The 57,471-nt window shown below is 68.2% G+C and carries 55 protein-coding genes and 4 pseudogenes (1 of these 59 only partly in view); 24 read left to right on the top strand and 35 right to left on the bottom strand.

The features are described from left to right. Positions 1-596, bottom strand: the 5' portion of a protein-coding gene (locus G7043_RS34220; RefSeq protein ID WP_166052785.1) for a DUF389 domain-containing protein. Its footprint begins 346 nt before the window's first position; the window shows 596 of its 942 coding nt (coding positions 1-596); its start codon is at positions 594-596; the stop codon falls past the left edge of the window. After that, on the bottom strand, positions 596-2,368 hold the full coding sequence (gene aspS, locus G7043_RS34215; RefSeq protein WP_166052784.1) for an aspartate--tRNA ligase: 1,773 nt from the start codon (positions 2,366-2,368) through the stop codon (positions 596-598). Before aspS ends, G7043_RS34220 begins: the two co-directional genes overlap by 1 nt. 108 nt (positions 2,369-2,476) lie before the next feature. On the opposite strand from aspS, the gene G7043_RS34210 reads away from it, so the two are divergent. Beyond that, positions 2,477-2,764 carry a hypothetical protein gene (locus G7043_RS34210; protein ID WP_166052783.1) on the top strand — a complete coding sequence of 96 codons (288 nt, stop codon included), beginning with the start codon at positions 2,477-2,479 and terminating at the stop codon, positions 2,762-2,764. Positions 2,765-2,948: 184 nt separating this feature from the next. Here the strand turns inward: G7043_RS34210 and G7043_RS34205 are convergent, their stop codons facing one another. From G7043_RS34205 to G7043_RS34195, 3 genes are all read right to left on the bottom strand, one after another. Further along, a complete protein-coding gene (locus tag G7043_RS34205; protein WP_166052782.1) occupies positions 2,949-4,124 on the bottom strand; it encodes a S8 family peptidase in 1,176 nt (391 codons plus the stop codon). A 110-nt stretch (positions 4,125-4,234) separates the two neighbouring features. Then, positions 4,235-5,308, bottom strand: a complete 1,074-nt coding sequence (locus tag G7043_RS34200) for a S8 family peptidase (protein WP_313888209.1) — start codon at positions 5,306-5,308, stop codon at positions 4,235-4,237. 74 nt (positions 5,309-5,382) lie between these two features. Further along, the gene (locus G7043_RS34195) at positions 5,383-6,546 is read right to left on the bottom strand and encodes a S8 family peptidase (protein ID WP_166052781.1); all 1,164 of its coding nucleotides are present in this window, start codon (positions 6,544-6,546) and stop codon (positions 5,383-5,385) included. Positions 6,547-6,726: 180 nt separating this feature from the next. Here G7043_RS34195 and G7043_RS34190 point away from each other — a divergent pair, with 180 nt between their 5' ends. Next, complete coding sequence (locus G7043_RS34190) at positions 6,727-7,644, top strand: hypothetical protein (RefSeq protein WP_166052780.1); 918 nt, start codon at positions 6,727-6,729, stop codon at positions 7,642-7,644. Here the strand turns inward: G7043_RS34190 and G7043_RS34185 are convergent. From G7043_RS34185 to G7043_RS34150, 8 genes and pseudogenes are all read right to left on the bottom strand, one after another. After that, positions 7,584-8,399, bottom strand: a complete 816-nt coding sequence (locus G7043_RS34185; RefSeq protein WP_166052779.1) for an alpha/beta fold hydrolase — start codon at positions 8,397-8,399, stop codon at positions 7,584-7,586. The two genes, G7043_RS34190 and G7043_RS34185, sit on opposite strands and share 61 nt — an antisense overlap. A 13-nt stretch (positions 8,400-8,412) precedes the next feature. Further along, complete coding sequence (locus tag G7043_RS34180; RefSeq protein WP_166052778.1) at positions 8,413-9,552, bottom strand: acyl-CoA dehydrogenase family protein; 1,140 nt, start codon at positions 9,550-9,552, stop codon at positions 8,413-8,415. Continuing rightward, positions 9,549-11,396: an ATP-binding protein gene (locus G7043_RS34175; RefSeq protein ID WP_166052925.1), complete on the bottom strand. Its 1,848-nt coding sequence runs from the start codon at positions 11,394-11,396 to the stop codon at positions 9,549-9,551. The genes G7043_RS34180 and G7043_RS34175 overlap by 4 nt, the downstream gene beginning before the upstream one ends. A gap of 17 nt (positions 11,397-11,413) precedes the next feature. Further along, positions 11,414-12,964 carry an acyl-CoA carboxylase subunit beta gene (locus tag G7043_RS34170; RefSeq protein ID WP_166052777.1) on the bottom strand — a complete coding sequence of 517 codons (1,551 nt, stop codon included), beginning with the start codon at positions 12,962-12,964 and terminating at the stop codon, positions 11,414-11,416. Then, on the bottom strand, positions 12,964-14,076 hold the full coding sequence (locus G7043_RS34165; protein WP_166052776.1) for an acyl-CoA dehydrogenase family protein: 1,113 nt from the start codon (positions 14,074-14,076) through the stop codon (positions 12,964-12,966). The genes G7043_RS34170 and G7043_RS34165 overlap by 1 nt, the downstream gene beginning before the upstream one ends. Further along, positions 14,073-15,544: pseudogene (locus G7043_RS34160) on the bottom strand (acyclic terpene utilization AtuA family protein). The gene G7043_RS34165 and the pseudogene G7043_RS34160 overlap by 4 nt, the downstream one beginning before the upstream one ends. Before the next feature lie 47 nt (positions 15,545-15,591). Continuing rightward, positions 15,592-16,326: a TIGR03084 family metal-binding protein gene (locus G7043_RS34155; protein ID WP_166052775.1), complete on the bottom strand. Its 735-nt coding sequence runs from the start codon at positions 16,324-16,326 to the stop codon at positions 15,592-15,594. Next, the gene (locus tag G7043_RS34150; RefSeq protein ID WP_166052924.1) at positions 16,323-16,850 is read right to left on the bottom strand and encodes a TetR/AcrR family transcriptional regulator; all 528 of its coding nucleotides are present in this window, start codon (positions 16,848-16,850) and stop codon (positions 16,323-16,325) included. The genes G7043_RS34155 and G7043_RS34150 overlap by 4 nt, the downstream gene beginning before the upstream one ends. Before the next feature lie 126 nt (positions 16,851-16,976). On the opposite strand from G7043_RS34150, the gene G7043_RS34145 reads away from it, so the two are divergent. The 3 genes from G7043_RS34145 (at position 16,977) to G7043_RS34135 (ending at position 21,006) form a co-directional block, all read left to right on the top strand. Continuing rightward, entirely contained in the window at positions 16,977-17,708 is a 732-nt protein-coding gene (locus G7043_RS34145; protein WP_242642967.1) for a putative protein N(5)-glutamine methyltransferase, read from the top strand. Positions 17,709-17,837: 129 nt separating this feature from the next. Further along, a complete protein-coding gene (locus G7043_RS34140; RefSeq protein WP_166052773.1) occupies positions 17,838-20,618 on the top strand; it encodes a DUF4082 domain-containing protein in 2,781 nt (926 codons plus the stop codon). A gap of 37 nt (positions 20,619-20,655) precedes the next feature. Next, entirely contained in the window at positions 20,656-21,006 is a 351-nt protein-coding gene (locus G7043_RS34135; RefSeq protein ID WP_242642966.1) for a nuclear transport factor 2 family protein, read from the top strand. 46 nt (positions 21,007-21,052) lie between these two features. On the opposite strand, the gene G7043_RS34130 is transcribed toward G7043_RS34135, so the two are convergent. After that, complete coding sequence (locus G7043_RS34130; RefSeq protein WP_166052771.1) at positions 21,053-23,029, bottom strand: intein-containing Rv2578c family radical SAM protein; 1,977 nt, start codon at positions 23,027-23,029, stop codon at positions 21,053-21,055. Positions 23,030-23,074: 45 nt separating this feature from the next. Between G7043_RS34130 and pnuC the strand changes: the two genes are divergently transcribed. The 3 genes from pnuC to G7043_RS34115 are packed head-to-tail and all read left to right on the top strand — an operon-like array spanning position 23,075 to position 26,065. Next, positions 23,075-23,644 (top strand): nicotinamide riboside transporter PnuC, encoded by a 570-nt coding sequence (gene pnuC, locus G7043_RS34125; RefSeq protein ID WP_313888207.1) that lies wholly within the window; start codon positions 23,075-23,077, stop codon positions 23,642-23,644. Continuing rightward, entirely contained in the window at positions 23,641-24,702 is a 1,062-nt protein-coding gene (locus G7043_RS34120) for an AAA family ATPase (protein WP_166052770.1), read from the top strand. Before pnuC ends, G7043_RS34120 begins: the two co-directional genes overlap by 4 nt. 52 nt (positions 24,703-24,754) lie before the next feature. Beyond that, complete coding sequence (locus G7043_RS34115; protein WP_313888206.1) at positions 24,755-26,065, top strand: YibE/F family protein; 1,311 nt, start codon at positions 24,755-24,757, stop codon at positions 26,063-26,065. Here the strand turns inward: G7043_RS34115 and G7043_RS34110 are convergent. Continuing rightward, the gene (locus G7043_RS34110; RefSeq protein WP_166052768.1) at positions 25,986-26,339 is read right to left on the bottom strand and encodes a DUF1304 domain-containing protein; all 354 of its coding nucleotides are present in this window, start codon (positions 26,337-26,339) and stop codon (positions 25,986-25,988) included. The genes G7043_RS34115 and G7043_RS34110 overlap by 80 nt on opposite strands. A gap of 45 nt (positions 26,340-26,384) precedes the next feature. Here G7043_RS34110 and G7043_RS34105 point away from each other — a divergent pair, with 45 nt between their 5' ends. After that, entirely contained in the window at positions 26,385-27,221 is an 837-nt protein-coding gene (locus tag G7043_RS34105) for a spermidine synthase (RefSeq protein ID WP_166052767.1), read from the top strand. A 7-nt stretch (positions 27,222-27,228) separates the two neighbouring features. On the opposite strand, the gene G7043_RS34100 is transcribed toward G7043_RS34105, so the two are convergent. From G7043_RS34100 to G7043_RS34090, 3 genes and pseudogenes are all read right to left on the bottom strand, one after another. Then, complete coding sequence (locus G7043_RS34100; protein ID WP_166052766.1) at positions 27,229-27,855, bottom strand: hypothetical protein; 627 nt, start codon at positions 27,853-27,855, stop codon at positions 27,229-27,231. Positions 27,856-27,944: 89 nt separating this feature from the next. After that, positions 27,945-29,195 (bottom strand): annotated as a pseudogene (gene hisS / locus G7043_RS34095) (histidine--tRNA ligase); the annotation flags it as partial. A gap of 5 nt (positions 29,196-29,200) precedes the next feature. After that, complete coding sequence (locus G7043_RS34090) at positions 29,201-29,896, bottom strand: MBL fold metallo-hydrolase (protein ID WP_166052764.1); 696 nt, start codon at positions 29,894-29,896, stop codon at positions 29,201-29,203. Between the two features lie 114 nt (positions 29,897-30,010). On the opposite strand from G7043_RS34090, the gene G7043_RS34085 reads away from it, so the two are divergent. Next, on the top strand, positions 30,011-30,865 hold the full coding sequence (locus G7043_RS34085; protein WP_166052763.1) for a peptidylprolyl isomerase: 855 nt from the start codon (positions 30,011-30,013) through the stop codon (positions 30,863-30,865). 56 nt (positions 30,866-30,921) lie between these two features. On the opposite strand, the gene G7043_RS34080 is transcribed toward G7043_RS34085, so the two are convergent. The 5 genes and pseudogenes from G7043_RS34080 to G7043_RS34065 all read right to left on the bottom strand — a co-directional run. Then, a complete protein-coding gene (locus G7043_RS34080; protein WP_207312087.1) occupies positions 30,922-33,207 on the bottom strand; it encodes a RelA/SpoT family protein in 2,286 nt (761 codons plus the stop codon). A 122-nt stretch (positions 33,208-33,329) separates the two neighbouring features. Further along, complete coding sequence (locus tag G7043_RS34075; protein ID WP_166052761.1) at positions 33,330-33,506, bottom strand: DUF397 domain-containing protein; 177 nt, start codon at positions 33,504-33,506, stop codon at positions 33,330-33,332. Continuing rightward, positions 33,481-34,335, bottom strand: coding sequence for a helix-turn-helix domain-containing protein (locus tag G7043_RS34070; RefSeq protein ID WP_166052760.1), 855 nt, complete (start codon positions 34,333-34,335; stop codon positions 33,481-33,483). Before G7043_RS34070 ends, G7043_RS34075 begins: the two co-directional genes overlap by 26 nt. Before the next feature lie 61 nt (positions 34,336-34,396). Beyond that, complete coding sequence (locus G7043_RS50450) at positions 34,397-34,678, bottom strand: HNH endonuclease signature motif containing protein (RefSeq protein ID WP_390828805.1); 282 nt, start codon at positions 34,676-34,678, stop codon at positions 34,397-34,399. 28 nt (positions 34,679-34,706) lie between these two features. Then, positions 34,707-35,528 (bottom strand): annotated as a pseudogene (locus G7043_RS34065) (DUF222 domain-containing protein); the annotation flags it as partial. A gap of 370 nt (positions 35,529-35,898) precedes the next feature. On the opposite strand from G7043_RS34065, the gene G7043_RS34060 reads away from it, so the two are divergent. Genes G7043_RS34060 through G7043_RS34050 form a run of 3 tightly spaced genes read left to right on the top strand, consistent with a single transcriptional unit; the run spans position 35,899 to position 36,669 of the window. Next, positions 35,899-36,174, top strand: a complete 276-nt coding sequence (locus G7043_RS34060; protein WP_166052758.1) for a hypothetical protein — start codon at positions 35,899-35,901, stop codon at positions 36,172-36,174. 44 nt (positions 36,175-36,218) lie between these two features. After that, positions 36,219-36,503, top strand: coding sequence for a hypothetical protein (locus G7043_RS34055; RefSeq protein ID WP_166052757.1), 285 nt, complete (start codon positions 36,219-36,221; stop codon positions 36,501-36,503). 19 nt (positions 36,504-36,522) lie between these two features. Continuing rightward, the gene (locus G7043_RS34050; protein ID WP_166052756.1) at positions 36,523-36,669 is read left to right on the top strand and encodes a hypothetical protein; all 147 of its coding nucleotides are present in this window, start codon (positions 36,523-36,525) and stop codon (positions 36,667-36,669) included. A gap of 70 nt (positions 36,670-36,739) precedes the next feature. Here the strand turns inward: G7043_RS34050 and G7043_RS34045 are convergent, their stop codons facing one another. The 7 genes from G7043_RS34045 to ruvC all read right to left on the bottom strand — a co-directional run bounded on the left by G7043_RS34045 (position 36,740) and on the right by ruvC (position 43,069). Further along, positions 36,740-37,231 carry an adenine phosphoribosyltransferase gene (locus tag G7043_RS34045; RefSeq protein WP_086665022.1) on the bottom strand — a complete coding sequence of 164 codons (492 nt, stop codon included), beginning with the start codon at positions 37,229-37,231 and terminating at the stop codon, positions 36,740-36,742. Positions 37,232-37,254: 23 nt separating this feature from the next. Beyond that, positions 37,255-38,409 (bottom strand): protein translocase subunit SecF, encoded by a 1,155-nt coding sequence (gene secF / locus G7043_RS34040; protein WP_166052754.1) that lies wholly within the window; start codon positions 38,407-38,409, stop codon positions 37,255-37,257. A 1-nt stretch (position 38,410) separates the two neighbouring features. Next, a complete protein-coding gene (gene secD / locus G7043_RS34035; protein ID WP_166052753.1) occupies positions 38,411-40,210 on the bottom strand; it encodes a protein translocase subunit SecD in 1,800 nt (599 codons plus the stop codon). A gap of 144 nt (positions 40,211-40,354) precedes the next feature. Then, the gene (gene yajC, locus G7043_RS34030) at positions 40,355-40,699 is read right to left on the bottom strand and encodes a preprotein translocase subunit YajC (protein WP_166052752.1); all 345 of its coding nucleotides are present in this window, start codon (positions 40,697-40,699) and stop codon (positions 40,355-40,357) included. Between the two features lie 93 nt (positions 40,700-40,792). Then, a complete protein-coding gene (ruvB, locus tag G7043_RS34025; RefSeq protein WP_166052751.1) occupies positions 40,793-41,806 on the bottom strand; it encodes a Holliday junction branch migration DNA helicase RuvB in 1,014 nt (337 codons plus the stop codon). Beyond that, positions 41,803-42,384 (bottom strand): Holliday junction branch migration protein RuvA, encoded by a 582-nt coding sequence (ruvA, locus tag G7043_RS34020; RefSeq protein ID WP_166052750.1) that lies wholly within the window; start codon positions 42,382-42,384, stop codon positions 41,803-41,805. The genes ruvB and ruvA overlap by 4 nt, the downstream gene beginning before the upstream one ends. A gap of 115 nt (positions 42,385-42,499) precedes the next feature. After that, positions 42,500-43,069: a crossover junction endodeoxyribonuclease RuvC gene (gene ruvC / locus G7043_RS34015; RefSeq protein WP_166052749.1), complete on the bottom strand. Its 570-nt coding sequence runs from the start codon at positions 43,067-43,069 to the stop codon at positions 42,500-42,502. 136 nt (positions 43,070-43,205) lie between these two features. On the opposite strand from ruvC, the gene G7043_RS34010 reads away from it, so the two are divergent. Genes G7043_RS34010 through G7043_RS33995 form a run of 4 tightly spaced genes read left to right on the top strand, consistent with a single transcriptional unit; the run spans position 43,206 to position 46,444 of the window. Next, positions 43,206-44,690: a GGDEF domain-containing protein gene (locus G7043_RS34010; RefSeq protein ID WP_313888204.1), complete on the top strand. Its 1,485-nt coding sequence runs from the start codon at positions 43,206-43,208 to the stop codon at positions 44,688-44,690. Next, positions 44,687-45,118, top strand: coding sequence for a cupin domain-containing protein (locus G7043_RS34005; RefSeq protein ID WP_166052747.1), 432 nt, complete (start codon positions 44,687-44,689; stop codon positions 45,116-45,118). The genes G7043_RS34010 and G7043_RS34005 overlap by 4 nt, the downstream gene beginning before the upstream one ends. A gap of 10 nt (positions 45,119-45,128) precedes the next feature. After that, the gene (locus G7043_RS34000; protein ID WP_166052746.1) at positions 45,129-45,932 is read left to right on the top strand and encodes an alpha/beta fold hydrolase; all 804 of its coding nucleotides are present in this window, start codon (positions 45,129-45,131) and stop codon (positions 45,930-45,932) included. After that, on the top strand, positions 45,929-46,444 hold the full coding sequence (locus G7043_RS33995) for a S1 RNA-binding domain-containing protein (protein WP_207312085.1): 516 nt from the start codon (positions 45,929-45,931) through the stop codon (positions 46,442-46,444). Before G7043_RS34000 ends, G7043_RS33995 begins: the two co-directional genes overlap by 4 nt. Here the strand turns inward: G7043_RS33995 and G7043_RS33990 are convergent. Beyond that, the gene (locus tag G7043_RS33990; RefSeq protein ID WP_166052745.1) at positions 46,428-47,303 is read right to left on the bottom strand and encodes a hypothetical protein; all 876 of its coding nucleotides are present in this window, start codon (positions 47,301-47,303) and stop codon (positions 46,428-46,430) included. The genes G7043_RS33995 and G7043_RS33990 overlap by 17 nt on opposite strands. Before the next feature lie 82 nt (positions 47,304-47,385). Between G7043_RS33990 and G7043_RS33985 the strand changes: the two genes are divergently transcribed. Beyond that, entirely contained in the window at positions 47,386-47,814 is a 429-nt protein-coding gene (locus G7043_RS33985; protein WP_166052744.1) for a MarR family winged helix-turn-helix transcriptional regulator, read from the top strand. A 116-nt stretch (positions 47,815-47,930) separates the two neighbouring features. Here G7043_RS33985 and G7043_RS33980 read toward each other — a convergent pair whose 3' ends face one another. After that, a complete protein-coding gene (locus G7043_RS33980; RefSeq protein WP_166052921.1) occupies positions 47,931-48,614 on the bottom strand; it encodes an SDR family oxidoreductase in 684 nt (227 codons plus the stop codon). 49 nt (positions 48,615-48,663) lie between these two features. On the opposite strand from G7043_RS33980, the gene G7043_RS33975 reads away from it, so the two are divergent. After that, complete coding sequence (locus G7043_RS33975; RefSeq protein ID WP_086667652.1) at positions 48,664-49,698, top strand: serine hydrolase; 1,035 nt, start codon at positions 48,664-48,666, stop codon at positions 49,696-49,698. 111 nt (positions 49,699-49,809) lie between these two features. On the opposite strand, the gene G7043_RS33970 is transcribed toward G7043_RS33975, so the two are convergent. Genes G7043_RS33970 through G7043_RS33960 form a run of 3 tightly spaced genes read right to left on the bottom strand, consistent with a single transcriptional unit; the run spans position 49,810 to position 52,767 of the window. After that, the gene (locus G7043_RS33970) at positions 49,810-50,616 is read right to left on the bottom strand and encodes a sugar phosphate isomerase/epimerase family protein (RefSeq protein ID WP_313888203.1); all 807 of its coding nucleotides are present in this window, start codon (positions 50,614-50,616) and stop codon (positions 49,810-49,812) included. After that, complete coding sequence (locus tag G7043_RS33965) at positions 50,598-51,632, bottom strand: dihydrodipicolinate synthase family protein (RefSeq protein WP_166052742.1); 1,035 nt, start codon at positions 51,630-51,632, stop codon at positions 50,598-50,600. Before G7043_RS33965 ends, G7043_RS33970 begins: the two co-directional genes overlap by 19 nt. Further along, positions 51,625-52,767, bottom strand: coding sequence for a Gfo/Idh/MocA family protein (locus tag G7043_RS33960; protein WP_166052740.1), 1,143 nt, complete (start codon positions 52,765-52,767; stop codon positions 51,625-51,627). Before G7043_RS33960 ends, G7043_RS33965 begins: the two co-directional genes overlap by 8 nt. A gap of 123 nt (positions 52,768-52,890) precedes the next feature. On the opposite strand from G7043_RS33960, the gene G7043_RS33955 reads away from it, so the two are divergent. The 5 genes and pseudogenes from G7043_RS33955 to G7043_RS47780 all read left to right on the top strand — a co-directional run. Beyond that, a complete protein-coding gene (locus tag G7043_RS33955; protein WP_166052739.1) occupies positions 52,891-53,907 on the top strand; it encodes a LacI family DNA-binding transcriptional regulator in 1,017 nt (338 codons plus the stop codon). Between the two features lie 108 nt (positions 53,908-54,015). Beyond that, positions 54,016-55,323 carry a hemolysin family protein gene (locus G7043_RS33950; protein WP_166052738.1) on the top strand — a complete coding sequence of 436 codons (1,308 nt, stop codon included), beginning with the start codon at positions 54,016-54,018 and terminating at the stop codon, positions 55,321-55,323. Continuing rightward, entirely contained in the window at positions 55,320-56,345 is a 1,026-nt protein-coding gene (locus G7043_RS33945; RefSeq protein ID WP_166052737.1) for a hemolysin family protein, read from the top strand. The genes G7043_RS33950 and G7043_RS33945 overlap by 4 nt, the downstream gene beginning before the upstream one ends. Positions 56,346-56,622: 277 nt before the next feature. After that, positions 56,623-57,219, top strand: coding sequence for a dihydrofolate reductase family protein (locus G7043_RS33940; RefSeq protein WP_166052736.1), 597 nt, complete (start codon positions 56,623-56,625; stop codon positions 57,217-57,219). Beyond that, positions 57,197-57,471 (top strand): annotated as a pseudogene (locus G7043_RS47780) (hypothetical protein); the annotation flags it as partial. The gene G7043_RS33940 and the pseudogene G7043_RS47780, both read left to right, overlap by 23 nt.

The following is a 57,471-nucleotide window of genomic DNA, read 5'->3' as shown; positions in this document are numbered from 1 at the left end:
AGACCCACGTGCGCGCCGAGCCAGGTCAGTGCCGACGTGAACGCGATGGCCAGCGGGAACCCGATCGCGAGCGCCGCGCAGGCCCGTCGCACCAGGTCCCAGCGCTTCGCGACGAGTCCCACGGCGATCGCGGCGAGCGGCCCGAACTCCGGCCCCACCACCATCGCGCCGACGAGCGTCACCGTCGAGTTCGTGGCGATGCCGACCGCCGCGAGCAGGCACGAGATGGTGAGGAACGCCTGGAACGTGACGCTCGGCTTGGACTCCTCACCGGTGCGCGCGATGAGCTCGTCCCACACGATCGCGTCCGACCCGTCACCGGGCGCTTCCTCCTGAGCCCGGTCGGCGTGGTCGGACAACGACGTGTCGATCGTTTCGATCGTGACGCCGCCGGTGTGGTCGATGTGCAGGTCGCAGAGCGCGCTGACGAGCTCGTCGACGGCCTCGCGGGCCACGTCGGCGGTGATGAGGTCGCCTTCGGGATCGATCGCCGCGCCACGCAGGAGCACCAGGTGGGTGGCTCCCGCGTGGTCGCGGAGGATCTTCGTCGCAGCCTCGGTCTGGTCTGCCGGGCAGACCACCCGCAGCCGGAGCACTACTTCTGGTCGGGCTTGGCGTCGACGCCCGCTTCCTTGCGCTGCTGCGGCGTGATCGGTGCCGGCGCCGCGGTCAGCGGGTCGTAGCCGCCGCCGGACTTCGGGAACGCGATGACCTCGCGGATCGAGTCGACCCCCGCGAGCAGCATGCAGAGGCGGTCCCAGCCGAGCGCGATGCCGCCGTGCGGCGGGGCGCCGAACTTGAACGCGTCGAGCAGGAAGCCGAACTTCTCCTGCGCCTCCTCGGCACCGATGCCCATGACGTTGAACGCGCGCTGCTGCACGTCCGCGCGGTGGATACGAATCGAGCCACCGCCGAGCTCGTTGCCGTTGAGGATCACGTCGTAGGCGTAGGCCAGCGCGTTGCCCGGGTCGGACTCGAAGTTGTCGATCCACTCCGGCGTCGGCGAGGTGAACGCGTGGTGCAGCGCCGTCCAGTTGCCGCCACCGACCGCGACGTCGCCCGCGTCGAGCTTGTCGACCGACTCGAACATCGGGAAGTCGACGACCCACGCGAACGCCCAGGCGTTCTCGTCGATCAGGCCGACGCGGTGCGCGATCTCGACGCGAGCCGCACCCAGCAGAGCGCGCGCGTCGCGAGCCTCGCCCGCACCGAAGAAGATGCAGTCACCGGCATTGGCGCCGACGGCCTTGGCGAGACCCTCGCGCTCGGTGTCGGTGAGGTTCTTCGCGACCGGCCCGCCGAGCGTGCCGTCCTCCTGGACCAGCACGTATGCGAGCCCCTTGTGGCCGCGCTGCTTGGCGAACTCCTGCCACGCGTCGAGCGTGCGCCGCGGCTGCGAGGCACCACCCGGCATGACCACGGCACCGACGTACGGCGCCTGGAACACGCGGAACGTCGTGTCCTTGAAGTACTCGGTCAGCTCGGTGAGCTCCAGCTCGAAGCGCAGGTCGGGCTTGTCCGAGCCGTACTTGGCCATCGCGTCGGCGTAGGAGATCCGGCGGAACGGCAGCGGCAGCTCGACGCCCTTGGTCTCCTTCCAGATCGCGGCCAGCAGCTTCTCGGTCAGGCCGATGACGTCGTCCTGCTCGACGAAGCTCATCTCGATGTCGAGCTGGGTGAACTCCGGCTGGCGGTCCGCGCGGAAGTCCTCGTCCCGGTAGCAGCGCGCGATCTGGTAGTACCGCTCCAGGCCACCGACCATCAGCAGCTGCTTGAACAGCTGCGGCGACTGCGGCAGCGCGTACCAGGAACCCGGACGCAGCCGCGCGGGCACCAGGAAGTCACGCGCACCCTCGGGCGTGCTGCGGGTCAGCGTCGGCGTCTCCACCTCGACGAACTTCTCTTGATGGAGAACCTCGCGGGCGATCCGGCTGACCTCGCTGCGCAGCCGGATGGCCTTGGCCGGGCCGGAACGGCGCAGGTCGAGGTACCGGTGCTTGAGCCGCGCCTCCTCGCCGATCTCGCCCTCGGCCTCGACCTGGAACGGCAGCGGCGCGGCCTCGTTGAGGACCTCGAGGTCGCTCACGTAGACCTCGATCGCGCCAGTGGCCAGGTCGGGGTTCTCGCTGCCCTCGGGCCGCTTGCTCACCTCGCCGGTGACCTTGATGACGTACTCGCTGCGCAACCGGTGCGCGCGCTCCGCCATCTCACCCTCGCGGAACACGACCTGGGCGACACCGGACGCGTCGCGGAGGTCGATGAAGATGACACCGCCGTGATCACGCCGGCGAGCGACCCACCCGGTGAGGGTGACGGACTGCCCGGCGTGCTCGGCCCGGAGTGATCCGGCCTCGTGCGTGCGCAACACGGTGGTGGCTCCTTGTAGACGAAGTCAGCTTTACCGTCAAGGCTAGCCGGACCCGCCGACAGATTTTCACGCAGGGCTTTTTCCAGCGGGAGCCGCTAGCTTTCGATCATGCGGATCGCGGTGGCACTGTTCGGCACGCTGGTCATGTTCGTGCTCAGCATCGGCGTGCTCTTCCTCGGCATCCTCGGCTTCACGCCTGTTTCCCCGTGCACCGGCTCGTGCCACGCTCCGCTGGTTCTGGTCCTGGTGGGCACCGCCGTCATCTGGCTGTCCACGATGTTCGCAACGTGGTTCCGCGCCCTGCGCGCACCCCGCGCGTACTGGCCGTGGATCGGCGCAGGCCTGATCATCGCGCTCTACGTGGTGTCGCTCAAAATCGCGGAACAAGTCCTCTAACCGCGAACCCAACCGCACTCCCCCTTCACGACCACCGGGGGGGTGGGCGCGTTGGTGTCCTTGCGGACGCCGTCAGGAGCAGGCACTGATCCGCTCGGTCGGGTGACGGACACGACCTCCGGCAACCTGCTCAGCACAGGAGAAGGCCGCGACCGAAGCCGCGGCCTTCTCACAGCAACTCAGCTCACGCGGTAGGCGCGAGGTACAGCAGCCGGTTCGGCGAACCGGATCCCGGAGAGGTGACCTTCGACGGCGTCGACTGCCCGATCAGGTAGGTAGCCACCTGAGCCGGCGTCGCCGCGCGGTTCGTCGACAGGTAACGAGCCGCCGCCCCAGCGACGTGCGGCGTGGCCATCGACGTGCCCGAGATGGTGTTCGTGGCGCTGTCCGAAGTGCTCCACGCCGACGTGATGTTGCTGCCCGGCGCGAAGATGTCCAGGATCGCGCCGTAGTTCGAGTACGAGGCGCGGGCGTCGGTGTTCGTGGTGGCGCCCACGGTGATCGCCTCGGCCACGCGGGCCGGGGAGAAGGTGTTCGCGTTGGCGTTGGAGTTGCCCGCCGCCACCGCGAACGTCACGCCCTTGGCGATCGCGTTCTTCACGGCCGTGTCGAGGGTGGCGTTGGCGCCGCCGCCCAGGGACAGGTTGGCGACGGCCGGCTTGACCGCGTTGGCGCCCACCCAGTCGATGCCCGCCGCGACACCGGCGAGCGTGCCGGAGCCGGCGTTGTCGAGCACGCGGACGGCGACGATCTTCGCGGCCTTCGCGACGCCGTACTGCGAGCCCGCGATGGTGCCGGCGACGTGCGTGCCGTGGCCGTTGCCGTCCTGGGCAACGTTGTCATTGTCCACGAAGTCACGGCCGTTGGAAGCGCGACCACCGAACGTGGAGTGGCTGATGCGCACGCCCGTGTCGATGACGTAGGCGGTGACGCCCGAGCCGGTCGACGTGTAGCTGTAGGACTGGTTGAGCGGCAGGTTCTTCTGGTCGATGCGGTCGAGACCCCACGACGGCGGGTTCGTCTGCGTCGCCTGGACGTGGACGACCTGGTCGGCCTCGACGAACTCGACGGACGGGTCGGCGGCCAGGCGCTTGGCCTGCTTCTCCGTCAGCTTCACGTTGAAGCCGCCGAAGCTGGTGTAGTCCCGCTCGACCTTGGCACCGAACCGCGACGCCAGGGCGTGGGAAGAACCCTTGCCCTCCTTCAGCTTCACGATGAAGCTGCCGGCGATCTTGTCAGGGGAGCCGAGGGACAGGACCTCGCCTTCCGCGGCGCTTGCGTTGGGAACCATGAGAACCGACAGGGCGAGGCTCGCCACGCCGGCACCGGCGAGGAACCGGATCTTACGCGTCATGTGCATTCCGTTCTTTGCAGGGGAACGAAGCGCTTTCGACGTTATGGAGAGATCCGGTTCCTGCCAAGGGTGTCCTAAAGGTTAAGACGCGCCTCAATTATCGAACAATTGACCTTTCACAGCGAAGGCGGCCAGTAAAGGATACGAGTGACGGGTGGTGTCCCCGGAGTGCCCGTGGTAACCAGTGCGCGCTCCACCTGCGCGGGCGTGGCCGCGCGGTTGAACTCCAGGTACCGGGCCGCGACACCGGCCGCGTGTGGTGCGGCCATCGACGAACCGCTCAGCGTCGCGGTCGCCGTGTCGGAAGTGTTCCAGGCGGAGGGAATGTTGACGCCCGGCGCCCAGATGTCCACCAGCGGGCCGAAGTTCGACGACGACGACTTGGTGTCGTTCTGCGTCAACGCACCCACGCAGATCGCCTGCGAAACCCGTTGCGGCGACGAGTTCCCCGGGTCGGTGTTGCTGCCGCCGGCCGCGACCGTGTAGGAGACACCCGAGTCGATCGACTTCTTCACCGCGGTGTCCAGCGCCGCGGAAGCACTGCCGCCCAACGACATGTTCGCCACCGCGGGCTTCACGGCGTTGCGCGTCACCCAGTCCACGCCCGCGATCACACCGGAGACGGTGCCGGAACCGGAACCGTTCAGCACCCGCACACCCCACACGGTCGCATGCTTGGCCACGCCGTGCTTGGTGCCCGCGGCGATGCCGGCGACGTGCGTGCCGTGACCGTTGTCGTCTTGGGCGATCGCGTCGTTGTCAACGGTGTCCCACCCGTTGCGGGCGCGTCCGCCGAAGTCCGTGTGCGTGACGCGAAGACCGGTGTCGATCACGTAGATGTTCACGCCACGGCCAGTGCTCGTGTACTCGTAACGTTGATCCAACGGCAGTGCGCGCTGGTCGATCCGGTCCAGTCCCCAGGGCGGGTTGAGCTGGACGCTGTTGGCGTGCACGATCCCGTCACGCTCCACAGAGGACACGTTCGGGTCGGCCTTCAGCGCACGGACCTGTGCAGCGGTCATCCGAGCGCTGAAACCGTTGAAAACACTCGAATACGTGTGCTCGACCGGGCCGCCGAAGGCAGACACGGCACCATCACGGAGCACCACGATGTACGAGGACGTGGCCGCGGACGCCGGGGCGACCACGACCGCTGCCGCCAGGGCGGCGACTGCCAGCAGGGCTCTCACAGGCAGACTTCCTTTCGTTTGCAGGGAAAACGGCCCCGGTTCACAGGGAACCGGGGCCGCACATCTGAAACCGATCAGCTGGTCGGCGGCCAGTACAGGAGCCTGGTCGTCGTGCCGGCGCCGGGGTTGGTGACCTTGCCGTTGGTGGCGTTGGAGGTGATCGCGGCCGAGACCTGCGCGGGCGTCACGTTGAAGTTGCCCTGCAGGTACCGGGCCACCACGCCGGCGACGTGCGGCGTCGCCATCGAGGTGCCGGAGATGGTGTTCGTGGCCGTGTCACTGGTGTGCCACGCCGAGGTGATGTCGCGGCCGGGCGCGAACACGTCGACGACCGGGCCGTAGTTGGAGAACGACGACCGCGCGTCGGTGCGGTCGGTCGACCCCACCGTGATCGCCGCGCCCACCCGTGCGGGCGAGGTGTTGGCGGCGTTGGTGTTCGAGTTGCCGGCCGCCACGGCGAACGTGACGCCGCGGGTGATCGCGCCCTGCACGGCGCTGTCGAGGGAGGCGTTCGCGCCGCCACCGAGCGACATGTTGGCCACCGCGGGCTTGACGTGGTTCGCGGCCACCCAGTTGATGCCCGCGTTGACACCGGCGAGCGTGCCGGAACCCGAGTTGTTCAGCACGCGCACCGCGATGATGTTCGCGGCCTTCGCCACGCCGTACTGAGAGCCCGCGATGGTTCCGGCGACGTGCGTGCCGTGGCCGTTGCCGTCCTGCGCGACGGCGTCGTTGTCGACGAAGTCGCGGCCGTTCTTCGCACGGCCGCCGAACGTCTGGTGGCTGATCCGGACACCGGTGTCGATGACGTAGGCGTTCACACCGGAGCCGGTGGAGTTGTAGGTGTAGCGCTGGTCGAGCGGCAGGTTGCGCTGGTCGATCCGGTCGAGGCCCCACGAGGGCGGGTTGACCTGGGTGGCCTGGATGCTGAGCACCTGGTCGCGTTCCACGTACTCGACCGAGGGGTCAGCGGCCAGTCTGCGTGCCTGGGCGTCGGACATCTTGACCGAGAAGCCCTTGAAGGCGGCGTCGTACACGTACCCGATCTGGCCGCCGAAGCGCGCACCGAGAGTTGCGGCACTCGCGGTGACGCCGTTGTCCTTCAGCTTCACGACGAAGCTGCCGGGGATGTTCTGGACGCCCTGGAAGGTGAGGATCTCACCCACGGCGGCTTGGGCGGGTGCCGCGAAGGCCGCGATCATGACCGCCGACCCCAGCAGGGTTGCTGTCTTGCGCATTGCGTAGTCCTGTTCGTCGCAGGGATGCTCAGGAACCCAATCGGGACTATTGGCGGCGTAATAGGCCCGAGATCAGAACTTTCCGGGTTTACCGGCGGCCCGAAACCGCCGATCGGCTGTACCGCGCCACCTTTGCTGCCGATAGCCTTCCCAGCTTGACCCCGGGAAACGGAGGGGTGGATGCTGACGATTTACCCACCGCGCGAGGAGCTCGCCGACCTCTTGGTGACGGGTCCGTTCGCGGACGCGTTGCGGGTCGCGATCCAGGTGCGGGGGCTCAGTCTGGAACGGCTGCAGCACCGGCTCAAGGTGCGCGGCGCACCGATCAGCGTCACGGCGCTGAGCTACTGGCAGTCGGGTCGCCGCAGACCCGAGAGACCCGAGTCGTTGATGGCGCTCACCCAGCTCGAGGACGTCCTCGGACTGCCGGAGGCGGCGCTGTCCCGGCTGCTCGGCCCGCCCCGGCCGCGCGGGCGTTCCCGCAGGCGGGAGCCGTCGGCACGGGCGGCGTGGGACGGTTCCGGGCTCGTCCTGACCGCCCAGCACGACCGGGTCGACGTCGCGCCCTGCGGCGGTGTGCGCGGCGTCCGGTCACGCCAGGTCATGCAGGCGAGGGCGACCGATGTGGACCGCTGGATCCTGTGCCACGAGACGGGTTCCGCCAGGGGAACCGCGCTGCCCGCGCTGACCGCCGTGCGGTCCTGCCGGGTCGGCCGGATCGCCAGGGAACGCACGAACGGCGTGCTCGTCGCGGAGCTGTTGTTCGACGAACCGATCTCCGCCGGCGAGTCGGTCGCGCTCGAGTACGAATTGATCTATCCACATCCGACGGTCGAGCACACGCATTTCCGCCGGTTCCCCGAACGTGTGCACGACTACGTGCTGGAGATCAAATTCCCGGCCGAGTCACTGCCTGCTTCGTGTGAGCAATTCGCGTCCGGTCCGGCGGGAACGGAAATGTTCGGCGGCGCGCGGCCGGCCCCGGTGGACTCGTGGGGATACGCGCACGCCGCCGCCCTCGACTTCGGTCCGGGCCTCTACGGGATGCGCTGGACCGCCGCCGCGAAGGCGTCCGGGTCGTCGAGCCAGGGGGCGTGACCGGCTGCCTTCTGAACCACGAGCCGCGCGTGCGGGAGCAGTTCCGCGTACTCGTGCGCGCGGTTGAGAGGGATCGCCACGTCGACCTCGCCGAACAGCAGAAGCGTTGGCACGTCCAGGTTTTTCAGTGCCGCACGGGTCGCCTCGGGGTCCAGCGCACCCTCGGCGTAGAACATCTCGGCAGCTTCGGTGTTGGTCGGATGGTCGTCGTCGAGCTTGCTGATCTCGTCGTCCCAGCGTCCGTGCCAGAACGGGGCGATCGTGTCGAACGCCTCGGGCGTCGCGTTGCCCGCCCAGATCTCCTCGAACCCCTTGATGGCTTCGGCGTACCAGGGTTCGCCGCTGCGGCTGTGCGCGATCACCCGGCGATCGTCGTCGGTGACGTCGATGCCGACGACGCGCGGACTCGGTGCGACGAGGACGAGCTCCTCGACGTGCTGCGGGTATCGCGTCGCGTAGAGGATCGCGAGGGTGCCGCCGGCGGAGTGCCCGAACAGCCTGATCCGGTCGAGCCCCAGGTGCTGCCGGAGTGCCTCCACGTCGTCGACCTGGCGGTCCACGCGGTAGGTCTCGGCGGGCGCCTTCTCGGATTCGCCGGTGCCGCGCAGGTCGAGCCTGAGCATGTTCTCCAACGGCAGTGGTGCGAGGTAGGACGACGCCGTCATGGGCCCGCCCGGCAGGCAGACGAGCGGGTCGTCTCCTGCCGGGCCGTGGTAAGCGAGCGTGATGCCGTCAAAGGTCTTGAAGGTCCCCATGCCCCGCAGTCTGTCAGTAGGACCGGGGCAACTTCAGGCTGTTTTGCGCGACGAAGTTGAGGACCATCTCCCTGCTGACGGGCGCGATGCGGGACAGCCGGGACATGCCGAGCATCGACGCCAGCCCGAACTCGGACGTCAGCCCGTTGCCGCCGTGCGTCTGGATCGCCTGGTCGACGGCCGCCGCGATGGCCTCACCGGCCGCGTACTTGGCCATGTTCGCGGCCTCACCCGCCTCCTTGTCGCGGCCCGAGTCGTACAGCGCGGCGGCCTTCTGCGTCATCAGCCTGGCCAGCTCGATCTCGACGTGGATCTTCGCCAGCGGGTGCGCGAGGCCCTGGTGCGCCCCGATCGGGCTGTCCCACACCTTGCGCTGCTGGGCGTAGGTCACGGCCTTGCCGATCGCCAGCCGGGCCGAGCCAGTGGCCATGCTCGCGCCCATGATCCGCTCGGGGTTGAGGCCGGCGAACACCTGCAACAGTCCCTGGTCCGGCGAGCCGACCACGGCGTCACCGGGCAGCCGGACGTCGTCGAAGAACAGCGTGAACTGCTTCTCCGGCGCGACCAGGTCCATCTCGATCTGGTGCCAGGTGAAACCCTCGGCGTTCGTCGGGACGACCACGAGCACCGGTCCGGTCTTCTGGATCGCGACCACGAGCACGGCGTCGACCTCGTCGATGCCTGAGATGAACGTCTTGCTGCCCTTGAGGATCCAGTCGTCACCGTCGCGGCGGACGTGCGTCTTGAGCTGGTGCGAGTTCGATCCCGCGTCCGGCTCGGTGATCGCGAACGCCATCTTGAGCGTGCCGTCCGCGAAACCGGGCAGCCACTTGGACTTCTGCTCGTCGGTGCCGAACCGCGCGATCACCGTCGCGCAGATCGCCGGTGACACCACCATGAGCAGCAACGGGCATCCCGCCGCCGCCAGCTCCTCGCACACCGCCGCGAGGTCACCGATGCCGCCGCCACCGCCGCCGTACTCCTCGGGCACGGCCACGCCGAGGTAGCCGAGCTTGCCGGCCTCCTCCCACAGCTCGGTGGTCTTCTCCCCCGCCCTGGACTTGGCGATGAAGTAGTCGTGGCCGTACTTGGCACCGAACTCGGACACGGCCTTGCGCAGCGCGATCCGCTCTTCGGACTCGACGAAGCTCACGATTCGTCTCCACTCTCTTCGGCTACTACAGCCAGAACGTCGCCCGCATTCACCTGCTGGGCATGCGAGACGAGAAGTTCGGTGACGGTGCCCGCGTTGGTGGCGAGCACCCGGTGTTCCATCTTCATCGCTTCCAGCACCAGGAGTTCGGCACCGGCTTCGACGACATCACCCTGCGCAACGCTGACCCGGACGACCGTGCCGGGCATCGGCGCGACGGTCGCACCGGGTGCGAGCCTGGTCTCCGGTTCGGGAAAGCGCGGCACGACCTTCAACGTCACCGAGCCGCTCGGCGAGTCGACCTCGACCTGATCGCCGTACCGGGCGACGTGGAACGGCGTGCGCACCCCGTCCAGGTCCAGGACCACCACGCCAGGAGTGGCCTGCGCCGGGTCGTACTCGACCTCGACCAGCTCCTCCCCGAACAGGAACCTCGCATTCGGCCGCTGCGACCGCACGTTGCGCCAGCCGAGCGGCAGGTGCCCGATCTTCCGGCCGGCCGCCAGAGCGAGAGCGGCCGCGAGCGCAAACGGTTGCGGGTCAACGTCTCGGATGAAGTCGTGCTCGGTCAGGAACCCGGTGTGCGTGTCGCCGCTGAGGAACGCGTCGCTCTCCAGGATGTCCACCAGCAGCGGGCGATTCGTGACCAGACCGTGGATCTGCGCGCTTTCCAACGCCGTCGCGAGCTTGCGGGCGGCCGCGGTCCGCGTCGGCGCGTACGCGATCACCTTGGCCAGCATGGGGTCGTAGTGCACGGAGACGACCGAGCCGTCCTCCACTCCGCTGTCCAGCCTGATGTCGCCGGGCACGTGGAACCGGTGCAGCGTGCCGCTCGCCGGACGCCAGTCGTTCGCCGGGTCCTCGGCGTAAAGCCGCACCTCGATGGCGTGCCCGCGCGGTTGCGGCACCTCGGCCGGAAGCGCGGCGCCTTCCGCGATCCGCAGCTGCCACTCGACCAGGTCGACGCCGTGGACCAGTTCAGTCACCGGGTGCTCGACCTGAAGCCGCGTGTTGACCTCCAGGAAGTAGAAGTCCTCGCTCTTGAGCATGAACTCGACCGTGCCCGCGCCGATGTACCCGATCGACTCGGCCGCTGCCGTGGCCGCCGCGAACAAGCGTTTGCGGACGTCGTCGTGCACCGCCGGGCTGGGCGACTCCTCGACGATCTTCTGGTGCCGGCGCTGGATCGAGCACTCGCGTTCGCCGAGCGCCCACACCGTGCCGTGCGAGTCCGCGAGGATCTGCACCTCGACATGCCGTGCGTGTTCCAGCAACGGCTCGCAGAACACCGTCGGGTCGCCGAACGCCGACTCGGCCTCACGACGTGCGCTGGCCAACGCGTCCGCGAACTCGCCCTTCTCCCGCACGATCCGCATACCGCGTCCGCCACCACCGGCGGAAGCCTTGATCAGCACGGGAAACGACGTGACGGTCTCCGGGTCGAGCTCGGGCAGCGTCGGCACACCCGCGGCGGCCATCCGCTTCTTCGCGGCGACTTTCGAACCCATCGCCTCGATCGAGTCCGGTTCGGGGCCGACCCAGGTGAGGCCCGCCGCCTGGACCTTCCGCGCGAAGTCGGCGTTCTCGCTCAGGAAGCCGTAGCCGGGGTGCACGGCGTCCGCACCGGCCTTGGTCGCCGCCTCGACGAGCAGATCGGCGCGCAGGTAGGTCTCCGTCGGCGACGCACCGGGCAACCGGACCGCGAAGTCGGCCTCCCGCACGTGCGGCGCGTCGGCGTCCGGATCGGAGAACACGGCCACGGTCCGAATGCCCAAGCCGTCGCAGGTGCGGATGATCCGGCGGGCGATCTCGCCGCGGTTGGCGATCAGCAGAGTCTTGATCACAGTGCTCATCTTTGGGATCACATCCGGAAGACGCCGAAGCCGTCGGCGCCCTTGATCGGTCCGCTGTGGACAGCGGAGAGGCAGAGGGCGAGCACGGTCCTGGTGTCGCGCGGGTCGATCACGCCGTCGTCGTAGAGCTTCCCGGACAGGAACGGCGCCAGCGACTGCTCCTCGATCTGCGCCTCCACCATCTTGCGCATGGCCGCGTCGTGCTCCTCGTTGTACTCCTGCCCCTTCGCCATCGCCGCCTGCCGCCCGACGATCGACAGCACACCGGCGAGCTGCGCCGGGCCCATCACGGCCGACTTGGCGTTGGGCCAGGTGAACAGGAACCGCGGGTCGTACGCCCGGCCGCACATGCCGTAGTTGCCGGCACCGTACGACGCACCCATCGTGATCGTCAGGTGCGGCACTCGGCTGTTGGACACCGCGTTGATCATCATCGAGCCGTGCTTGACGATGCCGCCCTGCTCGTACTGGGCACCGACCATGTAGCCCGTGGTGTTCTGCAGGAACACCAGCGGCGTGTCGCTGGAGTTCGCGAGCTGGATGAACTGCGTGGCCTTCTGCGACTCCTCGCTGAACAGCACGCCGCGCGCGTTCGCGAGGATGCCGACCGGGTAGCCGTGGATCCTGGCCCACCCGGTGACGAGGCTGTTGCCGTACAACGGCTTGAACTCGTCGAACCGCGACCCGTCGACGAGCCGCGCGATGACGTCCCGCGGGTCGAACGGCACCCGCTGGTCCTCGGAGACGATGTCCAGGATGCTGTCGGCGTCGAACAACGGCTCCTCGACCGGGGCCGGCTCCGGACCGAGCTTGCGCCAGTTCAGCCGGGCGACCACCCTGCGCGCCAACCGGATCGCGTCGGTCTCGTCCTCCGCCACGAAGTCCGCCAGCCCGGACGTGGCGCCGTGCATTGAAGCGCCACCCAGCGACTCGTCGTCCGCATCCTCCCCGGTCGCCATCTTGACCAGCGGCGGACCGCCCAGGAACACCTTCGACCGGTCCTTGATCATGATCACGTAGTCCGACATGCCCGGCACGTACGCGCCACCGGCCGTGGCGTTGCCGAACACCGCGGTGACCGTGGGAATGCCCGCGGCCGAAAGCCTGGTCAGGTCGCGGAATGCCCGCCCGCCGGGAATGAAGATCTCGCTCTGCGTCGGCAGGTCGGCGCCACCGGACTCGACCAAGCTGACCAGCGGCAACCGGTTCTGCAACGCGATGTCGTTGGCCCGCAACGACTTGCGCAGCGTGTACGGGTTCGACGAGCCACCGCGCACGGTCGGGTCGTTCGCGACGATCACGCACTCGACGCCCTCGACCCGCCCGATGCCGGTGACCACGGACGCGCCGACGGGGAAGTCCGTGCCCCACGCGGCGAGCGGCGACAGCTCCAGGAACGGGCTGTCCTCGTCGATGAGCAGCTCGACCCGTTCGCGGGCCAGCAGCTTGCCGCGCTTGTGGTGCCGTTCGACGTACTTCGGCCCACCACCCGCGAGCGCTTTGGCGTGTTCGGCGTCCAGCTGCGCGATCTTCGCGAGCAGCGCCTCCCTGTTGCCCATCAGGCGAACCCCAATCGTCGTGCCGCGAGCTCGGTCATCACTTCACTCGCCCCGCCCCCGATGCCGAGGATGCGGGCGTCCCGGTAGTGACGCTCCACCTCGGACTCCCGCATGTAGCCCATGCCGCCGTGCAACTGCACCGCCGCGTCGACCACGTGCGAACACGCGTCCACGGCGGCGTTCTTGGCGAAGCAGACCTCCGTGACGCAGTCCTCGCCGCGGTTGATCCGCGCCGCGACCTCACGGGTGTAGGTCCGCGCCAGGTCGATCCGCTGCGCCATGTCGGCGAGCTTGTGGCCGACCACCTGGTTCTTGATCAGCGCTTTGCCGAACGTCTCCCGGTTGCGCACCCATTCGACGGTCAGGTCCAGGGCCCGTTGTGCCGTCGCGTACGCCTCGACCGCCATCGTCACGCGCTCGACCTGGAACTGCCGCATGATCTGCGCGAACCCCTGGTTCTCCTCGCCCACCAGGTTCGCGACCGGCACCCGCACGTCGTCGAAGTGCAGCTCGGCGGTGTCGCTGCAGTGCCAGCCCATCTTGTCGAGCTTGCGGCGGGTGAACCCGTCCTCGACGACGAGCAGTGAGATGCCCTTGTGGCCCTTCTCGCCGGTGCGCACCGCGGTCGTGACGAAGTCCGCGCGGTATCCCGAGGTGATGAACGTCTTGGTGCCGTTGACGACGTAGTGGTCGCCGTCCCGGACCGCCGTGGTCCTGATGGCCGCGACGTCGGAGCCCGCACCGGGCTCGGTGACCGCGAGGCTGCCGATCTTCTCGCCCCGGATGGCGGGTTTCGCGAACCGGTCGATCAGGTCCTGGTTCCCGGTCTGCCAGATGTGCGGGATCGCGATGCCGAGCGTGAACAACGCCGCCATCACCCCGGACGACCCGCCGTTGCAGATGATCTCCTCGGTCAGCGCGACCGAGTCGAGCAGGTCGCCGTGCTCGAACCCGATGCCGAGCAGGTCGAGTTCGGCCGCTTTCTCGTGCAACTCACGCGGAACCTCGCCCTGCTGCTCCCACTCGTCGAGGTGCGGCGCGATCTCCTTGCGGGTGAAGTCGCGGACGAGCTCCCTCAGTTCTTTCCGCTCGTACAGGTCCTTCGTGATCACAGGAGCTCCTCGGGGATCTCGACTTCCCTGCTGCGCAACCACTCGCCCAGCGCCTTCGCCTGCGGGTCGAACCGGGTGCTGCCGGCCACGCCTTCACCGAGCAGTCCGTGCAGCACGAAGTTGAGCGCCTTGAGGTTCGGCAGCTCGTACCGGCTGACTTCCTGGGCCTCCGGCAGCAGCTCTCGCAGCTTCTCCGTCGTCAGGAACCCGTTGAGCCACTCGTAGGCTTCTTCACTGCGAACCCAGACGCCGAGGTTCGCGTCACCGCCCTTGTCCCCGCTGCGCGCCCCGGCGATCGTTCCCAACGGCCTCTTCACAGCAACACCGCCTTGGCGCTGACCTCGTCACGGTGCACGTACGCGGCCCGGTAGACCCCGAACGGCGTCCCGTCGCTCGGCGGCGCCGTCACGTGGAAGCCCGGATAGCTCGCCAGCGCCAGCTCGATCGCCGCCCTGCTGAAACCCTTCGCCCGCTTGAGATCCGCAGTCTTGATCGTCACGTGCAGCAACGCGCTGGCCCGTTCCTCGGTGTCCGCGTCGGCGTGATCCGTCCGCGCCAACGTCCAGTGCAGGCCTTCCTCACCGATGGCGTCGTGCAGCTGCCGCTTGACCAGCTCGGCCTTCTCGTCGACGTCGAGTCCGGTGAGGACGAACGTCGTGGCGTTCTTGAAGCCGCCCAACGTGTTCAGGCACACCTTCAGCGTGTCCGGCGGCGGACTCCCCCTCGTGCCGCTGATCCTGACACCGCGCTCGTCGGGGGAAAGCCGGATCGTGTCGAAGTGCGTGGTCACGTCCGGCCCCAGGTACTCCGGCGCGCCGATCTCGTAGAGCAGCTGGGCCGTGACGGTGTCGACGGTGACCGCGCCACCCGTGCCGTCGTGCTTGGTGATCAGGCAAGCCCCGTCCTCGTCGATCTCCGCGATCGGAAACCCCGGCCGGGTCGCGTCGATCTCGGTGAAGAACGAGTAGTTCCCGCCGGTCGCCTGCGTTCCGCACTCCAGCACGTGCCCGGCGACCGTCGCCCCGGCGAGCCGATCCCAGTCGTCCCGCGCCCAGCCGAAGTGCGCGGCGGCCGGCCCGACCACCAGGCTCGCGTCGGTGACGCGCCCGGTGACCACGACCTGCGCGCCCTGGTTCAGGCACTCCGCGATCTCCCACGCGCCCAGGTAGGCGTTGGCGGTCAACGCCTCCGGGAACCGCGCCTTGAGATCGTCACCCGTGACGTACCCGACCTTGGCGTCCAGCTTGCGTGCCAGCCCCTCCGGGTTGAGCCCGCCGGCGTTGACCACGATCTTGACGCCCTGGTCGAGCGCGAGAGCCAGGCAGTCCTCCATCTGCCGCAGGAACGTCTTGGCGTAGCCCAGCGAGGAGTCCTTCATGCGGTCGCGGCCGAGGATCAGCATGGTCAGCTCGGCGAGGTAGTCACCGGTCAGGACGTCGAGGTGCCCGCCTTCCAGCTGCTCGCGCATCGCGGACAGCCGGTCGCCGTAGAACCCCGAGGCGTTGCCGATCCGGATCACCGGCCACCTCCGGGCGGCCCCGCGAAGGCCTGCGCGATCGGCACCCACTCCTCGGCGATCGGCCCGACGGCTTCGATCGCCAGTTCCTTGCGGTTGCGCCGTTGCGTCACCAGCCACGCGAAGTCCAGTGCGGGCCCGGAAACCCGGTTCTCCGCGCCCTCAGGCCCCCACGTCCACACCTCGCCGCCCGGCCCGGTCAGCTCGACGCGGACCTCGGTCTCCGGCACCGCCAAGCCGTTGAGCAGGAACGCGAACCCCATGGCCCGCACCCCGATGTGGCACACGTGCCTGATCCGCGGGGAAGGCTCCTTCACCACGCCCAGCGCGTCGAAGACGTCCTGCCCGTGCGCCCACGTCTCCATGATCCGCGCGGTCACCATCGACGCCGGGCTCATCGGCGGCCCGAACCACACGATCTTCCCCGAAGCGACGGCCAGGTGTTCGCGCAACGCCTCGCGCCCGGATCGCCATTGCTCCACCAGGTCCGGCATGGCGGCGCCTTCAGCGGCCGTCCGGTCGACGATGTCACCGGTCAGCGGTTGCGCCTGGAACGCCTCGGGATCGGTGATCGCGAGGATCGCCGCCCGGTCCGTCCACATGAGATGGCCGATCTGATGCCCGATCGTCCAGCCCTCGGCGGGTGTCGGCACCGACCAGTCCGGCGCGCCCGCGACGAGGTCGTCGAGCTCCCGCGACTCGGCGTCGAGGTCGGCCAGCAGTTCCGTGATCACAGCTGCTCCTCCAGCATCCTCGCCCAGTAGCGCACGACGTGCGCGCGGCGTTTGGCGTCGTCGGCGAGCTGGTTGGCCAGCGCCAGCCCGCGCACGAGATCGAGGGTCGCCTGCACGGCGTCCTTCACACCGGGTTTGGTGTCGTCGACGTCGAGCAGCTCCAGCGCCAGCCCGTACACCTCACGCCCCAGCCGCGCCTGCAGCTCCAGCACCTGCTCGCGCAGCTCGGGGTCGGTGCGCGCCGCCACCCACAGCTCCAGGGCCGCGGTGAACAGGTCGCTGGCGTGGAAGTCCGCGATCAGCTCCACCACGGCGTGCGTGCTCTTGTCCGCGATCTCCGCGCGCCGCTTGAGCACCTCGACGCTCTCCGCGCCCACGTGCTCCACCGCCGCCGCCACGAGCTCACCGCGCGTGCGGAAGTGGTGCAGTTGCGCGCCCCGTGACACTCCGGCGCGTTCGGCCACCTCGGTGGTCGTGGTGCCTGACCAGCCACGTTCCACCAGGCACTCGACCGTCGCCTCCATCAGCTTCCGCTTGGTGCCGCGGCTGCGGTCGGCCTGGCGTTGCCTCGTCTCCACGGTCCCGAGTGTTCCGGCCCACAAACAAACAGTCAAGCCTGCTTGTAAATGCCGGTGTTAGCGTCGGTGCCGATGAACGTCGTTGATCGCCTCCGGGCCGCGGGCTGCGTGTTCGCCGAGGAAGAAGCCGCCCTGCTCGCCGAGACCGCCACCTCTCCCGACCACCTGGAAGCGCTGGTCGCCGAGCGGGTCGGCGGCCTGCCGCTGGAACACGTCGTCGGCTGGGCGGAGTTCTGCGGGCACCGGATCGTGGTGACGAAGGGCGTGTTCGTGCCGCGCCACCGCACCGAACTGCTCGTCGACCTCGCCACCGAGCTCAAGCCCGCCCTGGTCGTCGACCTGTGTTGCGGATCCGGCGCGGTCGGCGCGGTGCTGCAACAAAGACTGCCGAACGCCACGGTCTACGCGGCCGACATCGACCCCACGGCCGTGCAGTGCGCACGCCAGAACCTGACCAACGTGCTCGAGGGCGACCTGTTCGACGCACTGCCCGCACACCTGAAGGGACGCATCGACGTCGTGGTCGCCAACGTCCCGTACGTGCCGACCGACGACATCCAGTTCATGCCCCCTGAAGCACGCGAGTACGAGGCACGCGTCGCCCTCGACGGCGGCACGGACGGCCTCGAAGTCCTGCGGCGCGTGGCCACCCAGGCGAAGACCTGGCTGCGGCCCGGCGGGCACCTGATGAGCGAGACCAGCTCCCGCCAGGCACCCGCAGCGCTCGACGCATTCACCGCGGCCGGACTCGCCGCAGAATTGATCACCGAAGAAGACTCGACCGCGGTTGTCGGTCGCAGTTGAACGGTCGGTATCGCTATTGCGGCAAGAGCGTTATCCGGTCGAACAAATAGTCACCTAATCGGCGCAGCCAAATCTATTGATTTGGCAACATTGCGGGCGACCAGCGCGTTTGCCGAGGTAAGGTCCGGCATGGCAGCTGAAAACACGACTGGTTCAGTGGCCGCCGCCCAGGGGGGAAACCTGGTCGCCGCCGCGGGGCCGTACAGCATTTGGGGACCGACCGACACGCCCGCGGTCATTTCCGAGTCGGACACCGACTCGCTCGAGTTGGGCGTTCGATTCCGGGCCGACACCGCCGGTCGCATCACCGGGGTGAGGTTCTACAAAGGCGCCGGCAACGGCGGCACCCACACCGGGTCGGTGTGGACGGCGGACGGTATCCGGCTCGCGACCGCGACCTTCACGAACGAGACCGCCACGGGCTGGCAGACGGCGACGTTCGCGACGCCGGTGCAGGTTCAGCCCAACACGAGCTACATCGCCTCGTACTTCGCGCCGCAGGGCCGCTACAGCGCGAGCTACAACTACTTCACCACCCCCAGGGTCAACGGGCCGCTGACCGCGCCCGCGTCGAGGACGGCGGAACCGAACGGCGTCTTCCGCTACGGCGCGACGAGCGCGTTCCCGAACTCGACGCACCTGAGCGCCAACTACTGGGTCGACGTGATCTTCGAGTCGGTGCCGCTTGACCAGGGCTTCGGCGGGCCGGTGCTGCTGATCAAGTCGGACGCGCACCCGTTCAGCCGGTACTTCAGCGAGATCCTGCGCGCCGAGGGCATCGGCTCGTTCACGACGGTCGACCTGGCCGCCGTCACCGCCACCGTGCTCGGGCAGCACGACGTGGCGATCCTCGGCGAGATCCCGCTGACCCAGGCGCAGGCCACGATGTTCACCGACTGGGTCAACGCCGGCGGCAACCTCATCGCGTCCCGCCCGGACAAGAAGCTCAGCGGGTTGCTCGGGCTGACCGACCAGAACGCCACGCTCAGCAACGCGTACCTGCTGATCGACCCCGCGCAGGTGCCCGGTCTGCCGAACACGACCCTGCAGTTCCACAGCACCGCGGACCGTTACACCGCAACGAGTGCGACGACCGTGGCCACGCTCTACAGCAACGCCACGACCGCGACCAACAGCCCGGCCGTCACGATCCGGCAGGTCAACAGCGGGCACGCGGTGGCGTTCACCTACGACCTGGCCCGCTCGGTGGTGCAGACCAGGCAAGGCAATCCGGCGTGGGCGGGCATGGAACGCGACGGCGACGACCCGTTGCGCCCGGTGGACCTGTTCTTCGGCGCGAAGCAAGGTGACGTCCAGCCGGACTGGATCGACTTCGGCAAGGTCGCCATCCCGCAGGCGGACGAGCAGCAGCGCCTGCTGACCAACGTCCTCGCGCTGGTCAACCGCGCCAAGAAGCCGATCCCGAAGACCTGGTACCTGCCCAAGGGCCTCAAGGCCGCCATCGTCATGGCACTCGACGACCACGGCGTCCCGAACGGCACCCAGACGTACTTCAACCAGCTCAACGCCAACACGCCCGCCGGTGCGCAGCTCAACCAGTGGGAAGCCCTGCGCGCCACGTCCTGGATGTTCGTCGACGGCGCGACCATGACCGACGCCCAGGCGGCGACGTACCACTCGCAGGGCTTCGACCTGGGCATCCACGTGAACACCGGCTGCGCCGACTGGACGCCCGCCTCACTGGCGGCGTCGTTCACCTCGGAACTGGCGTTGTGGGCGTCGACCTATCCCAGCCTGCCGGCGCAGACGGGCAACCGGACGCACTGCATCGTGTGGAGCGACTGGGCGACGCAACCCAAAGTCGAGCTGAGCAAGGGCATCCGGATGGACCTCAACTACTACTACGCACCGGACTGGTGGGTGCAGAACCGGCCGGGCATGTTCACCGGCTCCGGCCTGCCCATGCGGTTCGCCGACCTCGACGGCTCGATGATCGACGTCTACCAGGTCGTCTCGCAGCTCGTCGACGAGAACGGCATCACCTACCCGGGCGGCATCGACGCCATGCTCGACAAGGCCCTCGGTTCTGAGGGCTACTACGGCGTTTTCGGCACGCACTACTACATCAGCGGCGACAACTTCGGCACGCACGTGATCAACTCGGCGAAGGCCCGCGGCGTTCCGATGATCACCGGCAAGCAGATCCTCGACTGGACCGACGGCCGCAACGCCTCGTTCTTCTCGCAGATCGCGTGGAGCGGCAACAACCTGACGTTCACGGCCACTGTGGACGGACGAACGAACGGCATGCTGCGCGGAATGCTGCCCGTGCAGTCGGTCAAGGGCGCGCTCACAGGACTCACCCGCAACGGCTCGGCCGTCGCCTACACGCAGGAGACGATCAAGGGCGTCACGTACGCGATGTTCCCGGCCACGTCGGGGAACTTCAGCGCGGCCTACACACCGCACACGTTCCCGGCGTCGTTCTTCGCCCAGTCCACTCCGACGAACGTCACCACGACCGACACCAGCGCAGGCGAGCTCGGCTTCAAGTTCGTCCCGGCGGTGAACGGCAAGATCACCCACGTCAAGTTCCACAAGGGCCCGCAGAACCTCGGCACGCACACCGTGAGCGTGTGGTCGTCCACCGGCACGCGGCTCGCCACAGCCACCGCGACCAACGAGACACCGACCGGCTGGCAGACCGTGGCGCTGCCGGCGCCGCTCAACGTCACCGCGGGTCAGACCTACATCGCGTCGTACTTCTGCCCCGGCGGCCGCTACTCGTACGACTACGACTACTTCAACCAGGCCCGCACCAGCGGTCCGCTCACGGCGCCGTCGTCCGTCGCCAGTGGCGGGAACGGGGTCTACGCCCTCGGCAGCAACTTCCCGAACCAGACCTATCGGGCCCTCAACTACTGGGTGGACGTGATCTTCACCCAGTAGTTCGACAGCTCGCGCAGCGTTCCGTACAATGTACGGTATGTCGTACGACGAGGTCATGCAGTGGTTCGCGAGCTGGGACGAGCTGGCGGTGGCGGGAGAGGTCGAGAAGATGGCCGACATGGCCCTGTTCCCGATCAACACCGTCACCGACGGCTCGGCGACGTCGTGGGACCGGGAGCGGTTCGTGCAGGAAATGGGGGCCCAGCTGGGCGGCGGCGGTGAGGTGAAGATGGAGTCGGTGCGCACACCGCACTTCATCAACGACAACCTGGTCTTCGTCATCACCGACGGCACGATCAACGGGATGACGGTTCGCTACGGCGACCTGCTGGTGAAGGTCGGCGGCGAGTGGAAGTTCCAGACGATGGTCCAGGGCGGCTGGGCCTAGCCCCGGAAGGACACCCCGGGGAAGAGGGTGCCAACCGTGATGATTCTCAAAGCAGGGTGAGCTGTTCCTGATCCACGCGCGGCGCCGGCACACCCACCGGCAGGCTGCCATCGGGCCACACGCCGTCGTCGTCACCGGGCACACCGGTGACGGCGTCGGTGGACCGCCCACGCGGCGCCAGCCCGTGCTTCTCGATCAACGGAACGACCCGCGCGGTCAACCACTTCCGGTACCGCTTGTCCACATAGGACCCGTTGCCGTACAGGTGCCGGTACGTCTCGACGAGATCCGGGTGCTCGCGCCGCAACCAGGCCGCGAACCACTCCTTCGCTCCCGGACGCAGGTGCAACGGCAGCACCGTGACGCCCGTGGCGCCGGCATCCGCAATCTGTTCCAGCAGGAAGTCCAGCTGCTCAACGGAATCCGTCAGCTCCGGCAGCACCGGCGCCACGAACACCCCGCACGGCAACCCGGCTTCCCGCACCTTCCGCACCAGGTCGAGCCGCGCGGCCGGCGTCGGCGTGCCGGGTTCCAGCGACCTGTGCAGATCGCGGTCCATCAACGCGAGCGACACCGCGATCCCGACCGGCACAACCTCGGCCGCGGCGGACAGCAGCGGCAGGTCGCGCGCCAGCAGGGTGCCCTTCGTCAGGATCGAGAAGGGCGTGCGGGAGGCGGTCAGGGCCTCGATGATCCCTGGCATCAAGGAGTACCGCCCCTCCGCCCGCTGGTACGGGTCGGTGTTGGTGCCGAGCGCGACGTGCTCCTGCTTCCACCTGGACGACCGCAGCTGGCGGGACAGCACCTCCGCCGCGTTGACCTTGACGATCAGCTGGTTGTCGAAGTCCTTGCCCGCGTCCAGGTCCAGGTAGGTGTGGGTCTTGCGGGCGAAGCAGTTGTGGGACACCACACCGTTCGCGATGAAGTCGGCGGTGCCGGTCGAGATGTCGTAGAGCGTCATCTCCCCCAACGGTTCCACGGACACGACGCCCAACGGCTGCTGCGACTTGATCGCCACGCCGTCGATGTCCCGCTTGCGCGTGATCGCCGGGTCGACGGTGTGGAAGAAACGCAGGTTCTCCCGCAGTCCGCCGCGCAGTCGCACGACCCGCACGCCACGACGACGGCGCAGTTCCTCGATCGCGAAGTCGAAGTGGAAGTGCTTGAGCGCCAGGCAGATCGCTTCGAGCACGGTGGCGTTGCGCGTCGACAACCGCAGGATGCTGCGCGAGCAGGTCCCCAGGTAGTCGAACGCACCGGCCAGGAATCCCTTGAGCCAGTCCGGGTTCGGGGCTATCTGCCAGTGCGCTAGGTCGCGCACTTGGTGCAGAAATCCCCTCCCTTCTCGCACACCGAAGTAGTCGAGATACTCCTGTGTGCGGTCCATGGCCTCTATGTCGGCCAAGGGGATCCGGAACTCGTTCTCGTCGTCCACCATGCCGCGCAGGTAGCCGCGGCGGTAGTCGTCGGTCACGGAGGGCTGCTCGACGAAAGCCCCCGTGCCCATCAGCTTGTTGCCGGTCGTGAGGTGCGGACGGCGGCCCGTGCCCGCGGTCTCGCCGGTCACGTGCTTCCAGCCGCGGTCGGTCAGGAAGCGGTGATCACCGGACGCGACGACCGACGTGCCGTCCTCCAGCGTCAGCCGGTACGCCTCTTTGCGCGTCTCCCAGTGCGCGAGGACGGTCGTGAGTTTGTAACGCCGGTAGTTGCCGACGAGTTCGGTGCCGTAGATCTCATCGCCCTCCCGCAGCTCGGCCAACGGTTTGGTGCGGCCGTTGCCCATGAGGATCGGGGTATCGCCCGCCAGGCAGTAGGTGCAGGCGTGTGAGCAGCCCCGATACGGGTTCACGGTCCACGAGAAGGGCAGCGACGAACCCGGTACCCCGTTGAGCACGGATTTGGCGCGGACCTCGTGGAACACCACGTCCGCGAACTCAGGAGTTCGTACGCTGCGCACCAGTCCCGGTAGCCCCGGTAGTGCCTGCTGCGGCTCTGCCTCGAGTTTCTGTCCGTCCCATCGCACACCATCGATTCGAACACATGTTCGAACGGCGGTCAAGGAGATCGCGTGTCACCCATTGAGGTAGCAGGCTTCGTCACCGGCGCACTGTGCGTGTGGCTGGTCGCCCGGCAAAACCCCTGGAACTGGCCCATCGGCATCGCCAACAACATCGCGTTCTTCGTGCTGTTCTGGGGCAGCGGGCTGTTCGCCGACTCCGGGCTGCAGATCGTGTACGTCGTGCTCGCCGTCTACGGCTGGTGGGCGTGGCTGCGCGGCGGCGAGCAGCACACGACGCTGCACGTCAGCCGCACGACGCGGCAGCAGTGGATCTGGCTCGCGGTCGCCGGCGTGCTCGGCACCGGGTTGCTGCACTGGGTCCTGGTGACGTTCACCGAGTCGACCGTGCCGTTCTGGGACGCCATCACAACGGTGTTGTCGCTGCTCGCGACCTGGGGCCAGGCCCGCAAGAAGATCGAGTGCTGGTGGCTGTGGATCGCCGCGGACGTGATCTACGTGCCGCTCTACGCCTACAAGGAGCTGTACCTGACGGCTGTGTTGTACGTGGGGTTCATGGTGCTGTGCGTGATCGGCCTGCGCTCGTGGCTCAAGGACCTCAAGGACGAGGTGCGCGTGTGAAGGAGTTCGAACACGCGTTGGTGCTCGGCAAGTTCTATCCGCCGCACAACGGACACCACCACCTCATCGAGACGGCGGCCGCACGCAGTACACGCACAACGGTCACCGTGCTCGCCGCGTCGTCGGAGACCATCCCTCTCGAACACCGCGTGCACTGGCTGACGGAGACACACGGCGCGACGCCGGGTGTACGGATCATCGGCGACCTCGACGACCACCCGATGGACTTCGACTCCGACGAGATCTGGAACCTGCACGTCGAACTGACCCGCGCGGTCCTCGCCCGGCGCGCGATCGCGGACGGAGATCCCTCGAAGGCACCGGTCGACGTCGTGTTCTCCAGCGAGAAGTACGGCGACGAGCTGGCTCGCCGGCTGGGCGCGCAGCACGTCCTCGTCGACCTGGACCGCCTGACGCATCCGGTCTCCGGCACCGCCGTCCGCACCGACCCGATCGCGAACTGGCACCACCTCGCGCCCGCCACGCAGCGCGGTCTGGGGTGGAAGGTCGTGGTCGTCGGCGCCGAGAGCACCGGCACGACCACCCTGTCGCGGCAGCTCGCGGACCACTTCTCCGCGCCGTGGATCGCCGAGTACGGCCGCGAGCACACCGAGCTCAAACTGGCCGCCGCACGAGCGTTCGCGCCTTCGTCCACTGTGGATGATCTGGTGTGGACGCTGGGTGACTTCGAGGACGTGGCGCACGAACAGGAACGCCGCATCCGGGCTTCGACCGCGCCGTTGGTCGTCGCGGACAACGACGCGTTCGCCGCGACCGTCTGGGGAGAGCGCTACCTCGGTTTCCGGCCGGAGATCTTCCTCGGGTCCGAACCGGACCTCTACCTGCTGACCGACCACGTCGGCGTTCCGTTCGAACAGGACGGCTGGCGTGACGGCGAGCACCTGCGGGAGTGGATGACCGGACTGTTCGAACAGGAGCTGACGCGGCGCGGTGTGCCGTGGCTCAAGCTGACCGAGGACAGGTTCGCGACGGCCATCACGGCCGTCGCACAACTGATGAGGCAGGATGTCTCGTGTGGGTCACGGTCACGGGCATAGCCACGCGCTGAAGGACGAAGAACCCGCATCAGAGCGCGTACGCACGTTGCTGATGTGGCTGCTGGTGCCGTTGGCACTGGCCACGCTCGTCGGCGCGGCGCTGCTCTACCCGTTCGGGCACGAGCAGAAGACCGGCGCGGAGATCGGCCTGCACCAGAAGCCCGTCAACGCCGTCGTGACCGGTGTGCAGGCGAACTGCGGCGAGAAGTGCGTCGCCATCACGGTGAAGATGACCGACGGTGACGCCAACGGGCAGAGCATCACGATCCCGAGCGTGAACGGCCCTGGAGCCCCGCGCTTCAACGTCGGCGACGAGGTCGTTCTGTCCTATTCGGGCAGCCAGCCGCAGGCCGCCGAGTCGTACCAGATCGTCGACTTCCAGCGCGACTGGTCACTCGTGATCCTGGCGGTGCTCTTCGCCGCGGCCGTGCTGCTGCTCGGACGATGGCAGGGCCTCGCGGCACTCGGTGCGCTGCTGCTGAGCTTCGTGGTGCTCGTGCTGTTCGTGATGCCGTCGATCCTGGCCGGCAAGAGCCCGCTGATGGTGGCGGTGGTCGGCGCCGGGCTGATCATGTTCGTGGTGCTCTACCTCACCCACGGCGTCAGCGCGCGAACATCGACAGCCGTGCTCGGGACGTTGGTCAGCCTCGCGCTGATCGGCGTGCTCGGCGCGTTGTTCTCGGCGTTCGCCTCGCTGACCGGCCTCGACGAGGACACGATCAACCTCGTCACCATCCTCGGCACCGACATCGACACCCGCGGGCTGTTGCTGGCGGGCACGCTGATCGGCGCGCTGGGCGTGCTCGACGACGTGACCGTCACGCAGACCAGTGCGGTGTGGGAGCTTCGGCGGGCCAACGACAAGCTGACCTGGCGCGAGCTGTTCGCGGCCGGTTCGCGGATCGGGCGCGACCACATGTCGTCCGTCGTGAACACGCTCGTGATGGCCTACGCGGGCGCGGCGCTGCCGTTGCTGCTGGCGATCTCGCTGTCCGGGCGGTCGATGGGCGAGATCCTGACCGCGCAGCAGATCGCGCAGGAGATCGTGCGCACGCTGGTCGGCAGCATCGGCCTGGTGGCGGCGGTCCCGGTCACCACGGCCCTGGCCGCCCTGGTCGCCGTGCGCCAAGAGGTCGCCCCGGCCGCAGCACCTGAACCCGAGCCGGAGCCCGAGCCAGAACCGAAGACCGTGAAGCGCGCGAAGCCCGTGAAACCCAGGCCCGCGCGCATCGAGGGCGACCTCTTCATCGGCTACGACCCCGACAAGGGGCCGTGGGAACGACCTAGCGAGCCAAGAGCACGAAGAGCAGCGTCAGCACGCCAGGCACCACCTGCACGAAGAAGATCTTCCGGCTCGCCGTGAACGTGCCGTAGACGCCGGCGACGATCACGAACACCGTGAAGAGCACGGACGCGCCGAAGTCCTGCCGGATCAGCGCGTAGATCAGACCGGCGGCGAGGAAGCCGTTGTAGAGGCCCTGGTTCGCGGCGAGCGCCTTGGACGCCTGCGCGAACTCGGGCGTGAGACCGAACGCCTTCTGGCCGCGCGGTGTCGTCCAGAGGAACATCTCCAGCACCACGATGTAGAGGTGGATCAACGCCACCAGGGCGATCAGGATGTTCGCGATAACCTGCACGTAGGTCCTCCTCTGGACTGACACACCCGATGAGACAATAGAGCAGTGGGAAGACAGCGGCCCGACACAGAGGCGATCACCGAGTCGATCGACTCCGGTGTTGCCGAACTGGTCCCCGATCTCGGTGGACGGAACTCGTGGACGTTGCGGGTCAACGGAACCCCACAGTCGCATGTGGACCTGGACGACCCGACCTATCTCGAGTTCGAGTACGTCCGCAGGCTGGGTCACATCGTCGATCTCACCGCGCCTTCGCGTGTGCTCCACCTGGGTGGTGGCGCTCTCACGCTAGCGCGCTACGTGGCGGATCTACTGCCTCGGGCGTCTCAGCAGGTCGCCGAGATCGACGCGGGCCTGATCGCGTTCATCCGCCGCGAGCTGCCCCCGCCCTCACGGCTGAGGATCACCACCGGCGACGCCCGCGCGGTGCTCGTGAAGGCACGCCCCGGCTCGTTCGACCTGATCGTCTCGGACTGCTTCGCCGGCGCCCGCACCCCCGCCCACCTGACGTCGGTCGAGTACGTGCGCCAGGCGTCCGCCGCGCTGGCCGACGACGGCATCTACGCCGCGAACATCGGTGACGGCAACGGCCTGCAGTTCGCCCGCTCCCAGTGCGCCACCGTGCGCGCGGTGTTCGAACACGTCTGCGTGCTCGCCGAACCGGGCGTGTTCCGCGGTCGCAGGTTCGGCAACTTCGTGATCCTCGCGTCACACAACGGGCTGCCGATGCAGCAGCTGACCCGCGCGACGGCCGGCGATCCGTTCCCGGGGCGGGTCGAACACGGCACGGGCCTGACGAAGTTCATCGGTGGCGCGCCAGTCACCACCGATGCCACCGCGACTCTGTCGCCCGCGCCGCCGTCCGGCCTGTGGGGCACCTGAGCCGACATCAGTCCAGCGAGGTCACGAACTTCGACACGGCCTCCGGATGGAGCTTCTGCGCCATCCGACCAGCAGGCGCCAACGATCCCAGCCGGTACAACGGCCGTTCGGCTGCCGCCAGCCCGCGAGCCTCCGCCCGCAACTGGGCGACGAGCAGCTCCGAGAACACCAGCCCAGGCGTGTCCCCGCGGGCCGCCAGCGCGTCCGCCAGCCGGCGCAGCTGGTAGATCCCCAGCTCCCGCCCACCGGTGCCCGCGTACATCGACAGCGCGACGTTGATCGCCTTCTTGCCGCCGCGCACGAACAGCCCGACGGTCCGCGCCCCGCGCAGGTCCGTGACCAGCAGGTCGAGTCCGGTCGCGGTGGCCAGGTCGACCTTGCGCGTGCCGAACGCGCGCACGTACACGGTCGTGCCCTCCAGCCACACCGTGCGGCGGGCCTCGGACAGCGCCAGCAGGATCACCGGCACCGACACGATCAACCCGGCGATGACGCCCGGCCAGCGCCCGCCGATCAGGCCCACGATCCCGCCGAAGGCGAGCGCGACCATGATGCCGCCGATGGCCACCATGCGCGCCCGCTTGCGGACCGTCGTCTTGTCCAGCAGGTCGAGAACGAGCTTGTCGTCGCTCACGGGGTCTCCCGCACCGCCTCGGCCACTGTCGCGCCCGCGTCCGACGCCAGCGCCTCGGCACCACCCGGCACACCGGCGAGCAGATCGCCCGGCTTCAACGCGTCCCGCACCGCCGACACCACGTCCGCCAGCGGCACCGTCACCTGCTCACCGGTAGCCAGCGTCTTGATGCCGATGTTCCCGGCCTCCAGGTCGCGCTCGCCCAGCACCAGCGCCAGCCGCGCACCGGACTTGTCCGCCGCCTTGAACCCGGCCTTCATCGACCGGCCGCCGTACACCAGGTCCGTGCGCACCCCGGCCGCCCGCAGCTCACCGGCGATCGCCACCAGCCGGGCCCGCGCCGCCTCGCCCAGCGGCACGCCGATCACGTCGACCCGGCTGAACTCCGGCAGCACGCCCTCGGCCTGTGCCGCGAGCAGCGCCCGGTCGACGCCGAGGCCGAAGCCGACGCCGGACAGCTCCTGGCCGCCGAGCTGCGCCATCAGGCCGTCGTAGCGACCGCCGCCGCCGATACCCGACTGCGCGCCCAGGCCGTCGTGCACGAACTCGAACGTCGTCTTCGTGTAGTAGTCGAGGCCGCGGACCATGCGCGGGTTCTCGACGAACTTCACGCCCAGCTCGGTCAGGTAACCCTTGACCAGCTCGTAGTGCTCACGACACCCGTCGCACAGGTGGTCCACCATCAACGGCGCGTCCGCGACCAGCGCGCGCACCTCGGGCCGCTTGTCGTCGAGCACGCGCAGCGGGTTCAGCTCGGCACGCTGACGGGTCGCCTCGTCCAGCGGCAGCTTCGCCAGGAACGCCTGCAGCAGCTCGCGGTACGCCGGACGGCAGTTGGCGTCACCCAGCGAGGTGAGCTCCAGCCGGTACCCGGTCAGGCCGAGCGCGCGGAAGCCCGCGTCACCGACCGCGATGACCTCGGCGTCCAGCGCGGGGTCGTCGACGCCGATCGCCTCGATGCCGACCTGGTGGAACTGCCGGTACCGCCCGGCCTGCGGGGCCTCGGCGCGGAAGAACTGGCCCGCGTAGTAGAGCTTCACCGGCAGCGAGCCGCGGTCGAGGCTGTGCTCGATCACGGCCCGCATCACGCCTGCGGTGCCCTCGGGGCGCAGCGTGATGGACCGGTCGCCGCGGTCGAGGAAGGTGTACATCTCCTTCGTCACGACGTCGGTCGACTCGCCGACGCCGCGCGAGAACAGCGCGGTGTCCTCGAAGACCGGCAGCTCGACGTAGCCGTAGCCCGCGACTTCGGCGGCACGGGTCAGGGTCGACCGAACGTGCACGAAAGCGGCGGACGTCGGCGGGATGTAGTCGGGAACGCCTTTGGGTGCGGAAAACACGTCTCTCAAAGTCCTCGGTGCGGGGCGGCCGGTGCGTCCTGCAACTGGAGCAGGTAGGGGTTCGTCCCACGCTCTCGGCCAATGGTCGTCGACGGGCCGTGGCCCGGCAGCACCACCGTGTCGTCGGGCAAGGTCAAGACCTTGTTCTGCAGAGACGACAACATGCGCGAGTGGTCACCGCCGGGCAGGTCGGTGCGTCCGATGGAACCGGCGAAGAGCGTGTCACCCGAGATCACCAGGCGACCCCCTTCCTGCACGCCGGAGCGGAACATCACCGACCCGCCGGTATGGCCCGGCGTGTGGTCGACGGTGATCTGCAACCCGGCGAGGTCGAGCTCGGCGCCGTCGGTCAGCTCGCGCACCTCGGACGGCTCGCGCATCTCCAGGTTGCCGCCGAAGAACGCGGCCGACTCGCGGCTCACGCCCTTGAGCGGGTCGGAGAGCATCGCGACGTCGTCCGGGTGGATGTAGGCGGGGATGTCGTTGCCGTCGCAGACCGGGGTGACGGAGAACGTGTGGTCGAAGTGCCCGTGCGTGAGGAGCACGGCGACCGGCGCGAGCTTGTACTCCCGCAGCGCCTGCTCGACCGGCTCGACCGCGTCCTGACCGGGGTCGATGATCACGCAGGGCTCGCCCTCACCGGCCGCCAGGACGAAGCAGTTCGCCTGGAGCGCACCAGTGGGGAACCCGATCACGAGCACGAAAATGACCTCCCTGTTCAACCACAGCCTAACCACCACACAAAGCTCATATGCCCAGGCCCTAGACTGCCGTGCCGACCGCCCTATTCGCATGAGTCCCTGGGGAGGGAGCACGTGCCCACCAACGAGCAGCGACGCGCGAACGCCAAGCGCAAGCTTGAGCGTCAGATGGTGTACCGCCAGGAGCGGGCCAAGAAGCGTCGCATCATCGCCGTCGTCTCGACGGTCGTCGTTGTTGCGCTCGTCGGAGGTGGTGTGTGGTGGCTCGCGACCCACGACTTCGGTAACGGCGACGCCGCCGCGTCGGAGACTCCCGCGCAGGAGTCGGTGGACAAGGCGGACAAGATCCCCACCGCGATGCACCAGATTCCGAAGCGTCCGACCGCGCTGCCGGAAAAGGTGAACTGTGAATACACGAAGGGCCAGGAGCCGGCGGCCAAGGAGAACACCCCGCCCGCGAACGGTGAGCAGCCCGCCACCGGAACGGTCGGCGTCACCCTCGGCACCTCCATCGGCGACCTGAAGTTCAACCTGGACCGCGCGCTCGCGCCGTGCACGGTGAACAACTTCATCAACCTGGCGAAGCAGAAGTACTTCGACAACACCACCTGCCACCGTCTCGTGGTGACCGGCATCCAGGTCCTGCAGTGCGGCGACCCCGGCGGCAACGGCATGGGCGGCCCCGGCTACTCGTTCAAGGACGAGGTCTACCCCGAGCTGACCTACGGCCGCGGCGTGCTCGCCATGGCGAACTCGGGCCCGGACACCAACGGCTCGCAGTTCTTCATCGTCTACGGCGACGGCGCGAACCTGAAGCCCGCGTACACCGTGTTCGGCACGGTCGACGAGGAGTCGCTGAAGAAGATCGACGAGGTCGCGAAGACCGGCGCGATCTCGCAGTCGCCCGGCCAGGGTGACGGCAAGCCGAAGACCCCGGTCGACATCAAGTCGGCTCTGGTAGCGAACTAGTTCTTCACACGAAAAAGCCCCCGGTTCGGAGCCGGGGGCTTTTTCGTGTGTGCTGGTTACGAGGCTGACGTCACGCGATAGACGTCGTAGACGCCCTCAACGCTCCGCACGGCCTTCAGAACGTGGCCCAGGTGCTTCGGGTCGCCCATCTCGAACGAGAACCGGCTGACGGCCACACGGTCCCGCGACGTCGTCACCGACGCCGACAGGATGTTCACGCGCTCGTCGGCCAGCACCTTCGTGACGTCCGAGAGCAGCCGGTGCCGGTCGAGCGCCTCCACCTGGATGGCGACCAGGAACACGCTGGACGCGCTCGGAGCCCACTCGACGTCGAGGAGGCGTTCCGGCGACTTCAGCAGCTCGTCCGCGTTCGTGCAGTCGGTCCGGTGCACGGAGACACCGCCACCACGCGTCACGAACCCGAGGATGTCGTCGCCCGGCACCGGAGTGCAGCAACGGGCGAGCTTCACCCACACGTCGCCCGCGTCCTTGACGATCACGCCCGCGTCGCCGGTAGGGCGGCGCCGGGTGACCGTGGACGGGGTGGCGCGGTCGGCCAGCTCCTCCTCGGCGTGGTCGACCCCGCCGAGCTGGGCCACGAGACGTTGCACGACGTGCCGCGCCGAGGTGTGGCCCTCGCCGACCGCCGCGTACAACGCGCTCATGTCCGGGTAGTGCAGTTCCTTCGCGAGGGCCTGCATGGAGTCGACCGACACGAGGCGCTGGATCGGCAGGCCGACCCGGCGGACCTCCTTGGTGATCGCGTCCTTGCCCTGCTCGATCGCCTCTTCCTTGCGCTCCTTGGCGAACCACTGCTTGATCTTCGCCTTGGCCCGCGGGGACGCGACGAAGCTCAACCAGTCGCGGGACGGACCCGCGCCCTCCGCCTTGGAGGTGAAGATCTCGACGACCTCGCCGTTCTCGAGCTTGCGTTCGAGAGCGACCAGGCGACCGTTCACCCGAGCGCCTATGCAGCGGTGACCCACCTCGGTGTGCACCGAGTAGGCGAAGTCGACCGGCGTGGAGCCCGTCGGCAACGTCTCGACGTCACCCTTGGGGGTGAACACGAAGATCTCGCGCGCGGCGAGGTCCCAGCGCAGGCCCTCCAGGAACTCACCGGGGTCCGCGGCTTCCCGCTGCCAGTCGAGGAGCTGGCGCATCCACGCCATCTCGTCGATCTCGACGGACTTGCCGTTGTGCGTGCCCTTGGTTTCCTTGTAACGCCAGTGCGCCGCAATGCCGTACTCGGCCCGCTGGTGCATCTCCTGCGTGCGGATCTGCACTTCAAGAGGCTTGCCGTCGGGACCGATCACGGTCGTGTGCAGCGACTGGTACACGCCGAACCGCGGCTGCGCGATGTAGTCCTTGAACCGCCCGGGCATCGGCTGCCACGCGGCGTGCACGACGCCCATCGCGGCGTAGCAGTCGCGCACCTCGTCCACCAGGATCCGCACACCCACGAGGTCGTGGATGTCGTCGAAGTCCCGGCCGCGGACGATCATCTTCTGGTTGATCGAGTAGTAGTGCTTCGGCCGCCCCTCGACCTTCGCGACGATCCGCGCACTCTCGAGTTGAGTGTTCAGCTCGTCGACGACGGTCCGCAGGTACGTGTCACGACTCGGCGCGCGCTTCGCGACCAGGCGGACGATCTCGTCGTACTTCTTCGGCTGCAGGATCGCGAACGCGAGGTCCTCCAGCTCCCACTTCACGGTCGCCATGCCCAGGCGGTGGGCCAGCGGCGCGAGCACTTCGAGCGTTTCACGGGCCTTGCGGGCCTGCTTCTCGGGCGGCAGGAACCGCATGGTGCGCATGTTGTGCAGCCGGTCGGCCAGCTTGATGACCAGGACCCGTGGGTCCTTCGCCATCGCGATGACCATCTTGCGGATGGTCTCGGCCTCGGCCGCTGCCCCCAGCTTGACCTTGTCGAGCTTCGTGACGCCGTCGACGAGACGAGCGACCTCCTCGCCGAAGTCGTCCTTCAGCTGCCCCAGTGAGTAATCGGTGTCTTCCACGGTGTCGTGCAGCAGCGCGGCCACCAGCGTCGTGGTGTCCATGCCCAGCTCGGCGAGGATCGTCGCCACGGCGAGCGGGTGGGTGATGTACGGATCGCCGGACTTGCGGCGCTGCGGGCGGTGCTTCTCCTCGGCAACGTCATATGCGTGCTGCAGAAGCGCCAGATCGGCCTTGGGATGGAGGTCACGGTGCACGGCGGCGAGAGGTTCGAGGACCTGCTTCACCGGGGCCGCACGTTGGGCGGTGATGCGCCGCGCAAGGCGGGCGCGCACACGCCGGGTAGCCGACGGTTGAACAACCGTCGCAGCGGGTTCGGTGTCTTGACTCAACCCCACGCTCCTCGGGTCTCGCGAGTACCGAGGATAACGCGTTTACGCTGACGAAACTTCCGATGGCGCGCTGAGCGGCGCAGCTCACACGGTGAACGCCACCCAAACTTTTGCTGGGCCGATCAGGCGACGCTCACCACGAACGCGCGCCACGCCTGAATCGAGAAGACCAGGGCGTCACCGCCAGTGGCCTTCGAGTCACGCACGAGAGCGTCGTGGGCGAGCGACACCTCGACACACGCGCTCTCGATCGTGTCGTTGCTGTAGGAGCTCTTATGCCAGGTCCGATGGTGGCTCATCGAGGTCCTTTCGCGGTCCGCTGACGTAGTTCGCCAGCAGGCTCCGCGATTGTCCCTCATCCAAAGCGCAGGCATCCAACCACTTGAAGAACTCACGGCTGTCCCGGATGGCGCCGCCGTCGTGCGCGAACACCTGGCCAAGACCGTTCTCGCTGTACGCCACCGGCGGGTGCTTCTCGAAGTTGAAAAGCATGCGGGCCGACTGCCTGAGGGGAGCAGAGCCCGCCGACATCGGCACGATCCGCAGGAGGTGCGTGTTGAAGAGCAGGCGCAGGTACTGCTCCTCCATGAGCTGGTCGTCGCCGACCTTCAGCTGCAAAGCGAGTTCGTGGACGTAGAAGAGACATTCCGGACGGTTCTGGCGCCTCATGACCGCCTGGCGTTCCGTACGCAGCTGAACGCCCCTCTCGATGTCCTCAGGAGCTACTCGGCCGCCATCGACGAACAACGCTCGCGCGTACTCCGGGATCTGGATGAGGCCCGGGATGGTGTGAACGTCGTAGGTCGTGATCTTCGTGGCTTTCGCCTCGGCCATGGCGAGTGTGCGGATGTTGTCCGGCACCACCACGACGTACGGATCAAAGGCGTACCGGTAACGGTCGCGGAAGGCTTCGAAGAACACGAAGTCCCGGCCGCACATCATCAGGTACTGGACGAGGTCGATTTCGCTCGCCCGCGCCTTGCCGTTCTCGATGTTCGACACCTTGCTCGGATCCCACCCGAGTTCTTCGGCGAAGCCGAACCCGGTCAGCCTGGTGTGCTTCTCGCGCAGCCGGCGCAGTTCGTCGCCCAGGTCGCGGCTGTAGGCGGTGGAAGTGATCGCAGTCATTCGTCCGACGGTAGGCATTGACCCTCCTCCACGAACCAACTCGTTCGGATGAAAACGGCTGCTAGGCGGCAGGCCATTCGTGCTCCTCTCTCGTTCGCTCTCTGGTTCTGGGTGTGCGGGCAGGGTCCAGCCACGCGGGCGGGATGAACGCCGGCGTGCCGTGGATCAGCTCCACTTCCCCATCGCTCTGGTGGATCAAGGTGTGGTGGTGGCGGCACAGCAGCACCGCGTTGCCAACCGAGGTCTCGCCTCCGTGGGACCAGAACCTGACGTGGTGGGCGTCGCAGTGCTTGGCTGGCCGGTCGCAGCCGGGGAAGGCGCAGCCTCCGTCCCTGACGACCAGCAGGCGGCGGATCGCGGCGGGGAAGGGTGCGGGACTTGCGGCCGATGTCCATCGGCTCGGACCGGCCTCCCATGACCACCGGGATGACTCCGGCGTTGCAGGCCAGGCGCCGGACCAGCGCGGCGGGGACGCGCTCGCGGCTGTCCAGCAGCGCCAGGCCAGTCTTCTCGGCCAGGTCGGCGTAGGCCATCGTGAGGGTCAGCGTGACGGGTTCGCCGCCGTGCTCGGGCAGCTGGTCGGCGCGCAGCATCAGGTCGATCAGGTCGGCGAAGGCGTCGCCCTGCCGTTCGGCGCGCGAACGCGGGTCCGGGCCTTCCTCGGGTGTGGCGGAACGGGGCTTGGCCAGCGGATCGATCATCGCCTCGAACTTGGCGCCGCTGACCTTGTCCAGCCGGGCCCACACCTCCAGCTGCTCACCCTTCCACTCCATCCGCAGCTTGTTCACCGGCAACCGGGGCTCGGTCTCGCGTGACTCCGCGTCCTGCTGGTAGAGCCGGTACGCCAACTCCTTGGCGAACGAGCGCACCGCGCTGGGTTCGTGCGCGAGCGCGAACTCGACCACCGGCTGCTCGGCTTCGGGCGGCAGGTCCTTCATCACCTCGGCGACCGCCGAGATGTGCTCAGCCGAGAGCGCACCGTCGGCCACCGCGGCAGCGGTGGCCGGCAACTCCGGCTCCAGCACCGACCCGGTCGGCGTGACCTCACGGGCGAGCAGCGCTGCCCGCGCGACCCACTGCCGCGCGGTCTTCAGATCCCACCGCACCGCGTGGCGCAACACATGCGCCACATTCTTGTACCCCAACTCCCCTGCGGCGCCGCGCCGCCCCAGTTCGGCGATCTTCTGCATCATCACATTCTCAAGAACGCGAATTTCCAACACGTCTCCGGCGACTGCATCGAGCAGTTCGCCGGTAGAGAGAAGTCGAAAGTCCGGTTCGATCACGCGTTCGACATTACCGCAAGATCATGATGAAAACCCACGTCAGACGCCACACGTTCGGGTGAAGCATCTAGCCAACGACCATAGGCTCCGTTAGTGCACATCTCTCTAGACGCAACGCAACCACTAGCAACCACGCACGCAAAAAACGACGATGCGCGCAAACGCACCACACCCCGCAACCAACAACGAAAATGGGCCACAGAAATTAGTTCCGGCGCACGCCCGACGAAGGAGGGCATGTGCCGGCCCGGCGAAGCCGCCTGACACACTCGCACCCGTGAGGACCCTGTTCTGGTGCGCCGCGATGTCGTTCGTGTGGCTCGGCACGATGGCGTACCTCGCCCTGGACGACCCGAACTACATCGACCAGAGGTCGATCATCGGTTCCACCGTGGGCTGGGTGATCGCGACCGCGCTGAGCTGGCTGGTGCTGCGCCGCGCGAAATCCCCGAAGCTGTGGGAGTTCGCGGTGGTGACGGCTCCGGCGTCCCTCGTCACGCTGGTCTTCGTCAGCATCGGCGCCGCCTTCGTCGCCCCGCCCCCTCTCGCCTGAACCCCACTGACACAATCAGGCCAGTTCAACGGTCTGGGGGCCTCGTGCACGAACATCGTCCGATCTGGCACAGCCTGGGGTTCGCGGGCGTCTGGTACGTCGCGATCGTCGTGCTCAACCTGTCCACCAACGGCGCCGGCGAGGCGATTCGCGCGGCGACACTGGGCGTGGTGCCCTGGCTCGGTGCCTCCGCCGCCCTGTGGCGGGTCGCGCACGGCGGCATGAAGGCGTGGCGGCTGATCCTGCTGGGACTGCCGATCTTCTACTTCCTGTGGGCGATCACCGTCGTCGTCGCCTACCGGTTCATAGCGCCGCCGCCCACCCTCTGACATGCCTTGGTCACTCGTTGTGAGTCGACGACAGGTCTGGGGGGACCACCTGCAACCGAATCCGTTCGCACCACCGCCGCCGTCGATGGCGCGGCCCGCTCCGCAGGGCACACCCGTGGTGATCGCCGCGTACACCGGCGCCGCGCTGGCGAAGGGGACCGGCTGATGAAGAGGCGCCTCAAGGCGTGACGCTGTTCATGCTGAACCAGATGTGACGGTGTCGCGCTGCTCGTCGGTCAGACGGCGAGCAGCGCGCTGACCTCGCGGCCCGCGAGCCGTGAGCGTCCGCCCAGCGCCGCGATCTCCAGCACCACCGACACACCCGTCACGATGCCGCCCGCGCGCTCGACCAAAGTGCACGCGGCCTCTGCGGTGCCACCGGTGGCGAGCACGTCGTCTACCACGACCACGCGCTGGCCGGGCTGGATGGCGTCGGCGGGCAGTTCCAGCGACGCGGTCCCGTACTCCAGGTCGTAGGACTGGGAGTCGGCGACCACCGGGAGCTTGCCCGGTTTGCGCAGCGGCACGACGCCGTAGCGCCAGCCGTAGCCCAGGGCAGCACCCAGGAGGAAGCCGCGCGACTCGATGGCGGCGATCACCTGGGTGCTGTCGTCGATCTTGTCCTGAAGGGCGTCGACCACGGCGCGCAGGGCGTCCGGGTCGGCGAGGATGGGCGTGAAGTCCCGGAAGACGACCCCCGGCTGGGGGAAGTCGGGGACTTCACGCATCAATCCCAGAGCGCGATCCAACTTCAACGCTGACGCTTTCCGGTCGGGCGGCGACGGGCGTCGCCGGCCTTGGCGGTGCGGTGGGGCACCGACGCGGCGGCGGCCATCGCCTCTTCCTTGCGCAGGTCCGAGGCGAGCGCGTCCTCGTCCACCGACTCGATGCCCTCGGCGACCTGGGGACCCGTGGCCTTGGCGCGGCGGGCGGCCACGCGCTTGGCCTGCGCGACGTACTTCGGGTCGCGCATCTTGAGGTCGACCAGCACCGGCGTCGCGATGAAGATCGACGACAGGGCACCGATGAACATACCCACGAGCTGCACGAGCGCGAGGTCCTGCAACGTGCCGACGCCCAGGATGCCGACGCCGACGACCAGCAGGCCGATGACCGGGAGGAGCGCGATCAGCGAGGTGTTGATCGAGCGCATCAGGGTCTGGTTCAGCGCCAGGTTGGCGGCCTCGCCGTAGGTGCGGCGGGTCAGGCCCAGCAGGCCTCGGGTGTTCTCCTTGACCTTGTCGAACACGACGACCGTGTCGTACAGGGAGAAACCGAGGATGGTGAGCAGACCGATCACCGTCGCCGGCGTCACCTCGAAGCCGATGAGCGAGTAGACGCCCGCGGTGATGATGACGTCGTGGAAGACGGCGACGAGCGCGCCGACGGCCATGCGCCATTCGAAGTAGAACGCCAGGAACGCCGTGACCGCGACGAAGAACCAGAACAGGGCCCACAGGGCCTTGCCGCTGATCTCACCGCCCCAGGACGCGGAGACGGCGCTGTCGGAGATCGCCCCCTGACCGCCCTGCGGCTTGGTGTCCTGCGCGATGGCCGTCTTGAGGGTCGCGACCTCGGCGACGTTCAGCGCGGGCGACTTGATCTGGATCGTCGCGCTGGCGCCGGAGCCCACGGCCTGCACGGCGGTGGGCTTCTTGCCGGGCAGGGCCTTCGCGTACGCGTCCTCGACGGCGTTGGTCGAGATGGTCTGGCTCGACTCCGAGACCGACGGCATCGAGATCTTCGTGCCGCCCTTGAAGTCGATGCCCAGGTTGAAGCCGTTGAACACCATCGAGCCGATGCAGACCAGCAGGATGATGCTGGACACGATGTACCAGCGGACGCGCTTGCCGACGATGTCGAAAGCGCCGTTGCCCACGTAGAGGCGCGTGAACACGCTGCTCATGTCAGGCCTCCTTCACGGCAGCGGTCTTGCCGGACGTGCCCGCACGGTGAGCAGCGCCTTCGCGGAAGGCGCCGCCCAGCCCGGACAGTTTCGGGTTGGACAGGAACTTGGACTTCGACGCCATCGCGACCAGCGGGTGCGTCACGAGGAACACGACCACGAGGTCGAGGACCGTCGACATGCCCAGCGTGAACGCGAAGCCCTTCACCTGGCCGACCGCGATGACGTACAGCACGGCGGCGGCGATGAAGCTGACCGCGTCGGCGCTCAGGATCGTGCGGCGGGAGCGGACCCACGCGCGCGGGACGGCCGAACGGAACGTGCGGCCTTCACGCACTTCGTCTTTCAGTCGTTCGAAGAAGACGATGAACGAGTCCGCGGTGATACCGATGGCGACGATGAAGCCCGCGATGCCGGCGAGGTCCAGGGTGAAGCCGATGAGCCGGCCCAGCAGGACCAGCACCGCGTAGATGATCACGCCGGACAGGGCCAGCGACAGGATCGTCAGGATGCCCAGGAGGCGGTAGTAGAACATGCAGTAGACGAACACCAGCGCGAGGCCGATGCCGCCGGCGATCAGACCCGCCTTGAGCGACTGCAGGCCGAGCGTCGGGGAGATCGTCTGCGCCTCGGAGGAGTCGAAGGACAGCGGCAGCGCGCCGTACTTCAGCGTGTTCGCGAGGTTCTGGGCTTCCTTCAGCGTGAACTTGCCGCTGATCTCGGTCGAACCGCCCTCGATGGCCGACTGGATGGTCGGCGCCGACATGACCTCGCCGTCGAGCACGACCGCGACGGCCTGCTGGACGTTGGCCGAGGTGAACTTGGCCCACTTGGAGCCGCCCTCGGACTTGAAGTCGAGGTTGACGACGTAGCCGGTGCCGTTCGGGTTGTTGTTGGCCGCGGCGTTGTTGATGTCCTCACCGGTGAGGCGCGAGTAGTTCTCGTAGTCGTCCGGCTTGGTCTGGGTGTCCTCCTTGGGAGGGTTGACCGGAGCCAGCGTGTACTTGAACTCGCCCTTCTCGTCGCAGGTGACGAGCGGCTTGTCGAGGTCGTCGTTGCCGCGCAACGGGTCCGGCTTCGAGCAGTCGAGCATGAGCGCGGCCTGCTGCAGGATCTGCGGGTCCGTGCTCTGGCGGAGCGCCTTGGCCTCCTGGATCTCCTTCGCGACCTTCGGGTCGACGTTGGAGGGGGCCGGCGGCGTGCTCGGCGGCGTGCTGGCGTTGCTCGACGGAGCGGTGCTGCCCGACGGCGGCGTGCTGGACGGCTGCGCGGCCAGGTTCGGCGCGGGGCGGCCCTGCGGAGCGTTGCTCGACGAGGGGGTGCCCGCGCTCTGGCTCGGCGGCGTGGACGGCGGCGTGCTCGCGTTGCCGGACGGCGGGGTGCTCGACGAGGTCTCCGGCGCGGTCGCCGGCGTGCCCGCCGGGACCGGCTGGCCGATGACCTTGCGGAACGCGAGGCGGGCGGTCTGGCCGAGGCCCTTCGCGCCTTCGCTGTCCGCGCCGGGCACGGTGATCGTCAGGTTGTTGCCGTCGCGCACGACCTCGGCACCGGAGACACCGAGACCGTTGACGCGGACCTCGATGAGGTCACGTGCGCGGTTCAGCGCCTCCTCGCTGGGCTGGGCCCCGTCTTCCTGACGCGCGGTCAGCGTGACGATGGTGCCGCCCTGGAGGTCGATTCCGAGCTTGGGTTTGGCCGAACCGTTCCCGGTGAGGAACACCAGGGCGTAGAGCGCGACCACGATGAGGACAAAACTCGCCAAATACTTCGCAGGGCGAATTTGCCCGGCCGGAGGTGCCACGATCCGTCCGTCTCCTAGTAGCGATGGTTTCCGAGCGCGCAGCGTAACGCGCGCCGCGTGAGCTGCGCGTCACTACCTGGAGTTGGCGGGGTTCACAGTTGCCAACTCCAGGAGTGCGAGCCGCAGTATCCGATTTTTTGGCGGTTACTTCTTGGCGTTGTGGTCCAGGGGCTCAGCGACCTGTGCGGTGGTCGCCTCGGCCTCGGCCTCGTCCGCCTTCTCCTCGACGACGGCCTCGTCGGTGTCGGCGACCTTCTCCCGGATGGCGGCGCGCAGCCAGCGCGTGACGACACCCTCCGAGATCTCGATGTCGATGGTGGTGTCGTGGCTCGCGTCGGCAACGGTGCCGTACAGACCAGAAGTGGTCATCACCTTGTCACCGGGCTCGAGCGAGTTCTGCAGAGACTGCTGCTCGGCCATCGCGCGCTTCTGCTTGCGCGCGCTGAGGAACAGCGGCACCGCCAGCAGAACCAGCAGCAACGGGAACATCAAATTGCCAAGGCTGCCCATCATTCTCCGATCAAGTGGACGCGGCTCGACGCACGTCCGATATGTCCAGGTGCTTTCACCGATTGTGCCAGGTCACCACAGTTGATCACCGGCGGGCGGTTCCAGACCCAGGTGGTACCACGCCGCAGGTGTCGCCACCCGGCCGCGCGGTGTCCGGGCCAGCATGCCAGCTCGCACCAAATACGGTTCACACACCTCTTCCACCGTGGTCGGCTCCTCGCCGACGGCGACGGCGAGCGTGGACACCCCGACCGGTCCCCCGTTGAAGCTCTTGACCAGCGCCTGCAGGACCGCCCGGTCGAGCCGGTCGAGGCCGAGCTGATCGACGTCGTAGACCTCGAGGGCCTGCTTGGCGATGTCTTCCGTGACCCTGCCGTCGGCCCTGACCTCGGCGAAGTCGCGGACGCGCCGCAGCAGCCGGTTCGCGATCCGGGGCGTGCCCCTGCTCCGGCCGGCGATCTCGATCGCGCCTTCGTCGTCGAGGTCGACGCCGAGGATCTTGGCGCTGCGCTTCACGATGAGGTCGAGCTCGTCGGCGCTGTAGAACTCCATGTGGCCGGTGAAGCCGAACCGGTCGCGCAGCGGCCCGGTCAGCGCGCCCGACCTCGTCGTGGCTCCCACCAGCGTGAACGGCGCGATGTCGAGCGGGATGCTGGTCGCTCCCGGCCCCTTGCCGACCACGACGTCGACGCGGAAGTCCTCCATCGCGAGGTACAGCATCTCCTCCGCCGGCCGGGCCATGCGGTGGATCTCGTCGATGAACAGCACGTCGCCCTCGACCAGGTTGGACAGCATCGCGGCGAGGTCGCCCGCGCGCTCCAGGGCCGGGCCGCTGGTGATGCGGATGGCGGAGTTGAGCTCCTTCGCGATGATCATGGCCAGCGACGTCTTGCCCAGGCCGGGAGGGCCGCTGAGCAGCACGTGGTCTGGCGCCGTCCCTCGTCGCATGGCGCCGTGCAGCACGAGTTCGAGTTGCTCGCGCACGCGCTGCTGGCCGACGAACTCGTGCAGGTCAGCGGGCCGGAGCGAGGTTTCGACATCGCGTTCGGCCGGCGCGACGTACGGGCTGAGCTCGTCCTCGGTCACTTGCGCCCCAGGGACGCGAGGGCCCGGCGCAGGACGGCGGACGTGGACTGGTCGGGGTTGTCGGCGAGCACACCGTCGACGGTCTGCTCCGCCGCCTTGGCCGGGAAGCCGAGACCGAGCAATGCCTCGACGACGTGGTCGCGCGTCTGGCTGTGCGCGGGCGTGGTGGGCGTCGGCAGGGCGCCGACCTTGTCGCGGAGCTCGATGATGAGGCGTTCCGCGCCCTTCTTGCCGATGCCCGGCACCTGCGTGAGCACGGTGATGTTGCCTTCGGCGAGCGCGTGCCGCAGCTTGTCCGGCTCCAGCACGGCCAGGGTGGCCAGGGCGATGCGCGGGCCGATGCCGCTGACGGTCTGCAGGAGCCCGAACAGCTCGCGGGCCTCGGCGTCGGCGAACCCGAACAGCGTGAGGCTGTCCTCGCGGACGATGAGAGTGGTGGCGAGGCTGGCCTCCTCGCCGCGGCGGAGGGTGGCGAGCGTGGTGGGGGTCATCTGGACGGCGAACCCGACCCCGCCCACCTCGACGACGGCGTGGTCGAGGCCGACATGCTGCACCTGGCCGCGCAGTGACGAGATCACCTGGTTCCTCCGGACTTCACGCTCACGCAGGCGTCCCCTCGCGAAGGGGACCCCTTGATTTCATTCTTCCAGCCGACCCTGACAATTTCGGTGGCCGCTGAAGCTACCGCGCTCGTCACGGCGCGGTCCGCCGCGCCGCCTCGGCCAGCTTGGCCTTGTGCACGCGGGCGAGTTCGGCGGCGCGGGCCTGGGCCTCTTCCAGCCGCGACCGCATCGGCGCGCGCCAGTGGTGACAGATCGCCAGCGCCAGCGCGTCCGCCGCGTCCGCCGGCTTGGGTGCCACCTTCAACCCGAGCAGCTTCGTGACCATCGCCGTCACCTGCGCCTTGTCCGCGCGCCCCGACCCCGTGACCGCGGCCTTGACCTCGGACGGCGTGTGGAACTCGACCGGCAGGTTCCGTTGCGCCGCGGCCAAAGCCACGACCCCGGACGCCTGCGCGACCCCCATCGCGGTGCGGACGTTGTGTTGCGCGAAGACCCGTTCGATCGCCACGACCTGAGGTTCATAACGGTCGAGCCACTCGCAGACACCGATGTACAGCTCGTGAAGTCGCACGGACAGTGGAGCGTCCACGGGCGTGCGCAGGACATCGACCGCCACGGCGCGCACCACGCGCCCAGGCCCACCGTCGACCACGCCGAAGCCGCACCTGGTCAGACCGGGGTCGACCCCGAACACCCGCACAACAGCTCCCCGGATCGCCGAACGAACAACAGTTCGAACCATATCCGGTGCGCCTGAAGTCGCGGAGCACCGACACGGTTCGACAAGTCCAGGTCGGCGTTACTACGGTGGTCGGGTTTCGATCACGGGAGTGACGGTGAAGAGGTTCTGGCTCGTGGTGGGGTGCGTCGGCACCCTCATGGCGATCACCATCCTCACCGCCCTCGCCGCGCCGCGTGAGATCGGCGTCGCGATCGACAAAGTCGTGCAACTCGTGTTCGCGATCGCCGCCCTCATCGCGTACGCGCGCCGCCGCAACAAGTGGATGACGGCGGCGATGACGAGCCTGACGGTCGGGCTGTCCGCGTGGATCTGGGGCCAGCAGATCCTCGGTGTGCAACTGCCGACGTCGACCATCGCGCCCCTCGGCTTCACGCTCGTGCCGATCCTGTGCCTGGCCGCGTTGATCGTGAAGGCACAACAACGCCGCGCCGACGACCTGTTGCCGAACTACCGCAGCCGCACGGTCGTGGTGCTCGACGGGCTGATCGTGATCGGGTCGCTCTTCGTGCTGACATGGGTGTCCGCACTGGAATCGCTCACACGCGCGTGGGCGACCGAAGGACCCGGTTTCGCCACCGTTGTCGCACATCCCGCTGCATACCTCGTGCTGCTCGTGGCGATCGTTGTGCTGTCGTGGACGCATCACTCCGTGCGTCAGTGGCCGATGTTGTTCGTGGCACTGGCCGGTATCGCGCAGTCGTCGTCGGGCTGGGTGTTCGCGTTCTACATCTCGAAGGGCATCACGGAGATCCCGGCGACCGCGGACATCGGCTTCATGCTGTGCCCGGCGCTGTTCTTCCTCGGCGCGCTGGCCCCGACCCGCAACCTCGAACCGACGTCCGGCCGCATGCGCATGGCCGACCTGCTGCACCTGTTCGTGCCGTACCTGCCGCTCGCGATCACCGGCCTGTTCATCATGTGGAACACCGCGACCGGCGGGCGCCTCAACCCGGTCGAGATCTACGTCGGTCTCGCCGTCGTGTGTCTCGTGATCGTGCGTCAGCTGTTCACGATGATGGACAACGTCCGTTTGATGGATCAGCTGCGTGTCTCTCGCGAACAGCTACGGCACGAGGCGACGCACGACCCGTTGACCAGCGTCGCGAACCGCTCGTTGTTCCGCGAACGGCTGGAGCGCGCGCTGGCCGTCAGGGATCGCACACAGCCGTTGATCCTGCTGTTCATCGACGTGGACGGGTTCAAGGCAGTCAACGACAACTACGGGCACGCCGAGGGCGACATCGTTCTGCGTAATGTCGCCGCACGGCTGGAGAACAGCGTCCGGTCAGAAGACACGGTCGCGCGGTTGGGCGGTGACGAGTTCGGCGTGCTGATCGACGGTGGCGACGCCGACGAGATCGGCGCGCGGCTGCTGGCCTCTCTCGCGCACCCGCACGTGGTGCACGGCCGTGTGCACCATGTGCACGCCAGCATCGGTGTGGCACAACGGTTCTCGCACGACCCCACGGTCACTGCCGACGACGTGCTCGGTGCCGCCGACGCCGCGATGTACACGGCGAAACGGCTCGGCAAGGGCATGGTCGTCGTGCACGGTTCACCGCTTCCGGAGATGACGTGACACCTGAGCAGTTGATTTCCTCGCTGGGCATGCAGGAGCTCCCCGTCGAGGGCGGCTACTTCGCGCAGACCCACCGGTCCGACGAGGTTTCCGCGATCGCGTACCTGCTGCGCAAGCCCGACTTCTCCGGCATGCACGTGCTGAAGCACCTGGAGATCTACAACTTCCACGCCGGTTCGCCGTTGCAGATGCTGCTGCTCTTCCCGGACGGCACCGTGCAGGAGCCTCTCTTGAGCGCGTCCAACCCGCAGGTCGTCGTCCCTCCGGGCGTGTGGCAGGGCAGCGCGCCGGCCGGTGACTGGTCGTTGGTCGGCACGGTGGTGGTGCCGCCGTACACCGACGACATCGTGGAATTCGGGCACGCCGACGACCTGTGCGCGCGTTATCCCTCTCACGCCGACGCGATCAAGCCTTTGTGTCGCTTCTAGGATCATCGGAATGGCGATCGTCCCGCTCAACGGCATCGAGCTGAACGTCCAGACCGAAGGCTCCGGCGACCTCGTGGTGCTGGTCATGGGCACCGGCAGTCCCGGTCGCGTGTGGCGCACCTACCAGGTGCCCGCGCTGGTCAAGGCCGGCTACCGAGTCGCCTACTTCGACAACCGCGGCATCAGGCCGTCGTCCGAGTGCGCCACCGGCTTCACGATCGACGACATGGTCGCCGACACCGCCGCGCTGATCTCGCACCTGGGCGCCCCGGCCCACGTGATCGGCACGTCGCTCGGCGCCCGCATCACCCAGGAACTGGCGCTGAAGCACCCGGAGCTGGTCCGCTCGGCCGTGATGATGGCGACCGCCGGCCGCCCCGAACCGCTGCAGCAAGCCTGGTCGCACGCCCTCTGCGACCTGCACGACAAGGGCGCCGAACTGCCGGTGGCGTTCTACGCGGCCGCCGCCGTGACCCGCAACGTCTCGCCGGCGACGCTGGCCGACCCGACGATCGCCCGCGACTGGCTGCAGATGTACGAGTTCGCCGGCTCCTCGGTGGGAGCCGGCGAACGCGTCCAGCTGGGCCTCTGCGACTACGAATCCCGCCTGGACGCCTACCGCGCCATCAGCACGCGCTCGCTGGTGATCGGGTTCGCGGACGACCTCGTCCTGCCACCCCGCCTGTCCCGCGAGGTGGCGAACGCGATCCCGGGCGCCCGGTACGTCGAGGTCGCCGACTGCGGGCACATCGGGTACCTGGAGCGGCCGGACGAGATCAACCGGCTGCTCCTCGAGTTCATCGGTGGCGCGTGAGCCCGGACGAGCACCCGGAGCTCGACGCGTTCCTGTCGTCGCTGGAGCTGGGCCGGCTGATGTCCGGCACGGTCGCGGCGATCGAGCGGTTCGGCGTGTTCGTGAAACTCGACGACGGTCCTGACCATCCGCTGTTCGCCGGCGTCGGGTTCGTCTCGCCCGCCGAACTTTCGTGGCGCCGCATCTCCAGCACGTCGGACGCGGTCCAGCTCGGGCAACGCGTCACCGCCGAGTTCCTCCAGTACGACACGTGGAACATGGAAGCCCGGCTGTCGTTGAAAGCAACGCAGCCGGACCCCCTGCGGACCTTCTCCGATGTCGTCACCGTCGGACAGGAACTTCGCGGCCGGGTGACGATGCTCGTCCCGTTCGGCGTCTTCGTCGAGATCGCGGACGGAGTCGAGGGCTTGGTGCCCGTACCCGACCTCGCTCAGCCAGGCGACGAGATCACCGTGGTCGTCGCCGAGATCGACCAGAAGCGGCGCACGGTGCTGCTCACCGGTCGAGGCTGAACACGTCGGTCGTCTCCCCCTTGATCAACACATCAAGGCGCCCACTCAACACGTACGTCCCATAAGGCGTGCGAGCCGCCGTAGTAGGTGCCGTCCCCCAGTCACGCTGGGACTTCACCTGCCACGTCCGTGTGTCCAAAACGGTCACAGCGTTCTTCCCAGGCGCACTAAGGCTGTTCGTGACAACCACCAGCCCAGCAGGCGTCAACGTGAGCCCGTCCGCCCCCGGCAGCTTCGGCGCGGGCAGTTCCTCGACGTGTCCCCGCGTGACCTTGAACAACGTGCCGTTCGTGTAGTGCCCGGTGATGAGGAATCCCCTCGGGTCCCAGACGATTCCGTTGTTCCCGAACGACGCCCCGCCCAGCCGTGAGTCGTGCGCGAACGCCGTGACGATGCCCGCCCGATCGACCCTCCAGATCGTGTCGCCCAACGTGCCGGTGACGTAGGCGTTGCCGAACGGGTCGACCGCCACGTCGTTGGCGCCGTTGGGGATGTCGACGAACTTCAACGGACGACCGGTCCGCAGGTCGAAGATCCCCAGCCCGGACTGCCCAGGCGATGACCGTTCCCCGAAACCGATGTCCCCGTAGGCGACCAACAGCCGACCGCGGTCCACCTGGACCCCGAACGTCGACACCATCCGGGTTCCGCTGACCAGCGGCCGGACCCGGCCGTCCACGCCGACCAGCGACACCGTGCCGTGGCGCAGCGAGCTGACCAGGAACTGGCCACGCGACGGATCCCACCGCACGCCCTCGGGGTGCAGCGACGGTGCCGACGCCACGACGGACCTCGGCGCGGCCGATGCCGTGCCCGTGACCAGCAACAACGCCGCCAAGACGGCAAGCGCGACGCGCATTGCTTCCCTCCAGTAAGAGCACTGATAGATATCAGGGTTCTGATAACTATCAATACTCTTACCACACTTCTACGATGGGTGGATGCGGAGCGGTGATCGGATCGGCGGAGACATCAAGCGCGCCGAGCTGGAGCTGATGACCGCGAAGGCGGCGGCGGTGCGGCCGGCGGGACTGACTGTGCCGCAGTACTCGGCGCTGCTGGCGTTGAGCGACCACCCCGGCGCGCCTGCTGCCGAACTCGCGCGGTTGTGCCTGGTCACGCCACAGACGATGACGACGATCCTGCAGAACCTAGTCGCCATGGGGCTCGTGGAGCGCACACCGCACCAGTGGCAGCGCAACGTCCTGGAGAACCGGTTGACCGAGGCGGGCTACGCGACGTTCAAGAAGGCCGACAAGGGCGCGGTCGCCGTGGAGCAGAAGCTGGCCGATGCGTTCACAGAGGAGGAGCGCACGCAGCTTCGCGCGCTCCTGCAGAGGTGTTCCGAGGTGTTGGGAAGTTCTTACTGAACGGGGTGCTGACCGACATCCCCTACGCCGACCTGCAGTCCATGCTGGACGATCCGCCCGGCAACCTGTTCAACCTGTGGCACAACATCGTGCCGGCGAAGGTCAGCACCTGACGTTCAGCGGTGGGCGGCCTGTCCGGTGGGCCGGATCAGGATCTCGTTGACGTCCACGGTGGACGGTTGCGAAACCGCGTAGAGCACCGCCCTGCCGACGTCCTCCGGCGCGAGTTTGGGATCGCCGACCCTGGAAGCGGGGATGGCGTCCGTGTCGACGAGTCCAGGTTGGACGACCGTGACCCGGACGCCGGTCCCCACCGCTTCGGCCCGGATCGCCTGCGCCAGCCCGGTGACCGCCCACTTCGTCGCCGAATACAAGTTGCCGGGCCGCACCCCGCGCCCCGCGGCGGACCCGGTCACCACCAGGTGACCGCCGGAACGGATCAACGCGGGCATCGCGGCGCGCGCGGTGAAGGCCGGGCCGCAGACGTTCGTCACCACCATGTCCGTCCATTCGGAAGGCTTGGCACCGGCCGAAGAGACGAACGACGTGTCGACGGAGACTCCTGCGTTCGCGAACACCACGTCGATTCGTCCCCAACGAGACTCCACACGGGACATGAGTTCCTGCACGGAATCAAACGAGGAAACGTCACATTTCGCGTCCCAGCCGCGGTCACCGACAGATTCTTCGGCCGAGCGCGAGGCCCTGACCACGCGATACCCCGCGTCGGCGGCCAGCGCGGCGGTCGCCGCGCCGATTCCGCGGGAGGCGCCGGTCACCAGGAAGACGTTTTCCATGATCGGAACCCTAGTCAGGGAAGTGTCAGTGCCGCCTGTTTTGATGTGCCGTATGACTTTGAACCGCAGGTCCGTGTTCGGACTGGGAACCGTCGCGGCCGCGACGGCCGTGCTCGGCTCCACCGGTGCAGCACAGGCGCAGGAAGACGCGGAGGCCGAGATCGAACGCTATCCGGCCTCCGCCGAGAGGTCGCGCAAGCGCGTGGCACAGGTTTACCGCAGGCAGACCCGCAAGGCGCGCGGCAGCTGGTCGTCGCTGATCACCGTCGCCGACCTCGACGGCACCACGAAGTCCGCCGTCGACGAGAACGCGGACAAGGTCGTCGAGGCCTACAGCGTCAACAAGGTGGCCGTGGCGGTCGCCGTGCTGGACAAGGTGGACCGCGGGCTGATCAAGCTCGACCAGACGGTCACCGTGTCGGCCGCGATCGTCATCCAGGACACCGACGGCATCTTCGCGCTCGACGGCGCGTACCCGAGCGAGATCACCGTCGGCCACGCGCTGGCGAACCTGCTCACCGTCTCGGACAACACCGCGGTCCGCCTGTGCGGCCTGGTCGCGCCGGCGCTGGAGATCAACCAGATCCTCCGCGACAAGGGCTTCGTGCACACGCAGGTCGTCCCGGTCGCGAACCCGAACCGGTTCTTCCTCGGCACCACGACCGCGCGTGAGACGCACACGCTGCTGCAGAAGCTGGTCGACGGCCAGCTGCTCACGCCCGCGTCCACCGCGTACCTGCTGAACATCCTGCGCGCGACGGCCAGCTTCACCGACGGCGTGCGGCTCAACCTGACGACCAACGAGCGGCTGCGGGTCGCCACGAAGGCCGGCTGGTTCGAGGACGGCCGCAACGAGGCCGGGATCATGTTCAGCGAGGACAACCGCGCGATCTTGATCTACTCGATGTTCGCGTCGGGTCAGTTCGACGGCGACAAGGCGACGAACGACGCCGACTTCAGCACCACGCACCCGGCTGTCGCGGCTCGCGCCGAGCTCGGCCGGTCGATGTTCGACGCCGTCATCAAGATCACGACGACGAAGCCGAAACATCGTGCAAAGGTTTACAGGTTCGTCAACGGCGGCTGATACCTGAGATTTCTCTGAAAACTGGACCAAAGAGGTCCAGTTTTCGGATATATACATACCAACGCCGGGGTCGGTCGTCGCCGCCGTCGACGACCGGCTTCCCCGCGTTATCTAAAGCGCCGGTTCCACAATGGAGTGGTACCTGCGTGAAACCTCCCCGATCACCTCGTCGAAGTCCGCCGCCCAGATGTCGGCGTTGAAGATCTCCACTTCGACATCTCCAGAATATCCGGTCGCGGCAACGTGCCTGGTCAGCCGGTCGAGATCGATGTTTCCATCGCCCGGATAACCGCGTCCCAGCAACACGTCCGCCGGCACCGGCGTGAGCCAGTCGCACACCTGGTACGACGCGATGTGCTCCCCCGCGCGCACGATCTGCGCATCGAGGTCGGGGTCCCACCAGACGTGCAGCGCGTCGACGACGACACCGACCGACTCGTGCTTCTCCGCGAGGTCCACCGCCTGCGCCAACGTCGACAGCACGCCGCGGTCCGCGCAGAACACCGGATGCATCGGTTCGAGAGCCAGTGTCACGCCCGCTTCCCCGGCGAACACCGACAGCTCGGCGATGGCGTCCGCGACGCGCTGACGTGCTCCGACCAGGTCTTTGTCAGCCGCCACGCCGCCGACGACCATGACCAACGTGTCCGTGCGCAACGCCGCTGCTTCTTCGATCGCACGGCGGTTGTCGTCCAACGCAGCACGGTTGTCCACGGCCGTGAGGAACCCTCCGCGGCACAACGACGACACGCGCAGTCCGGCGTCCGCGACGAGTTTCGCGGTGCGTTCCAAGCCGTGATCGGCGACCGGTTCGCGCCACAGACCGATCGACTCGATGCCGTGCCGGGCACATCCCTCGACGGCTTCGACGACGGTCGCGCGTTTGATCGTGGCCTGGTTCAGCGAGAGGCGAGCCACTGCTGCCACCTCCGTTCCGCGAAGTCCGGGTCGATCACACCGGCGATCTCCGCCAGTCGCTTGGCCTCGGCCAAATGTTCGACGCTGCGGGCGGTTTCCAGGCCGTCGAGCAGCAGGAATCGTTCCTGATGCCCGGCGAGCCACGCCAGGAACACCACACCGGTCTTGTAGTAGTAGGTCGGTGCGCTGAACAGGTGGCGCGACAACGGAACCGTGGGCGCCATGATCCGATGGAACTCATCGGTGTCACCAAGTGCGAGCTTCTGCAACGCCTTGGAAGCCACCGGTGCGATCGGATCGAAAATTCCCAGCAACGCGTCGCTGTATCCCTGGGAATCGCCCGCGATCAGGTCCGGGTAGTTGAAGTCGTCACCGGTGTAGCAGCGCACCCCGGCCGGCAGCCGGCGGCGCAGCCCGATCTCGTGGTCGGCGTCGAGCAACGACACCTTCACGCCGTCGACCTTGTCCGGACGCGCGGCGATGATCGCCAGGAAGTTGTCCGTGGCCTGGGCGACCTCGGTCGAGCCCCAGTACCCCTCCAGCGCCGGGTCGAACGCCGTGCCGAGCCAGTGCAGGACCACCGGTTCGCTCACACGGTCGAGCAAGGTCCCGTAGACCTTCTCGTAATCCTCGGGTCCGCGCGCGCACGCCGCGAGCTGACGTGAACACATCAGCACGGGCTGTGCACCCGCCTCCTGCACGATGTCGAGCTGCTCCAAGTACGCGTTCAGCACGTCATCGAGGTCGACCTCACCCGTGAGGTGATCAGTCGCGACGCCCGCGCAGATCCGCCCGGCCTTCTCCGCGGCGCTGCGGCGGATCAGCTCGGCCGCGGTCGGCCAGTCCAGGCCCATGCCGCGCTGTGCCGTGTCCATCGCCTCCGCGACGCCCAGGCCGTGCGACCAGAGGTGGTGCCGGAACGCCAGAGTCGCGTCCCAGTCCACCGTGCGCTCATCCTTCGCCACAACGTGTGCCGCGGCGAACACGATCCGGTTGTATTGATCTTGGCTAGACATCTTCGATCTCCACCCGCCGACCCTCCGAAGAGGACTGCAGACCAGCGGCCGCCAGCGCGACACCCCGAGCCCCGGCGCGGAAGTCGTGCGGGAACGGCGTGCCCTGGTAGACGTGCCGCAGGAACTCCGCCCACTGCACCTTGAAGCCGTTGTCGAAGTCCTCGTTGTCCGGCACCGGCTGCCACTGCTCGCGGAACGGGTGCGTGACCGGCAGGTCCGGGTTCCAGACCGGCTTCGGCGTGACGGCGCGGGACTGCACGAAGCACTCCCGCAGCCCCGCGACCGCACTCCCCTCGGTGCCGTCCACTTGGAACTCGACGAGCTCGTCGCGGCGCACCCGCACGCACCAGGACGAGTTGATCTGGGCGATCACGCCGTTCTCGATCTCGAAAATCCCGTAAGCGGCGTCGTCGGCGGTCGCGGCGTACTCGGTGCCCTGCTCGTCCCAGCGCGTCGGGATGTGCGTCACGGCGCGCGCCGTCACCGCCTCGACCCGGCCGAACAGGTCGTGGAGCAGGTAGCTCCAGTGGCAGAACATGTCCGAGACGATGCCGCCGCCGTCCTCCGCGCGGTAGTTCCAGCTCGGGCGCTGCGCGGGCTGCCAGTCGCCCTCGAACACCCAGTAGCCGAACTCGCCGCGCACGCTCAGGATCCGGCCGAAGAAGCCGCCGTCGATCAGCCGCTTCAGCTTGCGGATGCCCGGCAGGTAGAGCTTGTCCGCCACCACACCGTGCTTCACGCCCTTCGCGTCGGCCAGGCGCGCGAGCTGCAGCGCCTCCTCGACCGTCTCGCTGACCGGCTTCTCGGTGTAGATGTGCTTGCCGGCGTCGATCGCCTTGGTGATCGATTCGACGTGCTTCGACGTCACCTGCGAGTCGAAGTAGATCTCCACCGACGGGTCCGCGAGCGCCGCGTCGAGGTCCGTGGTCCAACGCGCGAGATCGTGGCGCTCGGCGATCTCCTTGAGCTTGTCGGCGTTGCGGCCCACGAGGACCGGTTCCACCTTCAGCACGGTCCCGTCCTGCAACCGCACGCCCTCGTCGCGCAACGGGAGTAGGGACCGGACCAAGTGCTGGCGATATCCCATCCGCCCGGTGACGCCGTTGACCGCGACCCCGATGGTCCGAACCGCCATCGCACCTCCCTGGTAGGAGCGCTGGAAAGCGCTTTCCCGCCACGCTAATCGCGGCACTTGACGGCCGTCAACCTCCGCGCGAGTTAGTCTCAGCGCTCACATGCACGTTTGACGGAGGTGGTCGTGTCCGCCCGACAGGTGACGCTCGCCGAGGTGGCGAAGCAGGCGGGTGTGTCGTTGGCGACCGCTTCTCGCGTGCTCAACGGCAGCACGCGCCAGGTGAGCGAGGAGCTGAGCGACCGCGTCCTGCGCACCGCCGAGAGGCTCGGCTACGTGCCGAACGCCTCGGCGCAGGCGCTGGCCCGCAACTCGAGCTCGTTGGTCGGGCTGGTGGTGCACGACATCACCGACCCGTACTTCTCGTGCATCGCGGCGGGCGTGACGCGGGTGGCCGAGGAGGCGGGGCTCGTCGTCGTGCTCGGCACGACCGGTCGCCGTCCCGAGCGTGAGGTGGAGCTGCTTTCTACTCTGCGTGCGCATCGGGCCCGTGCGGTCGTGCTGGCAGGTTCGCGGACGACCGACCGTGCGTCGCAGTCCCGGCTGGCCGCGGAGATCGACGCGTTCACCGAGCAAGGTGGGCGTGTCGCGTGCGTGTCGCAGGCGAAGCTCGGCACCGACACGGTCGTTCCGGGCAATCGCGCGGGTGGGCGCGCGCTCGCCCGTGCGTTGACCGAGCTCGGACACAAGAAGTTCGCTGTGTTGGGTGGACCTTCCGAACTCGTGGTGGCGCGCGACCGCCTCGCGGGGTTCAAGGCGGGGCTCGCGGACGCCGGCATCGCACCGCCCGCGGTCGTCAACGGCGCGTTCACGCGTGACGGCGGGTATGCGGCGGCGATGGAGCTGCTGGCGTCGAAAACGCGCGCTACCTGCGTGTTCGCCGTGACCGACGTGATGGCGATGGGCGCGATGGCCGCCCTGCGCGAGCGTGGCGTGCGGGTGCCGGAGGACATGTCGATCGCCGGTTTCGACGACATCCCGACGCTGCGCGACACGGTTCCGGCGTTGTCGACCGTGCGGTTGCCACTGGAGGAGATGGGCGAGATCGCCGCAGGTCTGGTGCTGGACGCGGGTGGTGACGAGGTCCGCACCGTCCGCGTGGCGGGCGAGGTGGTGCTCAGGGCGTCGACTGCTCACAATTAGACTCGTCTGGCTGTTCACGTACTTAGTCATGAGGAGTTGAGCCGTCCCCATGGGGTCTGGCCCTGGCTGGCATACCAACCCGGTCTCTTGTCGCTGTGGAGCGCCTAGGTGACCGGAATCCTTCTGAGCGTGCTCGGTCTGGTCGCCGTCCTGGCGCTGACCGCGGGCACCTTCATCGCGGTGGCGGCGGAGTTCTCGCTGACCGCGCTGGAACGAAGCACCGTCGAGCGTCATGTCGCCGAGGTCGGCGATGCGAAGGCGCGCACCATCGACCGTGCGCATCGCACTCTCTCGTTCCAGCTCTCCGGCGCACAGCTCGCCATCACGCTGACCACGCTGATCACCGGTTACATCGCGGAACCCGCGATCGCGTCGTTGATCGAGCCGGGCCTGACGTCGCTGGGCGTGCCGCTGTCGGTGGCCGACTGGTTGTCGCTGGCCCTGGCGCTGGCGATCGCCACGGCGTTGTCGATGGTGTTCGGCGAGCTGGTGCCCAAGAACCTGGCGATCGCGAAGCCCCTGGAGACCGCGCGGCTGGTGGTCGGCATCCAGGCGGCGTTCTCCACCGTGTTCCGGTGGCTGATCAACGCGATGAACAACTCCGCGAACTGGCTGGTCCGCCGGTTCGGCGTGGAGCCGGTCGAGGAGCTGGCGTCCGCGCGGTCGCCCGAGGAGCTCGGCGCGCTGGTCCGGACCTCCGCCGAGCACGGCACGCTGGACCAGGGCACCGCGGTGCTGCTGGACCGGTCGCTGCGGTTCGGTGACCGGACCGCGGGCGAGCTGATGACGCCGCGCGTGCGGGTCGAGGCGCTGCGGGCCGACGCGACGGTCGCGGACCTCGTGCTGAAGGCCCGCGAGACCGGGTTCTCGCGATTTCCGGTGCACGACGGATCGTTGGACGAGGTGCGCGGGATGGTGCACGTGAAGCAGGCATTCGCCGTGCCGTCTTCTCTGCGCGTGTCCACTCCTCTGTCTGCTCTGACGCGTCCGGTCTACTCAGTGCCGGAGACGTTGGAGGGCGACGCCCTGCTGGACCGGCTGCGCGCTTCGGGCCTGCAGGCGTCGCTGGTCGTCGACGAGTACGGCGGCACCGCAGGCCTGGTGACGCTGGAGGACGTCGTCGAGGAGATCGTCGGCGACGTGCGCGACGAGCACGACCGGGGCGAGGCGCCGCCGGTGCGTTCGCTGGGCAAGGACAGCTGGCTCGTGTCCGGGCTGCTGCGTGACGACGAGGTGGCCGAGGCGACCGGGTTCCTCATGCCGTCCGGTGACTACGAGACGCTGGCCGGTCTGGTGCTGGCGAGGCTGGGCCGGATCCCCGACGTCGGCGACGAGATCCGCGTCGACGGCTGGAGGGTCACCGTCATGAGGATGGACAAGCACCGCGTGGCCGAGCTGCGGGTGGTGTCGTCGTGAACTTCTTGATAGTCGTGTTGTTGTTGGCGGGCAACGCCTTCTTCGTCGGCGCCGAGTTCGCGGTGATCACCGCGCGCCGCGACCGGTTGGAAGCGTTGGCGGACAAGGGCTCCGCGCGGGCCCGTACCGCGATCAAGGCGTCGCAGCAGCTGCCGTTGCTGATCGCGGGCGCACAGCTGGGCATCACCTTGTGCTCGTTGGGCCTGGGTGCGATCGCCGAGCCCGCGTTGGCTTCGGTGCTGGAGGGGCCCCTCAGCGCCGTTGGCCTGCCTCTGGCCGTGGTGCACGGCGTGGCGTTCGCGGTGGCGCTGGTCATCGTCGTCGCGCTGCACACGATCCTCGGCGAGATGGTGCCGAAGAACCTCGCCATCGCCGGCCCGGAGCGCGCCGCCGTGTGGCTGGTCCCGGTGCACTACGCGTTCTCGCGGATGATCGCCCCGGCCCTGGCCCTGTTCACCGCGGTGGGCCGGTGGGTGCTGCGCCGCTTCGGCGTGGAGCCCGTCGACGAGCTGGAGTCCGCCTACACGCCGGACGAACTGGCCCTGCTGATCGGCCAGTCGCGCTCCGAAGGCCTGCTGGAGGACTCCGAACACCGCCGGCTGGCCCAGACCCTGTCGTCCGCCGAACGCACGGTGGCCGACGTCCTGGTGCCGCTGGACCGCCTGACGACCGTCTCCGCCTCGCCGACCGTCGGCGAGATCGAGGCCGCCGTCGCCGCGACCGGTTTCTCCCGCTTCCCGGTGCTGTCGGACGCCGGCCTGATCGGGTACCTGCACGTCAAGGACGTGCTGGACCTGGAGGGCGCGGCGACCCCGATCCCGCGCACTCGGGTCCGCGGCCTGCCCGAGGTGCCTGCGGACGCCCGTCTGGACGAGGCCTTGGCCGCGCTGCGTCGAGCGCAGTCCCACCTCGCGCGCGCGGTGTCCGCTGACGGCACCGTGCTGGGTGTCGTGGCGTTGGAGGACCTGCTGGAGGAGTACGTGGGCACCGTGCGCGACGGCACGCACGTGCGCTGGGTCTGAGCTGGTGGCGAGCCTGTGGACAACTTCCACAGGCTCGCCGCTGTTCCGAGTAGCCTGAGCTGCGGATTTGGCGTTTGTGGCGGCACCGGCCAGACGATTCACCCGATCGAGGTGTCCTGAAACGCCGTTACGTTTCCCTCGCGTAACGAGGCAGCGCGCGGGCCAGCGAACAGGAGCAGACGAGTATGCGGACCGGTATGTGACTTCCGGGGCCCGTCGAATTCCCGGTCGGCTGTTCGACCTGTAGGTGACGGACACACACAGGGAGGCACACGAAATGGGCAAGGTCTACACGGGCGCCAGCACCTCGATCGACGGCTACGTCTCGGGTCCGGACTTCTCCGGCTTCGACAAGCTGTTCGCCTGGTACGAGGCGGGCGACGTGGCGTTCACGGTGCCGACGGGCGCCATGACCGTCCACCTGACCCCGGCCAGCGCCGCCTACTTCGGCGGCCTGATCCAGACGACCGGCGCACTGGTCGTGGGGCGCAGGCTCTACGACTTCACCAACGGCTGGGGCGGCCAGCACCCGATGGGCGTGCACACCGTCGTGCTCACCCACCGCCCGCTGGAGAACAACGAGCACTTCACGTTCATCAACGGCAGCATCGAGGAAGCCGTTGCGGTGGCCCAGAAGCACGCGGGCGACAAGGGCGTCGGCCTGAACTCCGGCGAGATCGCCCGGCAGGCCATCGACGCTCGACTGGTGGACGAGATCTTCCTCGACCTGGTGCCGGTGATCCTCGGCGGCGGCACGCCGTTCTTCGCGCCCGGCAAGGGCTACGAGCTGGAGGGACCGCTCTCGGTGATCGAGAGCGCTTCGGTCACGCATCTGCGGTACAAGGTGAAGTATGAGGCTGCGCAAGCTGAGTGACACCGATGCGGCGGAGTTGCTGCAAGTCATCAGGGAGTCGCTCGCACACCTGAAGCCGTGGATGTCCTGGGCGACCGACGACTACGACGCGTCCACGGCGGCCGGCTTTCTCACCGCGACGGCGGAGGGCTGGGAGAACGGAACCTTCTTCAACCACGCCATCACCGTCGAGGGCGCGATCGTCGGGGTGGCCGGCGCGGACCGCGCCCGGCCCCCCCCCCACGGGGGTCACAACGAAAGGGGCGACCCCAC

Source organism: Lentzea alba, from assembly GCF_011067745.1.
Lineage (GTDB): Bacteria > Actinomycetota > Actinomycetes > Mycobacteriales > Pseudonocardiaceae > Lentzea > Lentzea alba.
Note: the sequence above shows the minus strand (reverse complement) of the source record. Positions and strands in the feature narration are given on the sequence as shown.

Bases quoted from the DNA above. Each gene is read 5' to 3' on its own strand.
- G7043_RS34210 (WP_166052783.1), top strand. From the start codon at position 2,477: ATGCGGATCGCGGTGGCACTGTTCGGCACGCTGGTCATGTTCGTGCTC.
- G7043_RS34205 (WP_166052782.1), bottom strand. From the start codon at position 4,124: ATGCACATGACGCGTAAGATCCGGTTCCTCGCCGGTGCCGGCGTGGCG.
- G7043_RS34195 (WP_166052781.1), bottom strand. From the start codon at position 6,546: ATGCGCAAGACAGCAACCCTGCTGGGGTCGGCGGTCATGATCGCGGCC.
- G7043_RS34190 (WP_166052780.1), top strand. From the start codon at position 6,727: ATGCTGACGATTTACCCACCGCGCGAGGAGCTCGCCGACCTCTTGGTG.
- G7043_RS34185 (WP_166052779.1), bottom strand. From the start codon at position 8,399: ATGGGGACCTTCAAGACCTTTGACGGCATCACGCTCGCTTACCACGGC.
- G7043_RS34170 (WP_166052777.1), bottom strand. From the start codon at position 12,964: ATGGGCAACAGGGAGGCGCTGCTCGCGAAGATCGCGCAGCTGGACGCC.
- G7043_RS34150 (WP_166052924.1), bottom strand. From the start codon at position 16,850: ATGGAGGCGACGGTCGAGTGCCTGGTGGAACGTGGCTGGTCAGGCACC.
- G7043_RS34145 (WP_242642967.1), top strand. From the start codon at position 16,977: ATGAACGTCGTTGATCGCCTCCGGGCCGCGGGCTGCGTGTTCGCCGAG.
- G7043_RS34140 (WP_166052773.1), top strand. From the start codon at position 17,838: ATGGCAGCTGAAAACACGACTGGTTCAGTGGCCGCCGCCCAGGGGGGA.
- G7043_RS34135 (WP_242642966.1), top strand. From the start codon at position 20,656: ATGTCGTACGACGAGGTCATGCAGTGGTTCGCGAGCTGGGACGAGCTG.
- G7043_RS34115 (WP_313888206.1), top strand. From the start codon at position 24,755: ATGTGGCTGCTGGTGCCGTTGGCACTGGCCACGCTCGTCGGCGCGGCG.
- G7043_RS34075 (WP_166052761.1), bottom strand. From the start codon at position 33,506: ATGAGCCACCATCGGACCTGGCATAAGAGCTCCTACAGCAACGACACG.
- G7043_RS34070 (WP_166052760.1), bottom strand. From the start codon at position 34,335: ATGACTGCGATCACTTCCACCGCCTACAGCCGCGACCTGGGCGACGAA.
- G7043_RS34045 (WP_086665022.1), bottom strand. From the start codon at position 37,231: ATGCGTGAAGTCCCCGACTTCCCCCAGCCGGGGGTCGTCTTCCGGGAC.
- secF (WP_166052754.1), bottom strand. From the start codon at position 38,409: ATGAGCAGCGTGTTCACGCGCCTCTACGTGGGCAACGGCGCTTTCGAC.
- yajC (WP_166052752.1), bottom strand. From the start codon at position 40,699: ATGTTCCCGTTGCTGCTGGTTCTGCTGGCGGTGCCGCTGTTCCTCAGC.
- G7043_RS34000 (WP_166052746.1), top strand. From the start codon at position 45,129: ATGGCGATCGTCCCGCTCAACGGCATCGAGCTGAACGTCCAGACCGAA.
- G7043_RS33990 (WP_166052745.1), bottom strand. From the start codon at position 47,303: ATGCGCGTCGCGCTTGCCGTCTTGGCGGCGTTGTTGCTGGTCACGGGC.
- G7043_RS33985 (WP_166052744.1), top strand. From the start codon at position 47,386: ATGCGGAGCGGTGATCGGATCGGCGGAGACATCAAGCGCGCCGAGCTG.
- G7043_RS33975 (WP_086667652.1), top strand. From the start codon at position 48,664: ATGACTTTGAACCGCAGGTCCGTGTTCGGACTGGGAACCGTCGCGGCC.
- G7043_RS33965 (WP_166052742.1), bottom strand. From the start codon at position 51,632: ATGTCTAGCCAAGATCAATACAACCGGATCGTGTTCGCCGCGGCACAC.
- G7043_RS33960 (WP_166052740.1), bottom strand. From the start codon at position 52,767: ATGGCGGTTCGGACCATCGGGGTCGCGGTCAACGGCGTCACCGGGCGG.
- G7043_RS33940 (WP_166052736.1), top strand. From the start codon at position 56,623: ATGGGCAAGGTCTACACGGGCGCCAGCACCTCGATCGACGGCTACGTC.